Raw genomic sequence first — 57185 nt, 5'->3', positions numbered from 1 at the left:
GACGTAGCCCTCCTCGGTCGTCAGGCCCTCCGGGATGACGACGATCTCGCAGCCCGCCGCGCGCAGCGCCGACGCGGTCGCGCCGTGCACGTCCAGCAGGCCGCCGGGGTGGCCGGTGGCGAACAGCACCCGCTGCTGTCCGTCCGCCGCCTTGCGCAGCCGCCCGGCCATGCGATCCAGCCCGGCGACGGTCAGCTCCGGGTCGATGGTGTCCTGGCCGTACCGGTGCTCGGGATCGTCGTTCACGCCCACCCGTTCCGCCATCACCGCGAGGACGTCCTGCTCGTCGGTCCAGCGGGTGCCGAGTTCCAGGCCGAACCAGTAGTGGCGGTCGTTGTTCGCCAGCTTGCGGTAGTGGGAGAGGTTGTTCTCGCGGGGGGTGGCGACGTCGCCCGCGATGCGCGTCCTGACGAGGTGGTCGACGAGTTCGGCGCGGCTGGGTGTCCCGGGTATCGGCATGACAACCATTGTGGAGCAGCCGCCTGTGGGCGTCCCTGGCGTATCGAACGCTGGGATGTGCGTCACGTACTCAGAGGGGGCACCGCTCCCGTACTCAGATGTGCCGCAGCGCGAACCAGAGTTCCATCCGTACGTCCGGGTCCTCGAGGTCCGTCTCCAGCAGCGTCGCGCACCGTGTGATGCGCTGCCGCACCGTGTTGCGGTGCACGGACAGGGCGACGGCCGTGCGGTCCCAGCTTCCGTGCAGGGACAGCCACGTGCGCAGGGTCTCGGTGAGTGCGGGGTGGGCGGTGACGGGGGCGAGGAGGGTACGGGCGTGGGCCGCCGCCTCGCCGGGCGGGACCAGGTCGGCGAGGGCGGGGCGCGGGGCATGCCGCAACAGCGGGGTCCGGGTGGCGCGGGCCCGGGCCAGGGCGCGGCCCGCCTGGGTGTCGGCGGCGGGCCAGTCGTGCGGGGCGACGGCGGCGCTGACGCCCAGGGTCCAGCCGGGCAGCGGGGCCGGTGCCCGGTCGGCCGGGACCAGGACCCGTACGACGTCGCCCGCCGGGTCGACCAGGGCGGAACCGAGCGCGGCACCCAGCGCGGAGGCCGCGACGGCGTCCACAGCGCCCTCCCCGTCCGGCCGGGCCCGCACGACGACCCACCGCTCACCCCCGAGCAGCGACGCGACCTCCTCGGGCGGCGCGCCCAGCAGCAGCCGCACCAGCGCGGACGATCGAGCGGCACCGGTCCCGCTCTGCTGCTCGCCGGTGAGCAGGGAGAGAAGCACGGCCGCGACGGAGACGACGGTGTGATCCCCCGGCGCCCGCTGCGGCGTCGCGACCCCGAGCACGAACCCGCGCCCGGCGCCGAGCGCGTAGGCGGCGAGGTGCAGGCCGGCGGTGGTGTCGGTGGCGGAGGTGGGGTGGGGAGGCCCACCGGATCCCTCACTCACCGGCCGCACCACCCCCGCCAGCTTCGCCAGCGCCGACGCCGCCCCCTCCCCGGGCCTCCGCCCCGCCCCCGCGATCTCCGCACCCTCCGCTCCGTACAGCACCGCCCACCCGCCCAGTCGCTGGGCGAGCTGGCGGAGGACCGAGGGGACCGGGTCGGGGCGGGAGGCGGCTGAGGCGAGGCTCTGCTGGGCCTCCGTGACGCGGCGGAGTTCGGCCAGGCGGGACTGGGCCATCAGCTGCCAGACCGCGCGGGCCACGCCCGAGAAGGTGGTCTGCGGCGGCACCTCCAGCAGCGGCAGGCCGTGCGTCTCGCAGGCCGCGACCAGCGCCCTCGGCACCGTGTCGTGCACCGGCGCCACGCCGAAGCCGAGGGCCGCGCCGCCCGCAGCCACGATCCGCGAGACGTAGTCGTCGAAGTACGTACCTGGCCCCGCCGCCTCCGGGATGTGCACGCCTGCCGTGAGCAGCAGCTCCCCGCCCAGCAGATACGGATACGGGTCCGCCATCTCCGAGGTGTGCACCCAGTGGACGACGGTGCCGGCGTCCTCGGGACCGGCGATCCGGCGCAGGGAGAGGTCCTCCCTGGCCAGGAGGGACGTGAGGAGGACGGGAGGTGTCGGGGGGACCGCCGGGTCCGGCATGGTGTGCGTTTCCTCCAGCCAAGGCCGCTCGAATAGATGAAACGTACACTTCGCAGTCGCTTTCCGGCCACCTAGTGTCAGTGCTCGTCAACCTCGTCCCCCGCGACCGAGCCCTGCGCCCCGTGCGTGCGCGAAGGAGGCCCCATGGCCGTCGACTACCTCGTGATCGTCGTCTACCTGGCCGGAATGCTGGCCATGGGCTGGTGGGGCATGCGCCGCGCCCGCTCCAAGAGCGAGTTCCTGGTGGCGGGCCGCCGGCTCGGCCCGGCCATGTACTCCGGCACCATGGCGGCCATCGTCCTCGGCGGCGCCTCCACCATCGGTGGTGTGGGGCTCGGCTACCAGTACGGCCTCTCCGGCGCCTGGATGGTCTTCACCATCGGCCTCGGCCTGCTCGCCCTGTCCGTCTTCTTCTCCGCCCGCATCGCCCGGCTGAAGGTCTACACCGTCTCCGAGATGCTCGACCTGCGCTACGGCGGCCGGGCCGGAGTGATCTCCGGTCTTGTCATGTGGGCGTACACCCTCATGCTCGCGGTGACCTCGACCATCGCGTACGCCACGATCTTCGACGTCCTGTTCGACATGAACCGCACGCTCGCGATCGTCCTCGGCGGCTCGGTCGTCGTCGCGTACTCCACCCTCGGCGGGATGTGGTCGATCACCCTGACGGACATGGTGCAGTTCGTCGTGAAGACCATCGGCGTGCTGCTCCTGCTGCTGCCGATCGCCGTGGTGAAGGCCGGCGGGTTCAGCGAGATGAAGGCGCAGCTGCCCACCGAGTACTTCGACCCGCTCGGCATCGGCGGCGAGACGATCTTCACCTATGTGCTGATCTACACCTTCGGCATGCTCATCGGGCAGGACATCTGGCAGCGCGTCTTCACCGCCCGCAGTGACACGACCGCCAAGTGGGGCGGCACCGTCGCCGGTACCTACTGCCTCGCGTACGCCCTCGCCGGCGCCGTCATCGGCACCGCCGCCAAGGTGCTGTACCCGAAGCTCGGCAGCCCGGACGACGCCTTCGCGACCATAGTGAAGGAGGAGCTGCCCGTCGGGGTGCGAGGGCTGGTGCTGGCCGCCGCCCTGGCCGCCGTGATGTCGACGTCCTCCGGTGCGCTGATCGCCTGCGCCACCGTCGCCAACAACGACATCTGGTCCCGGCTGCGGGGCCTCGCCAAGGCACCGGCCGGAAGCGCCGAGAACGCGGAGGACCGCGACGAGGTGAAGGGCAACCGCCTCTTCATCCTGATCATGGGCCTCGCCGTCATCTGCACGGCCATCGCCATCGACAACGTCGTGGAGGCGCTGACCGTCGCGTACAACCTCCTCGTCGGCGGTCTGCTCGTGCCGATCCTCGGCGGGCTGCTGTGGAAGCGGGGCACGGTCCACGGCGCTCTCGCCTCGGTCGTGGTCGGCGGCCTCGCGGTCGTCGCCCTGATGGCGACGTACGGCATCCTCGCCAACGAGCCCGTCTACTACGGGCTGCTCGCCTCCCTCGCCGCCTATCTGGCCGTCTCCTTCGCCACCCCGGCCACCGACGCCGCCGTCCTCGCCGCCTGGCGCGAGCGGCTCGCGGGACGCGCACCCGAACCTGCCTCCGAACTCGCGTCCGAACCGGCCGCGACTCCCCGGTAAGGTCATAAGGCAAGCAGTACATACGCGATGAAGCGTAGGAAAGAAGGCATTTCTTCATGAGCAGCAACGAGACACCCCGCGGGCCCGTCGACTCCTCCCGCGTTCCGCGGTACGCGGGCCCCGCGACCTTCGCCCGGCTGCCCCGGCTGGACGAGGTCGGCGGACGGGCCGATGTCGCCGTGGTGGGCGTGCCGTTCGACTCGGGTGTCTCGTACCGGCCGGGCGCCCGCTTCGGCGGCAACGCGATCCGCGAGGCGTCCCGGCTGCTGCGCCCGTACAACCCGGCGCAGGACGCCTCGCCCTTCGCCCTCGCGCAGGTCGCGGACGGCGGCGACATCGCCGTCAACCCCTTCAACATCAACGAGGCCGTCGAGACCGTCGAGGCGGCCGCCGACGACCTGCTCGGCACCGGCGCCCGGCTGATGACCCTCGGCGGCGACCACACCATCGCGCTGCCCCTGCTGCGCTCGGTGGCGAAGAAGCACGGCCCCGTGGCGCTGCTGCACTTCGACGCCCACCTCGACACCTGGGACACCTACTTCGGCGCCGAGTACACGCACGGAACGCCCTTCCGCCGCGCGGTGGAGGAGGGCATCCTCGACACCTCCGCCCTGTCCCATGTCGGCACCCGAGGCCCGCTCTACGGCAAGCAGGACCTCACCGACGACGAGAAGATGGGCTTCGGCATCGTCACCTCGGCGGACGTCTACCGGCGAGGCGCCGACGAGGTCGCCGACCAGCTGCGCCAGCGCATCGGCGACCGGCCGCTGTACATCTCCATCGACATCGACTGCCTCGACCCGGCCCACGCGCCCGGCACCGGCACGCCCGAGGCAGGCGGCATGACCTCGCGCGAGCTGCTGGAGATCCTGCGCGGGCTCGCGTCCTGCAACCTGGTCTCCGCCGACGTCGTCGAGGTGGCCCCCGCGTACGATCACGCCGAGATCACGTCGGTGGCCGCGTCCCACACGGCGTACGAACTGACCACGATCATGTCCCGCCAGATCGCCGCGGCCCGGAAGGACTCGGAAGCGAAGTGACTCACGACCACGACCTGGTGCTCCGCCCGACGCCCGCTCAGACGGAGGCCGCCCTCAACCCTCCACCCGGCCGCACCGGCGGAGACCTGGTCGTGGAGACGCTGGCCGGTCTCGGCGCGACGACCGTCTTCGGTCTGCCCGGCCAGCACGCGCTCGGCATGTTCGACGCCCTGCGCCGCTCGGACCTCAGGTACATCGGCCTGCGGGTGGAGAACAACGCCGGGTTCGCCGCGGACGCCTACGGCCGGATCACCGGCGAGGCCGCGCCCCTGCTGCTGTCGACGGGCCCGGGCGCCCTGACCTCCCTGGCCGCGCTCCAGGAGGCGGCGGCCGCCTCCGCGCCCGTGCTGGCGATCGGCAGCCAGATCCCCAGGGCGGGCCTGGGCGGCGGGCGGCACGGCTATCTGCACGAACTGCCCGACCAGGCGGCGTCGTTCCGTGGCGTGGTGAAGTCCGTCCACACGGTCCGTACCCAGTCACAGATCCCCTCCGCGATCGAGGCGGCCTGGAAGTCGGCGCTGTCGGCCCCGCACGGCCCGGTGTGGGTGGAGATCCCGCAGGACGTGCTGCTCGCGCGGACGGAGATCCCGGTGGTGACGGGCGGCGACGCCTTCCCCGAGGAGCTGCCGCCGCGCCCCGAACTGACCGCCGTGGCCGCACACTTGCTGTCCCAGGCCGAGCGCCCGGCGATCATCGCGGGCGGGGGAGTCGTACGGGCGGACGCCTCGGGCAAGCTGAAGCAGCTGGCGGAGCTGATCCAGGCCCCGGTCGTGACGACCCCCGGCGGCAAGGGCGCCTTCCCCTGGAAGCACCCGCTGTCGCTCCAGTCCTGGATCGAGGACCGGCACACCACGGACTTCCTGGAGGACGCGGACGTCCTCCTGGTGGTCGGCTCGGGACTCGGGGAACTCTCCTCGAACTACCACACGTTCAAGCCGCGCGGCCGGGTCGTCCAGATCGAGGCCGACCTCGGCAAGCTGGAGTCCAACCATCCGGCCCTGGGCATCCACGCGGACGCCCGCCTCGCGCTGCAGGCGCTGCTGGAGACGGCGTCCGAACGCCGGGACCCGGGGACTCCGGAGCGCGTACGAGAAGTGCTCGGGAAGGTCACTGAGCGCATTGCCGCCCAGGAACTCACCCTGGAACAGGACGTGCTGGCGTCCGTCCGCAGGGCGCTGCCCGCCGACTCCCCGTCCTTCTGGGACATGACGATCCTCGCGTACTGGGCCTGGTCGGCCTTCGACGCCAAGGGCCCCAACCACATGCACTCCGCCCAGGGCGCGGGCGGCCTCGGCTACGGCTTCCCGGCGGCACTCGGCGCCGCGGCGGCCGACCCGACCCGGCCGGTCCTCGCGGTCTCCGGCGACGGCGGCGCCCTGTACTCGATCGCCGAGCTGGCGACGGCCCGCCAGTACGACCTGAACGTCACCTGGCTGATCGTGGACGACGGCGGCTACGGCATCCTGCGCGAGTACATGAACGACGCGTTCGGCGAGGCGACCGCGACGGAACTGACCCGGCCGGACTATGTGGCACTGGCGGAGTCCTTCGGCGTCCCAGGGGTCCGTACGACCCCTCAGGCCCTGGAGCAGGACCTTGCGAAGGCACTCGGGTCGCCCGGTCCCTCGGTGGTCCTGCTCCCGGCCGTGCTGCGGATGTTCGCGCCGACGCATCTGGACTGAGCGGCCGGGCCGGCCGGGTCGTGTTTCCTCGCTCCTCACATGAGCGGGACAGGGCGGGGCACTCGTGTGTCAGTCCACCTGCGAGGGGAGTCGATCATGGTAGTCGCCGTCGTCATCGGCGTGTGTGTGGTCCTGGCCGTCCTGGCCTTCTTGGTGCCCCGTCTCTCCCGCCGTCCCGAACGCGGCACACAGCGGACGCTCGGGGCCGGGGCGCGGGCCGGTGGCAAGGCGCCCGGCGTTCTGGGCCGGCTCTTCAGCAAGCCCTTCCACACCAGCTCGCGCGCGGTGAGCCGCAGCGGTTCCGCGGGTCGCCGCACCCGCCGCCACATGCCCTTCTGACCGACGTTGGGGCCGAGCGGGGAGCGCGGCGATGAACACCGAAGACACCGAAGACACCGAAGACACCGAAGACGCCGAAGGCACCGAGGGCGCGAACAAGCTGCTGGACGGGCTGACCGTGGATGCCAGCCGGCGGGAGCGGCCGATCGTGCTGGACGCCGACGGGCGTCCCATCCAGACGTGGCGGGAGAACCATCCGTACGACCGCAAGGTGGGCCGCAAGGAGTACGAGCGGACCAAGCGCGTCCTGCAGATCGAGCTGCTCAAGCTCCAGCGGTGGGTCAAGGACACCGGCGCACGCCTGGTCGTCGTGTGCGAGGGGCGGGACGCGGCGGGCAAGGGCGGCACGATCCAGCGGCTGACCGAGCGGCTCAACCCGCGCGGCGCACGTGTGGTCGCCCTGGACAAGCCCACCGAGCGCGAGACGGGCCAGTGGTACTTCCAGCGGTACATCGCGCAGCTGCCGACGGCCGGGGAGATCGTCCTCTTCGACCGCTCCTGGTACAACCGGGCCGGCGTGGAGCGCGTGATGGGATTCTGCTCCAAGGACGAGTACGAACTGTTCCTCGACCAGTGCCCGGCCTTCGAGCGGATGCTGGTCGACGACGGCATCGTGCTGGTGAAGTTCTGGTTCTCCGTGTCCCGCTCCGAGCAGCGCACGCGCTTCGCGATCCGGCAGGTCGACCCGGTGCGCCAGTGGAAGCTCTCCTCCACCGACCTGGCCTCGCTGGACCTCTGGGACGACTACACCGAGGCGAAGGTCGACATGTTCCGCGCCACGGACACCGCGCACGCCCCCTGGACCGTCGTCAAGAGCAACGACAAGAGACGCGCCCGGCTGGAGACCATGCGCGGTCTGCTGTCGCGCATCGACTACGCCAGCAAGGACCGCGAGGAGGTCGGCATGCCCGACCCCCTCATCGTCGGTGCCGCCGACACCCTTCTGGAGCCCGGCGAGGAGGACACCACACTGTCACCCACTCCGCTGTCCCCCGGCGCCGACGGGCCCGGCAAGCACCCCGGGACCGACTGACACTCACTCACTCACCGGGGCCGGCGTCGGCCCCGGTTTCGGCGGGGCGGAAGCATGCCGTCACCGTCTTGCCGTGCCGCTGGCACCTCATCCCCCACTCGTCGGCGAGCTTCCGCACGATGGCCACTCCGCGGCCGCCGACATCCCCCGGCTCTGGTTCGCGCGGGCGCGGCAGCGTCGGATCCTCGTCGTGGACGCTCACATGAAGGCAGTCACCGTCCCACGTGAGGACCAGGTGCGCGTCACTGTGCGCGTGGATGTGCGCATTGGTGATCAGCTCGGACACGGCCAGCACGATGGCGTCCACCGTGTCCGGCTCGGCAGCGGCCCAGGGCAGGGACGCGAGACGTCCGCGTGTCCAGTGCCGCCCGGCGCGCACTCCCTCGGACATGGGGAACGAGTGCGCCCACCCCATCGCCTTCACCGCCACTGCCCCGACCTCCCGTCCTTCGACCGCACAGCCGCTCGTGCTGAACCGGGTACCCGGCACCCGCGGCAACAGACCTGCGGACGCCGGGCCTTGAAACACGGCCTAGAGGCCGTCGCGGACCATCGCGGCGACGATGTGGACGTGCCGGTCGGCCGCCGTGCCTGACCACTCGTTGTCGTAGTTCAGCCCGTAGGGCCAGAAGTGCCCGCCGCCGGTGGAGATCTTGGCGCCGGAGCCGTCGTACTGCCTGACGAGGGCGGTGGCCTGCCCGCCGGTCCAGGTGCCGCTGCCGCCGAGGCGGGACCAGCCCGAGCTGGTGCCCACGCCGATGGTGTGGGAGATCTCGTGCAGGGCCGTCCGCTCGTTCATGTAGCTGCGGTTGCTGCCGAAGCGGATCGTCCCGTTGATGTTGCCGTCGGCGGTGGGGACGCCCGGCTCGTAGCGGACGGTGAGGGTCTTGCCCAGGTCGCTGAGGTTGTTGTAGCGGGCCACGGCCGCGTTCATGGCCTTGGTGATCAGGTCGTAGGCCGAGCGCTGGTCCTCGGTGGGGTTGCTCGCGCGGACCAGGGACCAGGTGATGGTGGCCGCCGCGGCGCGGTCGCGGGCCGGGGCGGGGGCGGCGGTGGTCTGCGGCTGCGGGGTGGCGGCCTGGGCGGCGACGCCGGGGCCGGCCAGCAGTGCGGCGGCCAAGGCGGCGACGACTGCCTTGCGTGGGCTCATGGGGGATCCTCCTGTGGGGGTGGCCGTGACGCGTGGGGGCGAAACCTCGTACGGCGTTCGGGATCTCGGACATGCGGGCCCGTCGGTGGTATCAGACCGGAATGGATGAACTTTCCTCGCTGGCGCGGCAGTTGGGCCCGCTGTCGACCGCAAGTATCCCGATGGGAAGGACGGCGTCAAGAGTTCCCGCAGTGGTCAGTGGAACCAGAAGAGGATCGTGTCCCGGTTCGTCCCGAGCTTCCGCGAACTCTCCCACTCCTCCGCCTCGAACCGCATGACCTCGGCGAACCGGCGGGCCGCGTCGCGGTACTCGGGATCGAGACGGTCGAGCACGGACGCGTAGGCGCCGGCGAGGGCCGCGGCCCGCTGGGCCGGCAGGGTCCCGATGGCCGGCACCGCGTCCCCCGGGTGGGGGAGGCGCAGCGGCGGGCCGCCGAACAGGAACGTGCCGGGGAGCAGGCCGGACGGTACGCCGTACCGGGCCAGTTCGTCGTCCATGGCGTGGAACCACGAGGGCCGCCGCCACTGTCCCAGGTCGGTCGGGTCGGAGAAGTGCGCCGCGACGGCCTGGTAGAAGGCGTAGCTGTACGAGGGGCAGAGGTCGGTGCTCGGGGTGCCCTCGATCAGCTCCTCCAGGGCCTGGGCGATGGAGACGTCGAGGTCGATGCCCTGCTCCTGGAACCGGACGTCGGTCCGCTCGCACTCCGTACGCACCCGGGCGAGCGTGCGCTCCTGCCGCTCGGTCCGCTCCACCGCGGTGAGCAGCCGCACCACCGTCCGCATGTCGCCGGTGCTCATCTCCAGGCAGTAGCCCACGCCTGCGTTTCCCTTCACCCGTTCGCCGGAACCCGGTGTCCATGATCGGGGACAGGGGAACGGCCCCTGACCGAGGGTCGGGGGCCGTTCGTCCGGAACCGCGTGGGATTCAGCTGACGTCGGACGGGTCCAGGCGGTAGATCGCCGACCGATTCGCCGACTGGTTCGACGACTGGTTCGACTGCGACGAGGAGCTGGAGCCCGAGTTCGAGCCCGAGCTGGTGCTCTTGCTGTACGCGCTCTCCTTCACCGCCGTGCCGTGCTTCTGCACCCAGGCCGTCACCTCGGAGCTGACACTGCTGCCGCCGCCGGGGCCGCCCATGCCGCCGCCGAGCTGGATGTAGTGCAGCTCGCCGTTCTTCACCAGCTCCTTGAGCCTGGCCAGGGTCATCGCCTTGTCGGAGCCGGACCAGCCCCACATGGAGATGACGGGCTCCCCGCTGCTCACGATCAGCTGGGCGGCGCCCTGCGAACTGGAGACGGCCAGCAGCCACTTGGCGCCGTCCTGGTGCTTCTTCAGGTACGAGATGAGCTCACTGCCGGCGCCACCGCCCATGCCGCCGCCCATGCCGCCACCGGGGCCACCGCTCGTACCGCCGGGCCGGCCGCTCGTGCCGTTCTCGGCCGTGCCGGTGCCGGTGCCGCTGCCGCTGCCGCTGCCGCTGCCGGTGCCGCTGCCGGTGCCGCTGCCGTTCGGGGGCGTGCCGCCGCTGCCGCCGGGGGCCTGCCCGCCGGACGGCATCTCACCACCCGGGAAGCCTCCACCGGCCTGGGCGTTGCCGCCACCCGCCTGGGCGTTCCCTCCCTGCTGGCCACCGCCACCGCCACCCTGCATGCCGTCACCGGAGCCGCCCGGGAACCCCCGGCCGCCACCGCCACCGCCACCGCCACCGCCCCCGGGCCCGCCGAAGCCACTGCCCGTCGACGGGCCCGCAGTCGGGTTCGTACCGCCCATGCCGCCGCTCGAACCGGACGGCACCGACCAGGCGTACGCCGCCGGACCCGCCACGGCGGCGACGACCGCCGTCACCACGGATGCCGCCAGCAGCCGTACCCGTGTCCCGGACGCGGACCGGAAGACGAGCAGTCCCACGATCGCCAGCGCCATGACGACGGCGACCGCCGGCCACAGCCAGGTGTTCCAGCCGGAGGCCCGCCGCAGGAGGACGACAGCCCAGACGGCCGTGATGCCCAGCCCGGCCGGCAGCACCCACGCCCACCGCTTGTCGGCACGGAACGCGCGCAGCAGCATCACGCCGCCGCCTCCGCACAACGCCGCGATGCCGGGGGCGAGCGCGGTCGTGTAGTACGGGTGCATCGTGCCCTCGGCCATGGCGAAGGTCAGGTAGTGCAGGACCGTCCAGCCGCCCCACAGCAGCAGCGCGGCGCGGGTGAGGTCGGTGCGCGGGGCGCGGCCGCGCAGCACCAGTCCGCCGACGCAGGCGAGGGCCGCGAAGGGGATCAGCCAGGAGATCTGGCCGCCGAGGACGTCGTTGAAGAGGCGGCCGAGCCCCGCGGTACCGGAGAAGCCGCCGCCTCCGCCTCCGCCGCCTCCGCCGTTGCCCTCGCCGCCGAGGATCCGGCCCAGGCCGTTGTAGCCCATGATCAGGTCCCAGGCCGTGCCGTCCGTCGAACCACCGATGTAGGGGCGGTCGTCTGCCGGGACGAGCGAGACCGCCGCCGCCCACCAGAAGCTGGAGACGGCCAGCGCGACGCCCGCGACGAGGAGGTTGACGACGCGCTTCACGAGCTTCGGCTTCGCCGCGTACAGGTAGACCGCGAAGACGGCGGGCAGCGCGATGTACCCCTGGAGCATCTTCGTGTTGAAGGCGAGGCCGAAGCAGACCGCGGAGCCGACCAGCGGTGACAGCTTGCCGTTGTGGACGGCCCGCAGTGCGAGCGCCGCGCCGCCGGCCATCAGGAACACCAGCAGCGTGTCGGGGTTGTTGTCACGGTTGATGGCGACCGTGATCGGGGTCAGGGCCAGGACCAGCGCGGCCACCGTCGCCGCGCCGTGGCCCCACACCCTCTTCACCGAGGCGTGCACGATCCAGATCGTCGCCAGCGCGACCAGGACCATCGGCAGCATCATCTGCCAGGTGCCGTAACCGAACACCCGGCACGACAGGCCCATGACCATCAGGGCGAACGGCGGCTTGTCGACGGTGAGGAAGTTGCCCGCGTCCAGCGAGCCGAAGAACCACGCCTTCCAGCTCTCCGTGCCGCTCAGCACGGCCGCGCTGTAGAAGCTGTTGAGGCTGGAGCCGGACAGGTTCCAGGAGTAGAGCACCGCGGCCAGGGCGAGGATCGCGAGCAGCGCGGGCAGCGACCACCGCGGGGCGGCGGTGTCCCCGGGCGGGGGCGCGGCGGGCTCGGCGGTGCGGATCTGGGGTTCGGTGGCAGATGTCACCCCCGCACGATGCACACCGCCGATGGGGGCGCACTGTGTCCTGTCTGGGAGCAGGCTGTGGATGACCTGCCGGCCGGGCGTCACGGGGGTGGTGTCGGCCTCGATCACTCCTCCCGGCTCACCGGATCCGGTGAGCCGGATCAACGCGGCCCAGCCGTCGGCAACGACGATCGTGATGGGGAGATCCCCCGTCGGTATCGAGGGTGATCCAGCACAGACGCGACGCTGAACCCGGACGTTCGCCGTCACCGGCCCTTGCCCTGGAGTGCGGTCCAGCACCTAGCGTCCCCGTCATGACGACACCTCAGCACAAGATCGGATCGGGCTTCGGCGCCCGGAGCACGGCGGACGACGTCCTGAGCGGGATCGACCTGTCCGGCAGCACGGCGATCGTCACCGGTGGCTACTCGGGACTCGGTCTGGAGACGACCCGCGCCCTGGCGGGTGCCGGAGCCCGCGTCGTGGTCCCCGCCCGGCGACGGGCGGCCGCGCAGGAGGCGGTCGAGGGCATCGAAGGCGTCGAGACCGACGACCTCGACCTGTCCGACCTCGAAAGCGTCCGCGGTTTCGCCGAACGGTTCCTGGCCTCGGGTCGCGACGTCGACATCGTGATCAACAACGCCGGGGTCATGGCCTGCCCCGAGACGCGGGTCGGCCCGGGGTGGGAGGCGCAGTTCGCCACCAATCACCTCGGTCACCACGCGCTGATCAACCACCTCTGGCCGGCGATCGCCCGTGGTGGCGCGCGCGTGGTCGCCGTGTCCTCGGGCGCCCACGGCATCACCGGCATGCGCTGGGACGACGTGCAGTTCGAGCGTGGCTACGACAGATGGCAGGCGTACGGGCAGGCGAAGACGGCGAATGTGCTGTTCGCCGTGCAGCTCGACGCGCTCGGCCGCGACGCCGGAGTCAGAGCGTTCGCGCTGCATCCGGGCAGCATCCTCACCCCGCTGCAGCGCCACCTGGCGAAGGGGGAGATGGTCGACGCGGGCTGGATCGACGAGAACGGCAACCCGACCGATCCCACCTTCAAGACGCCCGGGCAGGGCGCGGCGACGCAGGTATGGGCGGCGACCTCCCCCCGGCTGGCGGGCATGGGCGGCGTGTACTGCGAGGACTGCGACATAGCCGAGCCGGCCGGCGAAGGCTCGGAGGGCGGCGTGCACGCACACGCGACCGACCCCGAACAAGCCGCTCGCCTGTGGGCGCTGTCAGCCGACCTCACGGGTATCGACGTTTTCGCGGCGTCAACCTGAGGACCGGCCCGTAAGCGATCTCCAGGCAGGTTCAGACACCCGTCAGCGGGGCGAAGTTCCACGGGCCGACAGCCCACCGGGGGCCTGACCCGCCTCCCTGGTAACGACTCGTACATGCCTTCACCAAGGCCTACAACCTTTGGGCCTGCTCCGCGAGTCAAGGGTGCATGACTTCTGGGATATCCCGCCGAGCGAGAGTGCTGGCGGCGGCCGTGGGTACGGGTGTGCTCGTGCCGCTCGTCGCCGCCGCCACGCCCGCCGCCGCTGCCCCGCCGACCGTGACCTGTACGTCCGCCAAGGCGGGCCTCGCCGCCAAGCTGAAGAAGGACATCACCGCCGCGCTCGCCGGCCGCAAGGGCACGGTCGCCGTCGGCCTCTACGACCGCAGCACCAACACCACCTGCACGCTGCGCGCGAGTTCCGCCTACGACTCGGCCAGCGTCGTCAAGGTGACCGTTCTGGCCACCCTGCTCTGGGACGCGAAGAAGACGAACCGGTATCTCACCGACCGCGAGAACACCCTCGCCAAGGCCATGATCACCAAGTCGGACAACGCGGCGACCTCCACCTTGTGGAAGCAGCTCGGCATGACGAAGATCAAGGGCTTCCTCAGTGCCGCCGGAATGACCCAGACCAAGCCCGGCGCGAACGGCTACTGGGGCCTGACCCAGATCACCGTCACCGACGAGCAGAAGCTGCTGAAGCTCCTCACCGCCAAGAACGCGGTCCTGAGCGACAACTCCCGTTCCTACATCCTGAAGTTGATGGGCCAAGTCGTCTCGTCCCAGCGCTGGGGAACGCCGTACGGGGTGCCCTCGGGCGTCACCGTCGCCGTCAAGAACGGCTGGCTGCAACGCTCCACGAACGGCTGGCGGGTGCACAGCGTCGGCGCGTTCAAGGGCGGCGGCCACGACTACGTGATGACCGTGCTCACCCACGGCAACAGCACGATGAACTACGGCATCACCACCATCCAGGCCGTGGCCAAGGTCATCCACAAGGACCTGGCGGCGAGCTGACCCTGCACCGCACGGCCTGTTCGGCGTCACCGGCCCGCCCTACGGTGACGCCCATGCCCCTGAGAACCCACCTCGCCCTGCGCGCCGCGGCCTGACGGCGGCCACCTGCCTGACCGCCGCCGGCCCCGCCCAGACTGGCCGGCGACGACAACGAAAACCCAGCCCGAACGACCCGTTTCCGCGTACGGGCATCCGCTCAGGGGCGCGGGGAACTGCGCGACCAGCCCCCGCCCACCCGCACTCGAAGTTCAACCGATCCCCCACGGCGGGATGAAATCCGCCCCCAACCGCGTTGGTGTCTTCCGGCAGCTCAGGACGGATGGAAGGCACCGGTGTGACACCGAAACGGGGATGGGCACGACGACTGTGGGCCTACGCATGGCGCCACCCGAAGGACGTCGTACTCGCCCTCGGCTCCTCCCTGGCGGGCATGGCCGTCATGGCCCTCGTCCCCCTGATCACCAAGGTGATCATCGACGACGTCATCAGCGATCACACCAGGGACATGACCACCTGGGCCGGCCTCCTGGTCGCCGCCGCCCTGGTCGTCTACGTCCTCACCTACATCCGCCGCTACTACGGCGGCCGCCTCGCTCTGGACGTCCAGCACGACCTGCGGACGGACATGTACGGCACCATCACCCGTCTCGACGGCCGCCGCCAGGACGAGCTGTCCACCGGACAGGTCGTCGGCCGGGCCACCAGTGACCTCCAGCTGATCCAGGGTCTGCTGTTCATGCTCCCGATGACCATCGGGAACTTCATGCTCTTCCTGATCTCCCTGGTGATCATGGCCTGGCTGTCCTGGCCACTCACCCTGGTCGCCCTGGCCGTCGCCCCCGCCCTCGCGTACATCGCGAAGCGCAGCCGCACCAGGCTCCACCCCTCCACCTGGTACGCCCAGGCCCAGGCCGCCGCCGTCGCGGGCGTGGTCGACGGCGCCGTCAGCGGCGTACGCGTGGTGAAGGGCTTCGGACAGGAGCAGCAGGAGACCGGGAAGCTCCGGGAGGTCGGCCGCAGGCTCTTCGCCGGGCGGCTGCGCACCGTCCGCCTGAACTCGGTCTACACCCCGGCCCTCCAGGCCGTCCCCGCTCTCGGCCAGGTCGCGATGCTGGCGCTCGGCGGCTGGCTGGCGGTACGCGGGCACATCACACTCGGCACGTTCGTCGCCTTCTCGACCTACCTCGCCCAGCTGGTCGGCCCGGTGCGCATGCTCGCCGTGGTCCTCACCGTCGGGCAGCAGGCCCGGGCCGGCACCGAGCGGGTCCTGGAGCTGATCGACACCGAGCCCTCCCTCCAGGACGGCTCCAAGGACCTCCCCGCCGACGCCCCCGCGACGGTCGAGTTCGACGACGTCTCCTTCGGCTATGAAGCCGCCGACGGCAAGACCAGCCCGGTCCTCGACGGGCTGTCCTTCCAGATCCGCCCCGGCGAGACCCTCGCCGTCGTCGGCTCCTCCGGCTCCGGCAAATCCACGGTCTCCCTCCTCCTGCCGCGCTTCTACGACGTCACCCGCGGCGCCGTCCTCGTCGGCGGCCATGACGTGCGCGAGCTGACCCTTCAATCGCTGAGGTCCGCGATCGGGCTGGTCCCGGAGGACTCGTTCCTCTTCTCCGACACCGTCCGCGACAACATCGCCTACGGCCGCCCGGACGCCACCCAGGAGGAGATCGAGAAGGCCGCCCGAGCCGCCCAGGCGGACCGTTTCATCAGTGAACTCCCCGACGGCTACGACACCACCGTCGGCGAGCACGGCCTCACCCTCTCCGGCGGCCAGCGCCAGCGCGTCGCCCTCGCCCGCGCGATCCTCAGCGACCCGCGCCTGCTGGTCCTGGACGACGCGACCTCCGCCGTGGACGCCCGGGTCGAGCACGAGATCCACGAGGCCCTGAAGGGCGTCATGCGGGGCCGTACGACCCTGCTGATCGCGCACCGCCGCTCCACCCTGAACCTCGCCGACCGCATCGCCGTCCTGGACGGCGGCCGCCTCGCCGACATCGGCACCCACGAGGAGCTCCAGCGCCGCTCCGCCCTCTACCGGCGGCTGCTCACCGACCCCGACGAGCTGGGCGGGGTCTCCCCGGGCCACACCCAGCCCGTCTGCCCCGAGGAGGACACCTCCGTCCGGGAGGAGCTGGACGCGGAGTTCGACGCCGAGCGCGGCGTCACCCCCCGGCTGTGGACCGGCGACCGCGAGCGCAAGGACCTGGCCCTCGCGGAGAGCCCCGCCACCCCCGAGCTGCTCGCCCAGGTCGAGGCGCTGCCCCCGGCCACCGACGTCCCCGACATCGACGAGTCGCGTGCCGTCCAGCCGGAGGAGTCCTACGGTCTGCGCCGGCTGCTGCGCGGCTTCGGGCTGCCGCTGCTGGTCAGCCTCGCCCTGGTCGCCACCGACGCGGGCATGGGCCTGCTGCTGCCCGTGCTGATCCGGCACGGCATCGACTCCGGCGTCACGCAGGCCGCGCTCGGCGCCGTCTGGGCGGCCGCCCTGCTGGGGCTGCTCACGGTGGTCGTGCAGTGGGCGGCGCAGATCGGTGAGACCCGGATGACCGGCCGTACCGGCGAGCGGGTCCTGTACTCGCTCCGGCTGAAGATCTTCGCCCAGCTCCAGCGCCTCGGGCTCGACTACTACGAGCGGGAGCTGACCGGCCGGATCATGACCCGGATGACGACCGACGTCGACGCGCTGTCGACGTTCCTCCAGACGGGCCTGGTCACGGCCTTCGTCTCGGTCGTCACCTTCTTCGGCATCATGGTCGCCCTGCTGGTGATCGACGTGGAGCTCGCGCTGGTCGTCTTCGCGACGCTGCCGCCGCTGATCATCGCCACGTTCTTCTTCCGCCGGGCGAGCGTGAAGGCGTACGAGCTGGCTCGTGAGCGGGTGTCGGTGGTCAACGCCGACCTCCAGGAGTCGGTGTCGGGGCTGCGGATCGTGCAGGCGTTCCGGCGCGAGCGGGACGGCGGGCTGCGCTTCGCCGGGCGCAGCGACAGCTACCGTCAGGCCCGTATCCGGGGTCAGTGGCTGATCTCGGTGTATTTCCCCTTCGTGCAGTTCCTGTCGTCGGTGGCGGCGGCGGCCGTGCTGATCGTGGGCGGCGCCCGGGTCGACGACGGCACGCTGGCGATCGGCTCGCTGGTGGCGTACCTGCTCTACATCGACCTGTTCTTCGCGCCCGTGCAGCAGCTGTCCCAGGTCTTCGACGGCTACCAGCAGGCGACCGTCTCGCTGGGCCGCATCCAGGAGCTGCTCCAGGAGCCGACGTCGACGAAGTCCGCCGACGAACCCCTGGAGGTCCTGTCCCTGCGCGGCGAGATCGCGTTCGAGGACGTGCACTTCGAATACGGCGCCGTCGGCGAGGGGGAGGCGGCTCTGGGCGGGGTCGACCTGCGCATTCCGGCCGGGCAGACCGTCGCCTTCGTCGGCGAGACCGGCGCCGGCAAGTCGACCCTCGTCAAACTCGTGGCCCGCTTCTACGACCCGACCGGCGGCCGGGTCACCGTCGACGGCACCGATCTGCGCTCCCTGGACCTCACCTCGTACCGGCACCGTCTGGGGGTCGTCCCGCAGGAGGCGTACCTCTTCCAGGGCACCGTCCGCGATGCCATCGCCTACGGCCGCCCGGACGCCACCGACGCCGAGGTCGAGGCGGCGGCCCGCGCGGTCGGCGCGCACGACATGATCGCCACGCTGGACGGCGGCTACCTCCACGAGGTCGCCGAGCGCGGCCGCAACCTGTCCGCCGGACAGCGCCAGCTGATCGCCCTGGCCCGTGCCGAGCTGGTCGACCCGGACGTCCTGCTCCTCGACGAGGCGACGGCCGCCCTGGACCTGGCCACGGAGGCCCAGGTCAACCAGGCCACCGACCGCCTGGCGGGCCGTCGTACCACCCTCGTCGTGGCCCACCGGCTCACCACCGCCGCCCGCGCCGACCGGGTCGTCGTCATGGACCGCGGCGGGGTCGCCGAGGACGGCACGCACGACGAGCTGCTCGCGCGCGGCGGCCGGTACGCCGACCTGTGGCGGACCTTCATCGGCGCCGCCGAGCCGGAGGAGCCGGTCGGGGCGTCCCGCTGACGGGCACCCGGCGAGGGCGTCTTCATCACGGTCGCGCAACCGTCCGGCATACGTCATGCGTCCGTACAGCCGTACGCCGATGGTCGCGCACGACGCGGTACGGGAGGACAACAGTGGACAGTGGAGCGATACGCCGGCGGCTCGCGCTCGGCCTGGCCGTGCTGACCGCCTCCGGCTTGCTCGCCGTGGTGGCACCGGGCGAGGCGCAGGCCGCCTCCTCCGCGTCCTGCCCCGGCCGCAAGGTCCGCGCCCTGCCGTTCTCCACCGGCACCGTGTACGTCTACAAGCGCGGCGGCTATGTCTGCGCCGTGACCGTGACCAAGAAGCCCGGCGTGAAGAAGAAGATGTCGGTGAGCGTGCAGGCGCGCGGCAACCGCCCGGTCGTCGACGAGGGACGGTACTCCTACCTCGCCGGACCGGTCACCGTGCACGCCGGGCGCCGCTGCGTCTGGCTCAAGGGCAAGGTCGGCCCCAAGTCCGTCAGCACCGGCTGGATTCTGTGCTGAATCCCCGCCCGCGCACAGGGTTTTCCCTATGTCCCCTGGTGCTCCGGTGAGTTGGTCCGCTAGCTTCCGGCGCACATCTGTCTCACAGGGGAGTGCGCATGCGCAAGGCGCTCAGATGGCTGCTGGCGCTCACGGTGCTCATAGGCACACTGGGCACGGCGTCAGCGGCCACCGCCGCCGAGCCGGAGGCCACCGGCACCGGCAGCACCACTGACATCAAGGAGAGGCTGCTCTCCATACCGGGCATGAGCCTGGTCGAGGAGAAGCCGTACACCGGCTACCGCTTCTTCGTCCTGAACTACACCCAGCCGGTCGACCACCGGAAGCCGTCCAAGGGCACGTTCCAGCAGCGCATCACCGTGCTGCACAAGGACGTCGCCCGTCCGACGGTCTTCTTCACCAGCGGCTACAACGTCTCCACGACGCCCCGCCGCAGCGAACCCGCCCAGATCGTGGACGGCAACCAGGTCTCCCTGGAGTACCGCTTCTTCACCCCGTCCCGGCCCCAGCCGGCCGACTGGACCAAGCTGGACATCTGGCAGGCCGCCAGCGACCAGCACCGCGTCTTCAAGGCCCTGAAGAGCGTCTACGACAAGAAGTGGATCTCCACGGGCGGTTCGAAGGGCGGCATGACCGCCACCTACTACGAGCGCTTCTACCCGCGTGACATGGACGGCGTCGTCGCCTACGTGGCCCCCAACGACGTCGTGAACGACCGGGACGCGGCCTACGACCGCTTCTTCGCGCGCGTCGGCACCAAGGAGTGCCGCGACAAGCTGAACGGTGTGCAGCGCGAGGCACTGGTCCGCCGCGAGCCGCTGGAGAAGAAGTACGCGGCCTACGCGAAGGAGAACGGCCTCACCTTCGAGACCATCGGCAGCCTGGACAAGGCCTACGAGGCGACCGTCCTCGACTACGTGTGGGGCTTCTGGCAGTACAGCCTGCTGAAGGACTGCGACCAGATCCCGGCCGACGCCAAGAACGCCACCGACGACGACATCTGGAACTCCGTCGACACCATCTCCGGCTTCTCCGCCTACGCCGACCAGGGCCTGACGACCTACACGCCGTACTACTACCAGGCCGGCACGCAGCTCGGCGCGCCGACCATCCGGTTCCCGCACATCGAGAAGAAGTACATCCGCTACGGCTACCAGCCGCCCCGCAACTTCGTCCCGCGTGACATCCCCATGAAGTTCCAGCGGGGGGCGATGCGGGACGTCGACACCTGGGTCCGGCACAACGCCCGGCAGATGCTCTTCGTCTACGGCCAGAACGACCCGTGGGGCGCCGAGCCGTTCCACGTCGGCAAGGGCGCGAAGGACTCCTACGTCATGACCGCTCCGGGCATGAACCACGGGGCCAACGTCGCGGGTCTCGTGCCCGAACAGAAGGCCCTCGCCACCGCCCGCATCCTCGACTGGGCCGGCGTCGCCTCCGGCGCGGTACAGGCCGATCCGCAGGCGGCCAAGCCGCTGGCGAAGTTCGACGCGAAGCTCGACAAGCGGGACACGCAGCGTGAGATGACGCTGCGTCCGTAACTCGGCAGGAGTGCCCGGCCGCCGCTCACAGCGGCCGGGCGCACCCCACCGGCCGATCGCCGCCGAGCCGGACGTACAGCGCGGTCGAGCCGGGGCAGTCGGCCCGCCCGGTGACCGCGCGGCTCACCCGGTACTCCGGCTTCCGCTCGCCCGTCCCGTCGCACGCGGTCTCGCGGACCTGCCCGTCGCCCGAGTTGTAGACGCAGTCGCCGACGACGGTGCGCGGCCCGCCCCCGCCGCCCGGGTCGCCGGGGTGCGGCGGCTGGAGGTTGCGCATACAGGCGTAGCCGCGCGGCACCGCCCCGTCGCCGTCCTCGTCGGACGCGGGCCGCTGCTCGCTGATGTGCAGGACGAAGTCCGTGGCCGCCGGGCAGCGCGGCCCGTCACGCACCGCGCCGTCGTGCCGGGCCACGACCCGCGCCGCCGCCCGCTCACCGGAGCACGGCACCTCGGTGAAGCTCGTCGCACCGAACGAACTGCACTCGTCGACCGCGAGGAACACCGCCCCGTACCCGGACGGCCGGGTCGGCGACGGTGAGACCGCGCCGCTCGTCCCCGTCGCCGGCTCGCCCAGCCGGCCGTCCTCCGCCACCCCCGCCGACGGACTCTGACACCCGACCAGCAGCGCGACCAGCAGGAACAGCCCGCACATCGCCCCCGCCGCACTTCTGTCGCGCATTGCCGTACCCCCGACTGTCCTCGCCCAGCGTGGCCCGTGATCACGGGCACACGCCAGGCAGATGGGGCGGTTTGCGCATGTTGGGGGTGGTGCGCCCGGTCCGTGGCGTACGTCTAGTACGACATGCCGTGCCCGATCGGGTACAGCACCTGTTCCGGATCATCCGCCCGCTGCACGGCGACCGGCAGTTTCCCGCGTGGCTTCACCCGGCCCGCGATCACCCGTGCGGCGGCCCGCAGTTCGACGTCCGTCCAGGAGTAGGCGGCCAGACAGGCCGGGACGGACGGCAGCTGGGCGATGTCGTACGGGTTGCGGATCGCGACCGCCACGACCGGTGTCCCGGTCGCCACGAGCTGCTCGACCAGCGCCTTCTGACTGCTGCCGGCCGTGACGTTGTACGTGGCTGCCACCACCGCGTCCACGTCCCGCGCGGCAGCGACGGCTCGGGCGATCGTGGCGGCGGAGGGGGCGGTGCCGGTCGAGAGGGCGGTCGCGGTGAAGCCGAGTTCCGACAGCGCGCCCGCGAGCACGCCCGTGGGCGGGCCGGTCGTCCCCGACGGCGAGGCCGGATCGGCGCCGACCACGAGCACCTTGGGGTGGCGGCGCCGGGACAGCGGCAGCAGCCGGTCCTCGTTGACGAGCAGCGTGGTGGTCCGCTCGGCGATCCGGTCGGCCGCCTTCAGGTGCGTGCGGATGCCGACGGTCCGGTCGACGCCGCCCTGACCGACGTACGGAGAACGGAACAGCCCGAGCTTCGCCTTCAGCCGCAGCACCCGCAGGATCGATTCGTCGAGCCGGGCCTCCGTCAGCTCACCTTCCCGCACGGCCGTCAGGACGGCGTTCCAGGCGAGGTCCAGATCCGGCGGGTTGAGCAGCTGGTCCACGCCCGCCTTCAGCGCGAGCACCGGCACCCGGGCGTCTCCGTACTTGGTCCGTACGCCCTCCATGCCGAGGGAGTCGGTGACCACGACCCCGTCGTAGCCGAGCCGCTCGCGCAGGATGCCGGTCAGGATGGGGCGGGAGAGGGTCGCCGGGTCGCCGGAGCCGTCGAGGGCCGGGACCATCAGATGGGCGGTCATGATCGAGTCGATGCCCGCGGCGATCGCCGCCCGGAACGGCGGTGCGTCCAGCTTCTCCCACAGCTCCCGGCTGTGCGTGATGGTGGGGAAGCCGGTGTGGCTGTCGACGTTGGTGTCCCCGTGCCCGGGGAAGTGCTTGGCGGTCGCGGCGACCCCGGAGCCCTGGTACCCGGCGACCTCGGCGGCCACCAGCGCGGCGACGGCCCGCGGGTCGGCACCGAAGGACCGTACGCCGATGACCGGGTTGGCCGGGTTGACGTTCACGTCGGCCACGGGGGAGTAGTCCTGCCGGATGCCCATCGCCCGCAGCTCGGCGCCCGCGATCCGGCCGAGCGCCCGGGCATCGGACCGGGACCGGCCCGCGCCGACGGCCATGGCGCCCGGGAAGAGCGTCGCGGGCTTCCCGACCCGGGCCACGATCCCGTGCTCCTGGTCGGTGGAGATGAGCACGGGCAGCCCGCGGGGCAGTCCCAGGGAGGCCCGCTGGATGCCGTCGGAGAGGCCGGCGATCTGGTGCGGATCACGGGTGTTGTGCGCCCAGGCGAAGTAGATGATGCCGCCGACCCGGTACCTCGCGACCAGCTCGGCGGCCGTACGGACCCCGATCTCCTTGAGGTTGGCGTCGATGTCGGCCTGGTCGGGGGCGGTGGCGGAGTGGCCGTAGACCCGCATCACGAAGAGCTGTCCCACCTTCTCCTCCAGCGTCATCCGCGAGACGAGGGCGCGAAGTCGCCTGTCGTCCGGGGGGCCCAGGGAGCCGGAGGAATCGGCGGCGTACGAGGGCCCGGCGGCCGCGAGGGCGGCGGTGACGCCGGCCGTGGCGGCGAGAACGGTGCGTCTGGAGGGCTGTGCGGTGCTTCCCGTGCTTCCCGTGCCGGTGTCGTGCACGTGCGCTCCTTCCGGAGGTGATCCTCTCGGATCCGCTGAAGGAAACTTCCAAGACGTCAGCAATAACCGGGAAGTTTCTGCCAGTCAAGGGAACGCGCAGGGGCCGCCACCGGCGCGGTCGGAGGGGGACGCACCGGTGGCGGTGGGGCCCGCCGGCCGCGGTGCGGCGGAGAGGGTGGTCAGCGATCGCAGCCAGCAGCGAGGGCCGACACCGCACCGTGGTGACTCTCCGGCGGTTTGTGCGTTGGACGGCCCGGGTCCGGACCAGGTTCCCGGCGCGGGCCGGATTTCCGGAAGTCGGTACTCAGGGTGAACGGGGGGTTCAACGGGGCGTGTGAGCCGACACTTTCGGCCACTGCCCGCCGAGTGCCCGCACGGTTTCCGCGATGGCCGGACGCCGCGCCGCCCCAGTCCGCCACAGCGCGTACAGCCGCCGCACCGGCATGGGGTCGAGCGGCACCTCCACCACTTTGGCGGGCAGCGCCCCGCGCCCCAGCCGCGGGATCAGCGCGACCCCGAGCCCGGCCGCGACGAGGGCGACGAGCGTCGGATTCTCCTCAGCCTGGTGGACGATGTCGGGCTCGTGCCCTGCCGTCCGCAGCGTCCGCAGCAGCCAGTCGTGGCACACCCGCCCCGGCGGCTGGCAGATCCACCGCTCACCGCCCAGTTCCTCCCGCCGTACGGCGCTGCGCCCGGCGAAGGGATGCCCCTCGGGCACGAGCAGATCGCACAGGTCGTCCCCGATGACCGCCTGCTCCAGGCCCGGCGGGGCGGGCAGCGGCGCGATGTCCCAGTCGTGCGCGACGGCGAGGTCGACGGCTCCCTTCGCCACGAGGTCGACCGACAGATGCGGGTCGACCTCGGTGAGCCGGGCGTCCAGGGCCGGGTGTCTGCGGCCCAGCTCGGCGAGCACGCCCGGCAGCAGCCCGCGCGCCGCCGACGAGAACGCGGCGACGGTCAGCCGCCCCGCCGGCAGGCCCCGCCGCTCCTCCAGGTCGGTCTCCGCCCGCTCCACGATGGCCAGCAACTCCTTCGCGGCCGCGGCCAGTTGCCGGGCCTCGTCGGTGAGCCGCACACCCCGCCCCTCCCGCTCCAGCAGCACGGTCCGCGTCTCCCGCTCCAGCTTGGCGATCTGCTGGGACACCGCGGAGGGCGTGTACCCGAGTGCGACGGCGGCGGCCCCGACGGTGCCGTGCACGGACACGGCGTGCAGGGCGCGCAGCCGCTGGAGGTCGAGCATGGGACTCCCCACTTCCATGATTCAGCGATGCTTCATCCAACTCTGCGGCAATCATCGCTGGTGCTTCACGGTCGCCGGACGCGAGGCTCACGGCATGCGCCTCTCACACCTCGCTCTCGCCGCGCTGGTCGCCGCCGTCCGGGGCGTCAGCTTCACGGTCGTCGAGATCGGCCTCGACCACTTCCCGCCCCTGCTCTTCTCGGCCCTGCGCTTCCTCGCGGCGGCGGCCTGCGTGGGGCGCCTCGAACGTCCTCACCCGCAAGGCGGCACCCCCGACTCCCGGGCCTGCTCCTGCGCCACCACCCCGCCTCCACGGTGGCCCCCTTCTCCCTCCTGGTCCCGGTCTCAGGGATGTCGTCGGCGGCGCTGTTCCCGGGCGAGCCGGTGAGCCCGCCGCGGTGGTGCGCGGCGGCGCTGCTGGTGGGCGGGGTGGCGTTGACGTCCGGTCTTCTTCGGCCCCCACACACGGCCGCCGCCCCGCCCGGAACAAACGGGCGGGGCGGCGCGAGCGCGATTCGCAGCTGGGTCACAAGGTGTGCTCGACGAACCTCGCCGCCGTCTCGGCCAGCACCTCGCGGCCGTCGCGTGCCCACAGGCCGTCGTTGAACAGCTCCACTTCGATGGCCCCGGTGTACCCGGCCGCCTCCACGTACCCCTGCCACTCCCGCATGTCGATCGCGCCGTCGCCGACCTGGCCCCGGCCGGTCAGCACGCCCTGAGGGAGGGGAGTCGTCCAGTCGGCGAGCTGGAAGGTGTGGATACGGCCGGACGCGCCCGCCCGGGCGATCTGCGCGGGAGCCGTGTCGTCCCACCAGATGTGGTACGTGTCGACGGTGACCCCGACCTGCTGGGCCGGGAACCGTTCGGCCAGGTCCAGGGCCTGCGCCAGCGTCGACACCACACAGCGGTCGGAGGCGTACATCGGGTGGAGCGGCTCGATGGCCAGACGGACGCCGTGCTCCTCGGCGTACGGCCCCAGTTCCGCCAGCGCGTCCGCGATCCGCTCCCGCGCCCCGTGCAGATCCTTCGAGCCGGCCGGGAGCCCGCCCGAGACCAGGACCAGCGTGTCCGTGCCGAGCGCCGCCGCCTCGTCGATCGCGCGGCGGTTGTCGGCCAGGGCCTCGGCCCGCTCGCGCGGGTCGATCGCCGTGAAGAAGCCGCCCCGGCACAACGTCGTCACCGTCAGGCCCGCGTCCCGGACCAGCTTGGCCGTGGCCTCCAGGCCGTACGACTGGACCGGCTCACGCCACAGGCCGACGTTGACGACGCCCGACTCACGGCAGCTGTCGACCAGTTCCGGCATCGACAGCTGCTTGACCGTCATCTGGTTGATGGAGAAACGCGCGAGCTCCGTCACTGGTTCACCCCGTACAGGGCCAGCAGGTTCTTCATCCGCTCCTGCGCCAGCTTCGGGTCGGGGAACAGGCCGAGGCCGTCGGCGAGTTCGTACGCCTTCGCGAAGTGCGGGAGCGAGCGGGCCGACTGCAGGCCGCCGACCATCGTGAAGTGGGACTGGTGGCCCGCCAGCCAGGCCAGGAACACCACGCCCGTCTTGTAGAAGCGGGTCGGGGTCTGGAAGAGGTGGCGGGAGAGCTCGACCGTGGGGTCGAGGAGCGCGCGGAAGCCCGCGACGTCCCCGGTGTCCAGCACCCGGACCGCCTCCGCCGCCAGCGGGCCCAGCGGGTCGAAGATGCCGAGCAGGGCGTGGCTGAAGCCCCGCTCGTCGCCCGCGATCAGCTCGGGGTAGTTGAAGTCGTCGCCGGTGTAGCAGCGGACCCCGTCGGGGAGCCGGCGGCGCAGGTCGACCTCACGCTGTGCGTCCAGCAGGGAGACCTTGATGCCGTCGACCTTGTCGGGGTGGGCGGCGATGACCTCCAGGAAGGTGTCCGTCGCCGCGTCCAGGTCGGACGACCCCCAGTAGCCCTCCAGCGCCGGGTCGAACATCGGGCCGAGCCAGTGCAGGACGACCGGCTCGGCTGCCTGCCGGAGCAGCTGGCCGTAGACCTCCAGATAGTCCTCGGGGCCGGAGGCGGCCGCCGCGAGCGCCCTGGACGCCATCAGGATGGCCTGGGCGCCGGACCGTTCCACGACGGCGAGCTGCTCCTCGTAGGCCGCGCGGACCTCGCCGAGGGACGCCGGGCCGGTGAGCTGGTCGGTGCCCACGCCGCAGGCGATACGACCGCCCACCGACTTGGCCTCGGCCGCCGACCGGCGGATCAGTTCCGCCGCGCCCGCCCAGTCCAGGCCCATGCCGCGCTGCGCGGTGTCCATGGCCTCGGCGACACCCAGCCCGTGCGACCACAGATGGCGGCGGAAGGCGAGGGTGGCGTCCCAGTCCACGGCGGCGGGCGAGTCGGGGGACACGTCCGCGAACGGGTCGGCGACGACGTGAGCCGCCGAGAAGACCGTGCGGGAGGTGAGCGGGGAACCGGTGGTGAGGGCGAGCGGCTCCTGGCGGGGCTCGTACGCCCTCAGCGACCCGCTCGCGTCCGGGAGCTGGATCGTCACAGCGAGATCTCCGGTACGTCGATACGACGGCCCTCGGCCGAGGACGCGAGACCCAGCTCGGCGAGCTGGACACCGCGGGCACCGGCCAGCAGGTCCCAGTGGTAGGGCGCGTCGGCGTAGACGTGCCGCAGGAACAGCTCCCACTGGGCCTTGAAGCCGTTGTCGAACTCGGCGTTGTCCGGGATCTCCTGCCACTGGTCGCGGAAGACCTCCGTGGCGGGGATGTCCGGGTTCCAGACCGGCTTGGGGGTGGCGCTGCGGTGCTGGGCGCGGCAGTTCCTGAGTCCGGCCACCGCCGAGCCCTCCGTGCCGTCCACCTGGAACTCCACCAGCTCGTCGCGGTTGACGCGCACGGCCCAGGAGGAGTTGATCTGGGCGATGGCGCCGCCCTCCAGCTCGAAGACGCCGTACGCGGCGTCGTCGGCGGTGGCGTCGTACGGCTTGCCGTTCTCGTCCCAGCGCTGCGGGATGTGGGTGGCGGTCAGGGCCTGGACGGACTTCACGCGGCCGAACAGCTCGTGGAGCACGTACTCCCAGTGCGGGAACATGTCGACGACGATGCCGCCGCCGTCCTCGGCACGGTAGTTCCAGGACGGGCGCTGGGCGTCCTGCCAGTCGCCCTCGAAGACCCAGTAGCCGAACTCGCCGCGCACGGACAGGATCCGGCCGAAGAAGCCGCCGTCGATGAGGCGCTTCAGCTTCAGCAGGCCGGGGAGGAAGAGCTTGTCCTGGACGACGCCGTGCTTGATGCCGGCCTCGTCCGCCAGCCGGGCCAGGTCCAGGGCGCCGGCGAGGCCGGTGGCGGTCGGCTTCTCGGTGTAGATGTGCTTGCCGGCCGCGATCGCCTTCTTCAGGGACTCCTCGCGGGCGGAGGTGACCTGGGAGTCGAAGTAGATGTCCACCGTCTCGTCGGCGAGGACCGCGTCCAGGTCGGTCGAGACGTGCTCCAGCCCGTGCCGCTCGGCCAGCGCCCGCAGCGCGTGCTCGCGGCGGCCTACCAGGATCGGCTCGGGCCACAGCACGGTGCCGTCGCCGAGATCGAGGCCGCCCTGCTCGCGCAGGGCGAGGATGGAGCGGACCAGGTGCTGGCGGTAGCCCATGCGCCCGGTCACGCCGTTCATGGCGATACGCACCGTCTTGCGTGTCACGTCGTTCCCTTCGTACGCGGTCGTCGCGCCGCGTACGCCCACTGGTGAGCGTTGCAGCAAGCGCTTTCTACATACGGAGAAGCTAGCCTCTGAACCGTGGTCTGGACAAGACCGTGACCAGGACGAGTTGTTCGAGGGGGCGAACAACCGGGGGTCGGGGGCTTAAAGTCTGCTCGGAAACCTTGGCCATGGATTAGCTGAGCCAGGGCGGCCGACCTGCCCGGAACCGTTCCCATGGGTCCGGGTGTGTACGAGGGCGACGACGAGATGCGTGACCGGAGGACGACGAGATGACGGTGACCCTGGCGGACGTGGCGGCCCGCGCGCAGGTCTCGCCCGCGACGGTGTCGCGCGTGCTGAACGGGAACTATCCCGTTGCCGCCTCCACCCGCGAGCGGGTGCTGAAGGCCGTGGACGAGCTGGACTATGTACTCAACGGGCCCGCGAGTGCCCTGGCCGCCGCCACCTCCGACCTGGTCGGGATCCTGGTGAACGACATCGCCGACCCGTTCTTCGGGATCATGGCGAGCGCGATCCAGGCCGAGATCGGCGGGCCTGGCGGCCGTGCGGGCGGGGAGAGACTCGCGGTGGTCTGCAACACGGGAGGCTCCCCGGAGCGGGAGCTGACGTATCTCACGCTGCTGCAGCGGCAGCGTGCGGCGGCCGTGGTGCTGACCGGCGGGGCGATCGAGGACGCGGCGCACAAGGCGGCGATGGACGCGAAGGTGCGCAAGCTCACGGACGCCGGGACGCGGGTGGTGCTGTGCGGACGGCCGCCGGCGCCGGAGACCGGGGCGATCGCGCTGACCTTCGACAACCGCGGGGCGGGCAGGAACTGGCCGAACACCTGATCGGCCTCGGGCACCGGCGGCTCGGCTACATCGCGGGCCCCGAGGAGCGGACCACGACCCGGCACCGCCTGGAGGGCCACCGGGCCGCGCTCGCCGCGCACGGCATCGAGGAGGACCCCCGGTGGACGGTGCACGGCCGCTACGACCGCAGGTCCGGCTACGAGGCGACGCTGGAGCTGCTCCGGCGGGACCCGTCCCTGACTGCGGTCGTCGCCGCGAACGACTCCGTCGCGCTCGGGGCGTGCGCGGCGCTGCGCGACTCCGGGCTGCGGATCCCGGAGGACGTGTCGGTGGCCGGGTTCGACGATCTCCCCTTCAGCATCGACGTGGTGCCTTCGCTCACGACGGTGCGGCTGCCGCTGGCGGAGGCCGGGGCGCGGGCCGGGCGGATCGCGATGGGGCGGGAGGAGGCGCCGCCCGGGGGATCGCCTCGGTGCGGGGGGAGTTGATGGTGCGGGGGTCCTCCGGGGCGCCGAGGGTCTCCTAGTCCTGGGCGCTGCTGCCCGGCCCGTGCTGGGGCTGCCGCCCCCGGGCACCCGCTTCGGCCTGAACGGCCTCGTCCTCAAACGCCGGACGGGCTGGGGTGTGACGGGTCGGCGATGTCGGGTGTGCGTCGGTCCGGCTGAGGTGTGGCGGGTCGGCGTTGTCGGGTGTACGCCGGTCGGGCTGGGGTGTGGCGGGTCGGCGTTGTCGGGTGTACGCCGGTTGGGCTGGGGTGTGGCGGGTCGGCGATGTGGGGTGTACGCCGGTTGGGCTGGGGTGTGGCGGGTCGGCGTTGTCGGGTGTACGCCGGTTGGGCTGGGGTGTGACGGGTCGGCGATGTCGGGTGTGCGTCGGTCGGGCTGAGGTGTGGCTGATCGGCGTTGTTCGCGCCGCCGACCGGGCAGGCGGACCTACGCCCTGACCCCGATGAATCCGAACAGATCCGGCACCCCGTCCGGCCCCGCCTCCACCGTCCGCTCGATGCGCAGGCCCGCTGAGACCGCCCCGTTGAGCAGGTCGGCCAGCGGGACGTGCCAGGCGCCGAGGCGGGCGCGGACACCGGTGGTGTTCCAGGAGGCGAAGGTGCGGGACCGGTCGGCATAGCCGGCGTCGATCACCGTCCTGGACATGTCCCTGCGGTCGGCGAAGGCGCCGACGAAGCAAGGGTGCACTCCCAGATGGACGAAACGGCCGCCGGGAGCCAGGACACGGCCGATCTCGCGGAGCACAGCGGCGTAGTCGGGCACGTCCGTGCTGGCCAGGACGCACACCGCGGCGGGCGCCGAGCTGTCGGCCAGGGGGAGCGCGGTCGCGTCGGCGACGGCGACGGGCAGGCGCTGGGCGGCGTGGCGCAGCTGGTTGCGGGAGAGGTCGACGCCGACGGGACTCCAGCCCAGGGCGGCCACGGTCGGCGCGTGGGCGCCCGTGCCGCAGCACACGTCGAGGCAGGTGGCTCCGTCGCCGCTGCCCAGCAGGTCACCGAGGGTGGCATGGACCCGGCGGATGTAGTCGCCGCCGCCCGCCGGGGACATGAACTCGTTGTACCAATCGGCGTGTTCGTCGTACACGGCCGTCGTCCTCGAGGTCACCATGACTCGGACGTTACTGCCCGCGCGCGAGTCGCGCGGAGGCGTTCGCCGCGAGCGTGACGGATACGGATGCCCGGCGGCGATGACTTTCGCGTCGTACGCCGGTCTGCAGTGCCGTCATCGAAGCCCTCCTCTCCCGAGCGGGCCCTGCGAGAAAGCGGAGTGAGTCCCATGCGCATCGTGATCACCGAGTTCATCAGCCTGGACGGCGTCGTACAGGCGCCCGGTGGGCCGCAGGAGGACACCGACGGGGGCTTCGCGCACGGCGGCTGGTCGCACCCGTACTTCGACGAAGAGGTGCTGGGCGGCGCCTTCGACGCCGGTCTCGGCAGAGCCGAGGCACTGCTGTTCGGGCGGCGTACGTGGCAGACGATGGCGGCGGCCTGGCCCGAGCGCGCCGGGGACCCCTTCGCCGACCGGATGAACTCCCTGAAGAAGTACGTCGTCTCCAGCACGCTCGGCGAGGCCGACCTCACCTGGAACAACACCGCGCTCATCCCCGGCGACCAGGCCGTGGCCCGGATCCGGGAGCTGCGCGAGACCGAGGGCGGCGACCTCGCGATGATGGGCAGCCCGACGCTCGTGCGGACGCTGCTGTCCGAGGGCCTGGTCGACGAACTCCAGCTCGTCGTCATGCCGGTGATCCTCGGCGGCGGAAAGACGATCTTCCCCGGCGACGGGGCGAAGCGCCCGATGGAGCTGGTCTCCACGACCACCGCCAAGACCGGCGCCCAGGTGTGCGTGTACCGGCCGGCGGCAACGACGAAGGCCTAGCCCCGGAAGTCCTGGACGTCTAGGCTCAGCCCCATAGGATCTCTGACTGAGTCAACTATCGACGATCGACACCGGGGGTCGTGGCCCATGACCGTCCAGGACATCCGCTCCTTCAACCGCTTCTACACGAACGTCATCGGCGCGCTCGACTACGGCCGCCACATGTACGCCCCCTACACCCTCACCGAGTCCCGTGTGCTCTACGAGCTCGCCCACGCGCCGCGCACGGACGCCGCCGACCTGCGGGCGCAGCTGCACCTGGACGCCGGATACCTGAGCCGCATCCTGAACAAGTTCGAGGAGGACGGGCTGATCGAGCGCGGCCCGTCCGAGACGGATCCGCGCCGCCGCCGTATCACCCTCACCCCGCCCGGCCGCGAGGCCGCCGCGCTGCTCGACGAGCGGGCGCGGGAGACGGTCGGGTCGCTGCTGGACACCGTGCGGGCCGAGGACCGGCCCCGGCTGACGGAGGCCCTGCGGACCGTTCGGACCCTCCTCGGCGACGGCCGTGCCCCGCGTCCAGAGGACGTAGTCCTGCGGGAGCCCACCCCCGGCGACCTCGGCTGGATCGTGGAGCGCAACGCCGCGCTCTACGCCGCCGAGTACGGCTTCGACCTCGGGTACGAGGGCCTCGTCGCCCGTATCGTCGCCGATTACAGCGAGGACCACGACCCGCGTCAGGACCGCACCTGGATCGCCGAGCTGGACGGCCGGCGGGTGGGGTGCGTCATGTGCGTACGTGACGACGCGCCCGGGGCCGCCCGGCTCCGGCTGCTGCTCGTCGAGCCCGACGCGCGTGGCCTCGGCATCGGCGACCGGCTGGTGGGAGCCCTCGTCGACTTCGCCCGCGAGGCCGGCTATCGCGAGGTCGTCCTGTGGACCAACGACATCCTCGGAGCGGCCCGCCGTATCTACCAGCGCCACGGCTTCGAGCTGGTCGCGGAGAAGCCGCACCGCTCCTTCGGGCAGGACCTGACCGGCCAGGACTGGCGACTGGATCTTCACGCAACACCGGAGCGACGAAGGGGAGTCGCGGGCGGGGGTGCCGGGTAGGGTCCGTCCACATGAAGCTGGCGTTCTCCACCCTCGGTGTCCCCGGCATGCCCCTGCCCGACGTCCTGCGGCTCGCGACCGCGCACGGCTACCACGGCGTGGAGCTGCGCACCCACCCCGAGGAACCGGTCCACACCGACCTCGACCCGTCTCAGCGGGCCGAGGTGGCGGCCGAGTTCAAGGGGTCGGGCGTAGAGATCCTGGGCCTGGCGGGATACGCGCGCGTCGCCGCGCCGGGCGACGACGAACCCGTCCTGGCCGAGATCCGTGCCCTCCTCGACCTGGCCCGTGACCTCGGTGCCCCGTACATCCGCGTCTTCCCCGGCGGCGACCTGGACGTCCAGACCCCCGAGGAGGCCGACGCGACGGCCGCCCGGCGCCTGGGCACGGCCGCCGAGTACGCGAACGACCTGGGCGTACGCATCCTCCTGGAAACCCACGACTCGCACCGCACCGCCGCCGACGCCATGCGTGTCCTCGGCCTCGTCGGCCACCGCCAGGTCGGCGCGCTCTGGGACGTCATGCACACCTGGCTGGGCGGCGAACAGCCCTCGGAGACCTACGCGGCGCTCTCCCCCCACCTCGGCTACGTCCAGGTCAAGGACATCGCCTCCGCCGAGGACACCACCCCCCTGCCTCTCGGCGCGGGCGTCCTGCCCCTGGCCGAGTGCGTGGAGGTCCTCTCCCGCCACAACTGGGACGGCTGGCTGTGCTGGGAGTACGAGAAGCGCTGGTACGAGACGGCCCAGCCGCTGCCGGACCTGCTGGAGGCCGGGCGCGAGCATCTGGGCAGGCTGCTGAACGACTCGGCGTGACGGGGCGCTTCCGCGCAAAACCCGATTGCCGCCCGGCCCGCGCGTCGCTAGCGTCCCCGCTCATGTCGCCGACCCTGCACACCCCCCGCCTCCTCCTGGACCCCTACACCCCCAGCGACGAAGAGAGCTTCGTCGCGCTGTTCCAGGACACCAGGGTGTCCCGGTGGATGGGGGACGGTCCCTCGGCCGAGGCGGACGACCGGGCCCTGTTCGGGCGGATCTTCACCAAGGTCTACGCCCAGGACCTGTTCGACGTGTGGGCGGTCCGGCGCGACGGGCTTCTGGTCGGGCACGCGGAGATCAAGCGGACCGACGCGGTGGACGGCCACGAGATCGTCTACGCGCTGGCTCCCGAGGCCTGGGGCGGCGGGCTCGGGACGGAACTGGCGGAGGCGCTCGTGGGGTACGGGTTCCGGACGCTCGGGCTCAGCGAGGTGCACGCCACCGTGCACGCGCGGAACGCGGCCTCGCTGCGCCTGCTCGGCAGGATCGGATTCGCGCACGTCAGGGACATCGAAGAGGACGACGGGAGTCTCACCCGGGTGCTGACCCGAACGGTGCGGTGATCTTCTCGAGAATCCGGCAAGAAATTCTTACCCGACCGTGCAACCCTTTGCCCCCCACGGCGGTCGTACATGGTGTCAGGACTTCTGGGGGAGATCTGGGGGGATCGCGGGGTTCCTGACTGGAGGGGAAAGCCGAGGGGGCCCGGTCGACGGACCGGGCCCCCTCGAAACATCTCCACGGGCGGCGCTCAGAAGAAGACGCCGCACCTCAGCAGCACATTCGCGTACGGCCGCGCCTCGCCCGTGCGGACGATCAGCCGCGCACCCGCCGACAGCTCCTTGAGCCGCTCGTGCGATACGAGGTCCAGCCCAGGGAAGTGGCCCGCCAGCAGCTCCGAGGCCTCCGGGTTCGCTTCCCTCACCTCCGTCGCCGCCGTCGCCCCGTCGACCACCAGCTCGGCCAGCAGCCCTTCCAGCACCTCCGCGAACGCCGGTACCCCGGCCCGGAAGGCCAGGTCCACCACCCGGGGCCCGTCGGGGATGGGCATGCCCGCGTCGCACACCAGCACGCCGTCCCGTGGCCCAGTTCGGCCAGCGAGCCGGCGAGGTGACGGTTCAGTATTCCGGCCTTCTTCACAGTGCAGCGACCTCCGCCGCCGTAGGGAAGGACGCCTGCGCGCCCTCCTTCGTCACGGTCGCCGCCCCGACCCGGGCCGCGTACGCCGCCGCCTCCGCGAGGGACTCGCCCGCCCCCAGCCGGAAGGCCAGCGCGGCGGTGAACGCGTCTCCCGCGCCGGTCGTGTCCACGGCACTCACCTTCACGGACGGAACCCGGGAGACACCGTCCGACGACGCCACCAGCGCACCCTCCCCGCCCAGCGTCACCACCACCGACCGAGGCCCCTTCGCGAGCAGTATCCGGGCCCAGTCCTCCGGGCGGTCCCCACAGCGGACGAACCCAGGATCACCTTCGCCTCGTGCTCGTTGACGATCAGCGGGTCGCAGGCCGCCAGCACCTCCGACGGGAGGGGGCGCGGCGGCGACGGGTTCAGTACGAAACGGCTGTCCGGAGCCAGGTTCCGTACGACCGCCACCACCGTCTCCAGCGGGATCTCCAGCTGCGCCGACACCACCCGGGAGCTCTGGAAGAGGCACGCGGCGGCGCTCACGTCCTCCGGGGCCAGCCGGCCGTTCGCGCCGGGCGAGACGACGATGCTGTTGTCCCCGGACGGGTCGACCGTGATCAGGGCGACCCCCGTCGGCGCTCCGCCCACCAGGACACCCACCGTGTCGACACCGGCGTCCCGCTGCGACTCCAGCAGCAGGCGGCCGTGCGCGTCGCCGCCGACCCGGGCCAGCAGCGCCGTACGGGCCCCGAGCCGGGCGGCGGCGACCGCCTGGTTCGCGCCCTTGCCGCCCGGGTGGACGGCCAGATCGGAGCCGAGCACGGTCTCGCCGGCACCGGGCCGGCGCTCGACACCGATCACCAGGTCGGCGTTGGCCGAGCCCACGACCAGGAGGTCGTAGTCGTACATGAGTTGTCTCCCCACGTGAGTGACATGGCCGGGCGGGCCCATGCGCTGGGTACCGCCCGGCCGTTCCCCGATGTCAGCGAATGCCGGCGAGTGCCGGCGATGTCAGCCGCTGAAGCCGGCCACGTTCTCCTTCGTGACCACCTTCACCGGCACCTTCACCGTCTCTTCGACCTTCTTGCCCTGGAGGGCCTTCAGGGCGTTGTCCACGGCGATCTTGCCGAGCTGGGAGGGCTGCTGCGCCACCGACGCGTACAGGCTGCCGCCCTCGACCGCCTTCAGTCCGTCAGGCGTGCCGTCGAAGCCGACCACCGAGACCGACTTGCCGGCCTTGGAACCCAGCGCCTTGATCGCGCCGAGGGCCATCTCGTCGTTCGCGGCGATGACGCCCTGGACGTCCGGGTGGGCCTGGAGCAGGTTCGACATCACGTCGAGGCCCTTGGTGCGGTCGAAGTCCGCGGGCTGCTGGGCGACGACCTGGATGCCCGGGTAGGCCTTGAGGCCGTTCGCGAAGCCCTGCGCGCGCTCACGGGCGGCGGAGGTGCCCGCCTGGCCCTGGAGGATCACGATCTTGCCCTTGCCGCCGAGCTTCTCGCCGATCGACTTGGCGGCGAGCTCACCGCCGGCCACGTTGTCGGAGGCGACCAGCGTGTCCAGCTCGGCGTTGTTGACGACGCGGTCCACGGCGATGACCGGGATGTCCGCCTTGTCGGCGGCCTTCACCGAGTTGCTCGCCGCGTCCGAGTCCACCGGGTTGACGATGATCGCGCCGAGCCCGGAGCTGGTGAAGTTCTGCAGCTGGTTGGCCTGCTGTGAGGCGTCGTTCTGCGCGTCCGTGACGGTCAGGTCCACACCCAGCTTCTTCGCCTCGGCCTGGGCGCCCGCCCGGATCTGCACGAAGAAGGGGTTGTTGAGGGTGGACAGCGACAGGCCCATCTTGGGGGCGCTCGTGGCGGAGGAGCCGTTGTGCAGGAAGGACGTGGCACCGACGATCGCGACGGTGACGACGGCCGCGAGCCCGTACGTAGCGGCCTGCTTGCCCTTGCCTCCCTGTGAGGTACCGGCGGCCCCCGGAGTGGCCCCCGCCTTGCGCCGCAGCGTGTCGAACAGCACCGCCAGCGCGATGACGACGCCGATGACGACCTGCTGCCAGAAAGCCGACACGTTCAGCAGGTTCAGCCCGTTGCGCAGCACGGCCAGGATCAGCGCGCCGATCAGCGTCCCGGACGCCTTGCCCGTACCGCCGGCCAGGGACGCACCGCCGATGACGACCGCCGCGATGGCGTCCAGCTCGTAGCCGTCGGCGGCCTGCGGCTGCGCGGAGGACAGCCGGGCGGCGAGCACGACACCCGCGACGGCGGCGAAGACGCCGGAGAAGGCGTAGATGGCGAGCTTCTGCTTCTTCACGCGCAGGCCGGACAGCCGCGCGGCCTCCTCGTTGCCGCCGATCGCGTACATCGAGCGGCCGATGTAGGTACGGCCGAGCACGAACGCCGCGATCAGCCCCATCACGATCATGACCAGGACCGGCACGGGCAGCCAGCCGCCGAGCGTGTCCCCGAGGTGGGAGACCGAGTCGGGCAGGGCGATCGGGGAGCCCTCGGAGATGACGAGGGACAGACCACGGGCCACGGACAGCATGGCCAGCGTCGCGATGAACGGCGGCAGCTTGCCGTAGGAGATCAGGATGCCGTTGACCAGGCCGCACGCGATACCGGTGGCTATGGCCAGCAGGACGGCGACGAAGACGGGGACGCCCGCCGAGGTCGCGGTCCACGCGAGCACCGTGGCCGACAGCGCGGCGACCGAGCCGACCGACAGGTCGATGCCGGCCGAGACGATCACGAAGGTCACACCGAAGGCGAGGATGGCGGTCACGGCCGCCTGGACGCCCACGTTCAGCAGGTTGTCCGTCGTCAGGAAGTCGCCGGACAGCGCCGACATCGCGATGACGAGGACGATGAGCGCGGTGAGCGCGCCGTTGTCGAGCAGGAGGCGGCGCAGGCCCCCCGAGGCGGCTCCCGCGCCCGTCGTGCTCTTGAGCGTGTCAGTGGCCACGGGAGGCCTCCTTGTCAGTGCTGGGGTTGCTTACGGCGAGCGCCATCACGGCGTCCTGGGTGGCCTCGTCGGCGGAGAGTTCGCCCGCGATCCGGCCCTGGGCCATCACCAGCACCCGGTCGCTCATGCCGAGTACCTCGGGCAGATCGCTGGAGATCATGAGGACGGCGGCACCGGCCGCCGTCAGTTCGTTGATGAGCTGGTAGATCTCGACCTTGGCGCCCACGTCGATACCGCGCGTCGGCTCGTCGAGGATCAGCACCTTGGTGTCGGCGAGGAGCCACTTGCCGATGACGACCTTCTGCTGGTTGCCGCCGGACAGCGTGCGCACGTGCTGGCCGAGGCCCGCCATCCGCACACCGAGCTGCTCGGCGATCCGCGCGGCGGCCTCGCGCTGGCCCTTCAGGTCGACGAGCCCCGCGCGCGTGGCCGACCGCAGCGTCACCAGGCCGAGGTTCTCCTCGACCGAGGCGTCCAGCACCAGGCCCTGGCCCTTGCGGTCCTCGGGGATGAGGCCGATGCCGGCGGTCATCGCGGCATTGACGTCGTGACCCTTCAGGGCTGCCCCGGAGACCTTCACGGCTCCCCTGTCGTACGGATCGGCCCCGAAGACCGCCCGCACGACCTCGGTACGACCGGCGCCCACGAGCCCGGCGATGCCGACGACCTCACCGGCGCGCACCTCGAAGCCGACGTCGTGGAAGACCCCGTCCCGGGTCAGTCCCTCGACGGTGAGCAGCGCGTCGCCCTTCTCGGGCCGCTCGCGCGGATACTGCTGCTCGATCGACCGCCCCACCATGAGCCGCACCAGCTCGTCCTCGGGCGTGGCGGCGGGCACCTGCCCGACGCTCTTGCCGTCCCGGATGACCGTGACCCGGTCGCCCAGGGCGGCGATCTCCTCCAGGTGGTGCGTGATGAACACGATCCCGACGCCGTCCTCACGCAGCTTGCGCACGATCGCGAAGAGCTTCTCGACCTCCTCGGAGGTGAGCACGGCGGTCGGCTCGTCCATGATCAGCACGCGCGCGTCCAGGCTCAGCGCCTTGGCGATCTCCACCATCTGCAGGCGCGCGATACCGAGTTCGCGGACACGCGCGCGTGGAGAGACGCTGACCCCGACGCGCTTCAGCAGCACCTCGGCGTCGGCCTCCATCCGCTTCCGGTCGATCATGCCGAACCGGCGCGGCTGCCGCCCCAGGAAGATGTTCTCGGCGACGGTGAGGTCCGGTACGAGATTGAACTCCTGGTAGATGGTGGCGATCCCGAGCCGCTCGGAGTCCTGCGCACCCTGGATGCGCGTCTCCTCGCCGCCGACCAGGATCCGTCCGGCGTCGGGCGTGTAGGCGCCGGAGAGCATCTTGATGAGGGTGCTCTTGCCCGCGCCGTTCTCACCGAGCAGCACATGCACCTCGCCCCGGCGCAGGTCGAAGTCCACGCTGTCCAGCGCGACCACGCCCGGGAAGGTCTTCCGTATGCCCTCGATGCGCAGCAACTCGTCCGCGTTGCTCACGTGTGGCTCCTGTTCTTGGCGGGGTGCTGCACAGCGGGGGCCTGTGCAGGGTCCGGCTCCGGGGAGGCCGGGTGGGGGTCGGGGGTTGCCGGGATGGGCTCGCCGCACGAGCGGCGTACGACGAGCCGGGCGGGGAGGGTGACGGACTCCCCGGGCCGGCCCTCGATCCGGGCCACCAGCGCGCGCACGGCGGCACGCCCCAGCTCACCGGTCGGCTGGGCGATCGCCGTGACCGGCGGATCGGTGTGCACGAACCACGGGATGTCGTCGAACGCGGCCAGCGCGATGTCGTCCGGTACGCGCACGCCACGCGCGCGTACGGCGCCCAGGGCGCCGAGCGCCATCAGGTTGTCGGCCGCGAACACGACCTCGGGCGGCTCGGCCAGGTCGAGGAACCCCTCGGTGACCCGGCGCCCGCTCTCGGCCTGGAAGTCGCCCTGCCCTATGTAGGCGTCGGGCAGTTCGAGGCCGTACGCGCCGAGCGCCTCCCGGAAGGCATCCACGCGCTCCCGGCCGGTCGTGGTCGCCGCCGGTCCCGCGATGATCGCGAGGCGCCGGTGCCCGAGCCGGTGCAGATGCGCCACGAGGTCCCGTACGGCGGTCCGGCCGTCCGCCCGCACCACCGGCACGTCCACGCCCGGGATCCACCGGTCCACGAACACCATGGGCGTCCCGGCCCGCGCGGCGTCCAGCATCAGCGGCGAGCCGCCGTCCGTCGGGGAGACGAGCAGCCCGTCGATCCGGCGGTCCAGCAGGTTGCGTACGTGGTGGTCCTGGAGGTCGGGCCGCTCGTCGGCGTTGCCGATGATGACGCTGTAGCCGAGCGCGCGGGCCTCCTCCTCGACGGAGCGGGCCAGTTCGGTGAAGTAGGGGTTCATCACGTCGCTGATGACCAGGCCGAGGGTGTGTGTCTGGTCGGTGCGCAGGGAGCGGGCGACGGCGTTCGGGCGGTAGCCAAGGGCACCGACGGCGGCCAGCACGCGTGCGCGTGCGTCGGCGCTGACCGACGGGTGGTCGTTCAGGACGCGCGAGACCGTGGCGACGGAGACGCCTGCCTCGGCAGCGACGTCCTTGATGCTGGCCACCGCCGCTCCACCTCCTTGTGGATCAGTCGTGGGAGCCCAGCTGGAAGGGCTCGTGGAATCGATTACACCGACGGGTGGATGGAATCGATTACACGCCGGTAAATCAAGACCCTGGCGGCACCTCGCAACCGGATCGTGATGTCGCGGGAGGCTCTCCGGCGGTTCAGGGTGGAAGGAGGAGATCCGTTTCCAGTGAGAGCGGAGGAGCCATGACGGCGGCGACCCGGAACGAGGTACCCGTAACCCTCGGCGGCGACGGTGTAGAGGTGCGCAACATGCCGATCGGGGGCGATATGTCGGTCGGCTACATCAGCCTGCCCCGGGGTACGGACATGGGCCCGGCCCTCAAGGGCCTGCCCGACGACGCGTGCCAGTGCCCCCACTGGGGCTATCTGCTGAAGGGCCGGATCAGGATGCGCACGGCGTCCGGCGAGGAGGAGTACGAGGCGGGGCAGGCGTACTACTGGCCGCCAGGGCATGTCCCGTTGGCCCTGGAGGACAGCGAGCTGGTGGAGTTCTCCCCGACCGACGACTTCAAGCAGGTCATCGAGCACGTGGTGGCACAGTCCGGGTGAGACGGGCAGGGGGTTGTCCGGGGGCCGGTTTCCCGAGGACCGGTCCCCCGAGGACCGATGAGTTTCGCCGGCCGGAGTGGTCCACCCCGCATCGACCACAGGAGGAGCCCCGTGCCTCAGCTACTGCGCGTGCAGAACTTCAACGTCTCGAGCGACGGCTTCGGTGCCGGTGAGAACCAGAGCCTGGAGCGGCCGTTCGGTCACGCCGACCCCGGCACGATGTTCGCGTGGGCCGGAGCCACGGCGAGCTGGCCGAACCGCACCGACCCCGGCGGCAGCCGCGGCCTCGACGACTACTTGACGCGCGACTTCGCCCACAACATCGGCGCCGAGATCATGGGCCGCAACAAGTTCGGCCCCCAGCGCGGCCCCTGGCAGGACCACGACTGGAAGGGCTGGTGGGGTGAGGAACCCCCCTTCCACACGCCGGTGTTCGTCATGACCCACCACGAGCGCCCGTCGTTCACGCTCTCCGACACCACGTTCCACTTCGTCGCCGGCGACCCGGCCGAGGTCCTCGCGCAGGCCCGGGAGGCCGCGCAGGGCAAGGACGTCCGCCTCGGCGGCGGCGCCACGGTCATCCGGGAGTTCCTCGACGCGGACCTGGTCGACACGCTGCACGTGGCGGTCTCGCCGGGGGTGAAGCTCGGGTCGGGTTCACGGCTCTGGGAGTCGCCCGACGAGCTGCTGGACCGCTTCCACCGCGATGTGGTGCCGAGTCCGAGCGGGGTGACGCACCACTTGTTCTGGAGGCGGTGAGAACAACTGGAGACGGTGAGGCAAGTGGAGCGCTCGGGACACCAGGGCCCCTGCCTGCCTGGGTTTTCGCGGCCGGGAAGCGCCCGATCGCTCCACTTACCCGGCCTTCCAACCCTCGAGTGCGTGACGCAGTTCGGCGACGTGCGGGGTGTTCATGGGGAGATCCAGCTCGTCGAGGAGGGCCACTGCGGCAGGCGGTTCCAGGTCGCCGTAGAAGTCATGGAAGCTCGCCCGAAGACCGCGGAAGAGGGCTGAGTGCAGGGCGGGAAGCCGCACGGCGGTACGGTACGTCGATTCCTTCACCGTCCAGCGCACCGGGCCCGAACATCCCAGAACCCGACGAGCTCGGCGGAGCAGAGCATGGACGGCTTCCTCGCCGCCTACGACAAGGTCATGGCCAAGTGGCCGACCTCGCGTGAGGCCGCGACCGTGCCCACGCCCTTCGGCGAGACACACGTGAACATCTGCGGCCCGGCCGACGGCCCTCCACTCCTCCTGCTGCCGGGAGGCGGAAGCCCGACCTCCGCCTCCTGGTACCGCCAGGCCGCCGAACTCTCCCGCGTCCACCGGCTTTACGCCGCCGACCTGATCGGCGCCCCGGGCCGCAGCACACCGGCCCCGGCCGCCACCCCCGTACGACCGCCGACCTGGTGTCCTGGCTGGACGCGCTCCTCCAGGGCCTCTGCCTCGCGGAGACCGACCTGGGCGGGCACTCGTACGGCGCCTGGATCGCGCTGCAGTACGCCCTGCGGGCGCCCCACCGGGTACGCCGTCTGGTCCTCCTGGACCCGACCCAGTGCTTCGCCAAGCTGAAGTTGGCCTACGGGCGGCATGCGGTGCCGACGATGCTGCGGCCCACGCCCCGCCGGGTCCGGGCCTTCCTGGAATGGGAGACCGGAGGCGTCCCCCTCGACCCCGACTGGCTCGCCCTCCAGGAGGCCGCCGTCGGCTTCCCCACCGTGCGGCCGGTGGTGGGACCACTCCCGAGGCAGGGCGCACTGCGCACCCTGGATGTGCCGGTCCTCGTGCTCCTCGCCGAGAACACCCGGACCCACAACCCGTTTAAAGTGGCCGCCCGCGCCGAGAAACTGCTGCCCCACGTCACGACGGCCACCCTGCCGAACGTCTCCCACCACGCCCTGCCGCACGCCGCCCCGGCCGAAGCGAGTCGCCGCATCAGCGACTTTCTGGTCCGGCCCGGCGGCTGAGCGGCGTTTCGCGTGGAGCGAGCCGTGCCCCTCTGCTCTCCGCGACCCGCGTGACGTCCCGCAACGACTCGGTGAGCCGCAGCGCCAGGTAACGCAGCTCCGCGCTCGTCACGCGGCGTTCCGCGAGGATTTCGGCGGCGTGCCCGAGGAGGCCGTCCACCATGGTGAGCTGCACGTCCTCGATGTCGTCGGCGAGCCGCGAGACGTAGCCCGTCCCGTCGCCCACGAGATAGCACGGCCTGCCGTCCGTACTCGTCCACGGCAGCAGCCGCCCAGGTGCTCCGATGGTCATACGCCCGCCTCCGTCATCAAGTAGGGGCGGACCAGTTGGTTGTCCTCGCCGCGCAGCGGAGGCTCCTCGGGGCGGCGGACCGTCGCGCCCCTGGCGCCGTCGTGGCAGTACGGGCACGCGTACGGGCACGGGACCGGTGCCGACGATCGCCGCCGCCGCCCGCGCGGCGGGAACAGGATGCGGAGGATCGGCTCAACGAGCCGGGCGATTCGGTCTGTCATTCCTGTCGGCCTGCCTTCTCAACCTGCGGTGACTGCGTTCTGTGCTGAATCACTCACAGAGTGGGGTCGGCCGTCGCTACGCTGCCAGAGTTCGGAGCTTGACATCGCGCTTGTCAAGAAGAGGAGTTGGCCGCATGGACGAAGGCCGGGCGCTTCGAACGCCACGTCAGAAGTACGGGGAGGAACTGCGGCTGCGGCGGACAGCCGCCCGCCTTACGCAGGATGAGCTGGGCGAACAGGTCGTGTGCTCGCCCACGCTGATCAGTCATTTCGAGGCAGGCAGGCGCCTTCCGAAGCCGGATGACGCGTTGCGGATCGACCGGGCGCTGGGGACGGACGGGTTCTTCGCGCGGTGGCTGGAGGACCTGGAGTCGAAGTACACCGATCACTTCGCAACCGTGGCCGAGCTTGAACAACTGGCCCTGCTGATACAGCAGTTCGCGCTCTCACTGGTCCCTGGAGTGCTGCAGACCGACGACTATGCGCGCGCCCTCTTCCGTGCGTACCGGCCTAATCACACGCCCGAGGAACTTGACGAGCTCGTTGTCATCCGAACAAGGCGTCGCCGCGTCCTTGACGGACCAGCCCAGCCCGTAGTCTGGACACTCCTTGACGAGGCGGTTATTCGGCGTTGTGTGGGTGGGCCGCAGGTCATGGCCGAGCAGTTGCACAAGGTCGCGGACCTCGCCGAGTCGGGACGCCGGCGCTTGCACGTCCTTCCGCACGGCGTGGGAGCGCACGCGCTCATGCAGAGTCTGCTCACCCTCATGACTTTCAAGGACTCGGCCCCGGTGGCCTACGTCGAGGGCTTCCAGACCGGCAACTTGATGGATGACCCTGCCCTGGTGAGCGCCTGTCAGACCGCCTACGCTCTGGCTCTGAGCGACGCGTTGTCGCAGCAGGAGTCACTGGCCCTAGTCAGGGCGGCAGCGGAGGAACACGCGAATGGTCACCAGTGAGCGCGCCATAACCGGGTGGTACAAGTCCAGCTACAGCGGCGGCGACCAAGGTGAATGCCTGGAAGTAGCCCGTTGCCACACCCGCATCCCCGTCCGGGACAGCAAATCCACCCCCGGCCCCACCCTGACCTTCTCCCCAGCCGGCTGGACCACCTTCGTCGCCGCCGTCAAGGACGGCCACCTCACCGCCGCAAGCTGTAGCTGACCATCGAGGCCCCCACCACCGACCCGAACGCCGGCAGCAGAAACTGTGCGAAGGCCTCCCAGCCCCACACGATCCCCGCGCACGCCGCTGTGATGTTGATGGCCAGGGACATGATCCACAGGGCGACACTCTGGGCCTGGGGTGACATCGTTCCTCGTCGTCATTCGGAGCCGGGGGAATCCACTGGGCAAGTCGGAATCAACCGGGCCCCGGACTCGGATGGGGGCGCAATTCCGGCTGGGGTGTCCGGTCCGCGGGGGAGGGTCGGGGGCCACGATCGCGTGGTCCCCGGAAATAGCCGGAGCCGTCACCAGCAGCGTCAACGTACTGACGGCGCACAGGCCTACGAGAAGGGCTCCTGCGGGACGCATCGGCATCACGGTCGCTCCGGAATCGAATCCGCCCCCCTTTGATGAACTCCTGGATCCTCCCACGGGTAAGGAGACCAAAAGGGGCGACATCGATGCTTGAACTGTAAAGCTTCGGGCTTTCATGTGAATCCAGCGTGAAAGGTGAGAGCCCGGCCGCATACTGATCGGTCGCTTTATCCGAGGGCGTTGTCCTACCCAGGCGGTACGGTCCCACCATGACCGATCAGGGGGAGCGCCGACTGGCCACGCTGGAAGGCGTACTCGAGCGCATCACGTACGCCAACGAGGAGAACGGCTACACGGTCGCCCGGGTCGACACCGGCAGAGGCGGCGGCGACCTGCTCACTGTGGTCGGTGCGCTGCTCGGCGCCCAGGTCGGCGAGTCCCTGCGGATGGAAGGGCGTTGGGGCTCGCATCAGCAGTACGGCAAGCAGTTCCACGTCGAGAACTACACGACCGTCCTGCCGGCCACCGTCCAGGGCATTCGCCGCTACCTCGGCTCGGGCCTGGTCAAGGGAATCGGCCCGGTCTTCGCCGACCGGATCACCCAGCACTTCGGGCTGGACACCCTCCAGATCATCGAGGAGGAGCCGAAGCGGCTGATCGAGGTCCCGGGCCTCGGTCCCAAGCGGACGAAGAAGATCGCCGACGCCTGGGAGGAACAGAAGGCCATCAAGGAGGTCATGCTCTTCCTCCAGACCGTCGAGGTGTCCACGTCCATCGCCGTGCGCATCTACAAGAAGTACGGTGACGCCTCCATCTCCGTCGTGAAGAACCAGCCCTACCGGCTCGCGTCCGACGTCTGGGGCATCGGCTTCCTCACCGCCGACAAGATCGCCCAGTCCGTCGGCATCCCGCACGACAGCCCGGAGCGCGTCAAGGCGGGCCTGCAGTACGCGCTGTCGCAGTCCACCGACCAGGGCCACTGCTTCCTTCCGGAGGAGCAGCTGATCAAGGACGCGGTCAAGCTCCTCCAGGTCGACACGGGCCTGGTCATCGAGTGCCTGGCAGAGCTGGCCGAGCCGGGGGAGGACGGCGAGGAGCCCGGCGTCGTACGGGAGAAGGTCCCGGGGCCGGACGGCGGGGAGCCGGTCACGGCCATCTACCTCGTGCCCTTCCACCGTGCCGAACTCTCCCTCTCCGCCCAGCTGCTGCGCCTCCTGCGCACGGACGAGGACCGGATGCCGGGCTTCCGGGCCGTCGCCTGGGACAAGGCCCTCGCCTGGCTCAAGGGCCGAACCGGCACCGAGCTCGCGCCCGAGCAGGAGGCCGCCGTCAAGCTGGCGCTGACCGAGAAGGTCGCCGTCCTCACCGGCGGCCCCGGCTGCGGCAAGTCCTTCACGGTCCGCTCGATCGTGGAGCTGGCTCGTGCCAGGAAGGCGAAGGTCGTGCTCGCCGCCCCGACCGGCAGGGCCGCCAAGCGCCTGTCCGAGCTCACCGGCGCCGAGGCGTCCACGGTCCACCGCCTGCTGGAGCTGAAGCCGGGGGGTGACGCGGCCTACGACCGGGACCGTCCGCTCGACGCCGACCTGGTGGTGGTCGACGAGGCGTCCATGCTTGACCTGCTGCTGGCCAACAAGCTGGTGAAGGCCGTGCCGCCGGGGGCGCATCTGCTGTTCGTCGGGGACGTGGACCAGTTGCCGAGCGTGGGCGCGGGGGAGGTGCTGCGGGATCTGCTCGCCGACGGGGGACCGATCCCCGCCGTCCGCCTGACCCGCGTCTTCCGGCAGGCGCAGCAGTCGGGCGTGGTGACGAACGCCCACCGGATCAACGCCGGCCAACACCCGGTCATCGACGGCATGCAGGACTTCTTCCTCTTCGTCGAGGACGAGACGGAGGACGCCGGGCGGCTCACCGTGGATGTGGCGGCGCGGCGTATCCCGGCCAAGTTCGGGCTGGACCCGCGCCGCGATGTGCAGGTCCTCGCTCCCATGCACCGTGGCCCGGCGGGCGCGGGCACCCTGAACGGCCTGCTCCAGCAGGCCATCACCCCAGGCCGCCCCGACACGCCCGAGAAGCGGTTCGGCGGCCGGGTCTTCCGCGTAGGGGACAAGGTCACGCAGATTCGCAACAATTACGAGAAGGGTGAGAACGGCGTCTTCAACGGCACCGTGGGCGTGGTGACCTCGCTCGACCCGGTCGAGCAGCGGCTGACCGTGCTGACGGACGAGGACGAGGAGGTTCCGTACGACTTCGACGAGCTGGACGAGCTGGCGCACGCGTACGCCGTCACGATCCATCGTTCCCAGGGCAGTGAGTACCCGGCGGTCGTCATCCCGGTCACCACGGGCGCCTGGATGATGCTCCAGCGCAACCTGCTCTACACGGCGGTCACCCGGGCCAAACAGCTGGTCGTCCTCGTCGGTTCGCGCAAGGCGATCGGCCAGGCGGTGCGCACGGTCTCGGCGGGCCGGCGGTGCACGGCACTCGATTTCAGGCTCGGAACGCACGGATCGCGAAAAAATGATCGATCAAATGAGTCGTGAAGGTCACAGAGGCTTCCAGATGGGGAAGACAGGGGGCAGGATGAGCTAGTTGGCGGCACTCAGTGCCGTCGATAGGCCCGATGGTCGACCCCGAGTGCACTCTCCTGAGCCAAGTGGGGGATGGTAGAAGCAGTCAGGGCAACCTCGAAGATGAGGCACAACGTCGGTGAGGGAAGACGTGAGCGACAACTCTGTAGTACTGCGGTACGGCGACGGCGAGTACACCTACCCGGTGATCGGCAGCACCGTAGGGGACAAGGGCTTCGACATCGGGAAGCTCCGTGCCCAGACCGGTCTGGTGACACTCGACAGCGGTTACGGCAATACCGCCGCGTACAAATCCGCCATCACCTACCTGGACGGCGAAGCGGGCATCCTGCGGTACCGCGGGTACCCGATCGAGCAGCTGGCCGAGCGCTCCACCTTCCTGGAGGTCGCCTACCTGCTGATCAACGGCGAGCTGCCGACCGTCGACGAGCTCTCGACGTTCCAGAACGACATCACGCAGCACACCCTGCTGCACGAGGACGTCAAGAACTTCTACAAGGGCTTCCCGCGTGACGCCCACCCGATGGCCATGCTGTCCTCGGTCGTCTCGGCGCTGTCCACGTTCTACCAGGACAGCCACAACCCGTTCGACGAGCGCCAGCGCAACCTCTCCACGACCCGTCTGCTCGCCAAGCTCCCGACGATCGCGGCGTACGCGTACAAGAAGTCGATCGGTCACCCGTTCGTCTACCCGCGCAACGACCTCGGTTACGTGGAGAACTTCCTCCGCATGACTTTCTCGGTCCCGGCGCAGGAGTACGACCTGGACCCGACCGTGGTCTCCGCGCTCGACAAGCTGCTGATCCTGCACGCTGACCACGAGCAGAACTGTTCGACCTCCACGGTCCGCCTGGTCGGCTCCTCGCAGGCGAACATGTTCGCCTCGATCTCCGCCGGCATCAACGCCCTGTGGGGCCCGCTGCACGGCGGCGCCAACCAGTCGGTGCTGGAGATGCTGGAGGGCATCCGCGACTCCGGCGGCGACGTCGACACCTTCATCCGCAAGGTGAAGAACAAGGAGGACGGCGTCCGTCTGATGGGCTTCGGCCACCGGGTCTACAAGAACTTCGACCCGCGCGCCAAGATCATCAAGGCCGCCGCGCACGACGTGCTGTCCGCGCTCGGCAAGTCCGACGAGCTGCTGGACATCGCGCTGAAGCTGGAGGAGCACGCGCTCTCCGACGACTACTTCGTCTCGCGCAGCCTCTACCCGAACGTCGACTTCTACACCGGTCTGATCTACCGGGCCATGGGCTTCCCGACCGAGATGTTCACGGTCCTGTTCGCCCTCGGCCGGCTGCCGGGCTGGATCGCCCAGTGGCACGAGATGATCAAGGAGCCGGGCTCCCGCATCGGCCGCCCGCGCCAGATCTACACGGGCGTGGTCGAGCGCGACTTCGTTCCCGTCGAGGCCCGCTGAGGCGCAGTACGTACCGCAGAGCCCCCGCATCCGAGTGCCGGATGCGGGGGCTCGTCGCGTGATCCCCGCGAGGAAGGACCGGGGATCACTCACGTGATTTCTTACGCAATGAAGAAGGCGCCCCGGAACGCCGGTCCCCCCACGGGCCGACGGCCAGGGCGCCTTCCCAGTCCCGGTGCGGATTCCCCCCACGGGATCCGGCCGGGCGTCTGTGAGGACAGCGCCTGAATCGCTGTGAGCACAACGAGCAAAACTCGTCGTACCTCTGTTGTGTGCGATCTGCCGGGACAGCGCACGTCCGGGAGGGCCGCTCAAAGCTTCCCGGTGTGCGTGCCCCGGCAACGCATCTCTGGAGAAGTCCCCCAAGACATCTCCAGATGTCAGGTCACGCCCCCCAAGACGCTCCCTGACATCGTCAACTTAGACCTTCGAACCCCTTCGATGGTTACGTTCACATCACTGTGATCTGCGTCTCTTGCATATGTCCGTTAGCTGCGCAAGAGCCCGGAAATGCCGTCCGGGACTCAAGCGTAAGGATGATGCGCGAGCCTTGTGAAGAGCTTATGTGAGCCGGGCCCGGGACTCCAGAGGGGCTCATATCAGGTTCGCCGCGAACTTAGGGCGAATTCAGGGGACTTCACCGGAATGTCCGGAGACGGAGACTGTTCGTGACGACGAAGACCGACGAGAAGGCCATCGCGGCCCCCGCGATCATCGGGTTCAGCAGCCCCGCGGCGGCCAGCGGCAGTGCGGCCACGTTGTAGCCGAAGGCCCACACGAGATTGCCCTTGATCGTGGCCAGCGTCCGGCGCGACAGCCGGATCGCGTCCGCGGCCACCCGCAGGTCGCCGCGGACCAGCGTCAGATCGCCCGCCTCGATCGCCGCGTCCGTGCCGGTGCCCAGGGACAGGCCCAGATCGGCCGTGGCGAGCGCGGCCGCGTCGTTGACGCCGTCGCCCACCATGGCGACGACCCGCCCCTCGGCCCGCAGCCGCCGTACGGCGTCGACCTTGTCCTCGGGCAGGACCTCCGCGACCACCTGGTCGATCCCCACGGCCTTCGCCACCGTCTCGGCCACGGCCCGGTTGTCCCCGGTCAGCAGCACCGGCGTGAGCCCCAGCGCGCGCAGCTCCCGCACGGCCTCGGCGCTGGTCTCCTTGACCGCGTCCGCCACGGCCAGCACGGCCCGCGCCGTCCCGTCCCAGCCGGCCAGGACGGCCGTACGCCCGGCTCGCTCGGCCTCGCCCCGCGCGCGGGCCAGCTCCGGCGGTACGTCGTCGAAGAGCCGCCCCACGGCGACCTCACGGCCCTCCACCCGCCCGCTTGCGCCACGCCCGGGGACGCTCCGGAATGCCTCGACCTCCGGGAGGCGTCCGGCCCTCTCCTCGGCGCCCAGCGCGATCGCCCGCGCGACGGGGTGCTCGGAGGCGTGCTCGACGGCGCCCGCGAGCCGCAGCACCTCCTTCTCGTCGGCGCCCTCGGCGACGTGCACCTCCTGGAGGGTCATCCGGCCGGTGGTGACCGTGCCGGTCTTGTCCAGGACGACCGTGTCGATCCGGCGCGTGGACTCCAGGACCTCCGGGCCCTTGATGAGGATGCCGAGCTGGGCGCCGCGGCCCGTGCCGACCATCAGCGCGGTCGGGGTGGCGAGGCCCAGCGCGCACGGGCAGGCGATGATCAGCACCGCGACGGCCGCCGTGAAGGCGGCGACGCCGTCGCCGGTCAGCCCGAGCCAGGCCCCGGCTGTGGCGACGGCGATCAGCAGGACCATCGGCACGAAGATCCCGGAGATCCGGTCGGCGAGCCGCTGCACCTCGGCCTTGCCGTTCTGCGCGTCCTCCACCAGCTTCGCCATCCGCGCGAGCTGGGTGTCGGCGCCGACCCGGGTGGCCTCGACGACCAGCCGGCCACCGGCGTTGACCGTCGCGCCGGTGACCGTGTCCCCGGCCGTCACGTCCACCGGCACCGACTCGCCGGTCAGCATCGAGGCGTCCACCGCGGAGGCTCCCTCGACCACGGTGCCGTCGGTGGCGATCTTCTCCCCGGGCCGTACGACGAACCGGTCGCCGACCGCCAGCCGCCGCGCCGGGATCCGTACCTCGCGCCCGTCCCGCAGGACCGTCACGTCCTTGGCGCCCAGCTCCAGCAGCGCCCTCAGCGCGGCCCCCGCGCGGCGCTTGGATCGGGCCTCCAGGTAGCGGCCCAGCAGGATGAAGGCGGTGACGCCGGAGGCGACCTCCAGGTAGATCTGCGAGGCGCTGTCGCCGCGCGAGACCGTGAGCTCGAAGGGGTGCCGCATGCCCGGCATGCCCGCGTCGCCGAGGAACAGTGCCCACAGGGACCAGCCGAACGCGGCCAGCGTGCCCAGGGAGACCAGCGTGTCCATGGTGGCGGCGCCGTGCCGGGCGTTCGTCCAGGCGGCCCGGTGGAAGGGCAGCCCGCCCCAGATGACGACCGGCGCGGCGAGGGTCAGCGAGAGCCACTGCCAGTTGTCGAACTGGAGGGCCGGGACCATCGCGAGCAGGACCACGGGCACGGCGAGCACGGCCGAGACGGTGAGGCGGCGGCGCAGGGCCGACAGCTCCGGGTCCTCGTCGGCGGCGGGTTCCTCCCCACGCGGGGGCGCGGGCTCCTCGGCGGTGTACCCGGTCTTCACCACGGTGGCGATCAGATCGGCGACCTCGGTGCCCGCGGGGTAGCTGACCCTGGCCTTCTCCGTCGCGTAGTTCACCGTGGCCGTGACGCCGTCCATCCGGTTGAGCTTCTTCTCGACGCGGGCCGCGCAGGAGGCGCAGGTCATCCCGCCGATGAGCAGCTCGACCTCGGCGGCCGCCGGCTCGCGGTCCGGCGGCGCCTGGGCGGTGGTGCTGGTCATGTCCTTCACTCCAGGAGGTGGCGGGGCGCCCGGGAAGCGGAACGGGCCGTACGGGCCGGGGCGGCGGCCGTACGGCCCGTACATCGGTACGAGTGCCAGGCCTGGAGCGTCTCAGGCCTGGCTTCCGGGCCCTGGGCCCGGCCCTCGGTGGGCGCGGGGATCAGTCCCTGCCGGCCAGCTCGAAGCCGGCCTCGTCGACGGCGGCGCGTACGGCCTCCTCCTCGAGCGGGGTCGCGGAGACGACGGTGACCTCGCCGGTCTTGGCGACGGCCGTCACCGAACTGACGCCGGAGATCTCGGAGATCTCGCCGGATACGGCGCCCTCGCAGTGTCCGCAGCTCATGCCGCTCACCTTGTAGACGGTGGTGACGGGGCCCGTGGTGTCGGTCTGGGCGGTCATGTCGTTACTCCTCGTCGAGGCATGTGGGGCGGTGGGGACCCACGAGGGGCCCGCACACTTCCCCACTGTACCCCTAGGGGGTATCAGTGCACGACGTCCTCGACCAGGGGTCGCAGGTAGCGCAGGAGGACGTCCTTCAGCTCCTGGATGTAGGCCTCACGCTCGGCGCCCTCGTGGGCCAGGATCAGCTCCAGGCCGGCCTTGTAGATGCCGACGCACATCTGGGCGGTTCGGGTGACGGCCGGGGTGGGCGCGTCGGGCACGAACGGGGCGAGGAGCGTCTCGACCCGGGTGACCAGCGTGGTGTGCAGCGCGTCGTGCTCCTCGGTGATGTGCCCCGGGATGTCGGGGCCGTGCATCAGCACGAAGAAGGCCGGGTGCAGGCAGTTGAACTCGATGAAGCGGTCGACGGCCCCGGTGATCGCCTCCTCGATCGGGGTCACCGCGGGGTCGATCGGGCTGAGGACCGCGTCGTACGACTGCCGCATCTCGTGCATGAGCCGCCCGCCCAGCTCGATCGCGATCGCTTCCTTGTTCGGGAAGAACTGGTACAGCGTGCCCGGCGAGACGCCCGCCTCGCGGGCGATTGCGTTGGTGCTGGCGGCCGTGTAGCCGGTCGTGGCGAAGACCGTGGCGGCGGCGTCGAGCAACTGGGCGATCCGGCGCTCGCCGCGGGCCTGGCGCCGGCGCGGCCGGTCCTCGGCCGCCGCCGTCGTCTCCGTCGAGGGTTTCTCGGTCTTCTCGGGCACGCGTTATCCCCAGGTCTCATCACGCGATTGACAAACGCGAGTGGTCGCTCGCATTCTGGAGTCGGCAGAAATGCGAGCGAACTCTCGTGTTTGCCAGTCTATGGCAGCCCCGCGCTGTCAGGCTGCGCCTGGACACGGGTCACGGTGAAGGGGACACCGCACGATGACCGAAGTCAACACACCACCACGCACCGGCGGCTGGACCCGCTTCGTGACCGCAAGGCCCAGACTGTCGCTGCTGGTGGCACTGGTGATCACCGCGCTCGCGGTGCTGGCCGGCAGCGGCGTCGCCGACCGGCTCGGCGCCGGCGGCTGGGAGGATCCGACCGCCGAGTCCACCCGTGCGACCAAGGCCCTGGAGCGCGAGTTCCCCGGCTCCCAGCCCAACCTGCTGCTCCTGGTCGACGCGGGCGACGCCTCGGTCGACGACCAGGCCGTGGCCGCCCGGGCCGAGCGTCTCGCCGAGCGGCTGGCGAGCGAGCGGGGCGTCACCGGCATCGGCTCCTACTGGCAGTCCGGCACCCCGGCCCTGCGCGCCGAGGACGGCCACGAGGCGCTGATAGCCGCCCGTATCACCGGCGACGAGAAGACCGCCGCCCAGACCCTGGAGCGCATCGCGCCCCACTACCGCGGCGCGCACGGCCCGGTGGATGTCACCGTCGGCGGCCCGGTCGCCGTACGGCACGAGATGCAGACGATCATCCAGGAGGACCTGACCAGGGCCGAGCTCATCGCCCTGCCGGTGACGCTCGTGCTCCTGGTGATGGTCTTCGGCAGCGCGGTCGCGGCCCTGCTGCCGCTCGGCATCGGCATCGTCGCCATCCTCGGGACCAACGCCATCCTGCGCGGCCTCACCGAGCTCACCGACGTGTCCGTGTTCGCGATCAACCTCACCACGGCCCTCGGTCTCGGCCTCGCCGTCGACTACGCGCTGTTCATCGTCCGCCGCTTCCGCGAGGAACTGTCCACGGGCGCCGAGCCCTTGACGGCGATCGGCACGACCCTGCGCACCGCCGGCCGCACGGTGCTGTTCTCCGCCCTCACGGTCGCGGTGTCCCTGGCCGCGATGCTGGTCTTCCCGCAGTACTTCCTGCGGTCCTTCGCCTACGCCGGGATCGCCGTGGTGCTGCTGGCCGCGGCGGCCGCGCTGATCCTGCTCCCGGCGGCGCTGATGCTGCTCGGGCACCGGGTCAACGCCCTGGACCTGCGCCGCGTGTTCCGGCGCGGACACCGGCCGAAGCCCGCCGGGGAAGAGGGCAGAGCGTGGGCGCGTACGGCGACGCTCGTCATGCGCCGCGCCCCGTTCTTCGCCCTGGGCACCACAGCCGTCCTCGTCCTGCTCGGACTGCCCTTCCTGGGCGTGAGGTTCGGCACCGCCGACGACCGCCAACTGCCCTCGACCTCCGAGTCCCATGTCGTGCAGCAGCACATCCGGGACGGCTTCCCCGGCAGCCCCGACGGCGGTCTCGAAGTGCTCGCCCAGGGCCGCGCGACCGAGGCGCAGTACGGCGCCTACAAGGAGCGGATCGCCGAACTGCCCGATGTGCAGCGCGTCGACGGGCCGCTGGTGAAGGGCGACTCGGCGTACTTCACGGTGCTGCCGAAGGGCGAGGCCGTCGACGATCCGGCCCAGCGTCTGGTCGGTGAACTGCGCGAGCTCCGGGCCCCCTTCGACACCGAGGTGACCGGCATGGCGGCCGTCCTGGTCGACTCCAAGGACGCCATAGGGGAGCGCCTGCCGCTCGCGGCCGTCTTCATCACGATCGTCACCCTGCTCCTGGTCTTCCTCCTCACGGGCAGCGTGCTGATACCCATCCAGGCGGTCGTGCTCAACGCGCTCAGTCTGACGGCCATGTTCGGCGCGGTCGTCTGGGTCTTCCAGGACGGCCACCTGTCCGGCCTGCTCGGCTTCACCAGTCCCGGCTCCATAGAGACGACCCTGCCGGTCCTGATGTTCTGCGTGGCCTTCGGCCTGTCCATGGACTACGGGGTGTTCCTGCTCTCCCGCATCAAGGAGGAGTACGACCACACCGGCGACCACGACCAGGCCGTCCGGCACGGCCTGGCGCGCACGGGCGGGCTGATCACCGCGGCGGCGGTCATCCTCGCCGTGGTCATGGTCGCCATCGGCACCTCCCGGGTGACCAACACCAAGATGCTCGGCCTGGGCATCGCGCTGGCGGTCCTGATGGACGCGATGATCATCCGCAGCCTCCTGGTCCCCGCGGTCATGCGACTCACGGGCCGCGCCACCTGGTGGGCCCCGCGCCCGCTGCGCCGCTTCCACGAGCGCTTCGGCCTGAGCGAGGGTGAACCGGGGCCGGCGAAGGAGAAGGAAGCGGAAGAGGCCAGGGACAGGGTGGGAGCGTCGCATGCTTGATCGCCGGGGGCGGTAGGAGGACCTCGGGTTCCCGGACAGGCGCGAACCAGACGTGAACGAGAAGGCGGGTGGATCATGCGGGCCGTGGTGTTCGAGCGGTACGGGGAGACGGCCGAGGTGCGGGAGGTCGCCGCTCCGGAGCCCGCGGAGCACGGGGTCGTCGTGCGGGTCGAGGCCACCGGCCTGTGCCGCAGCGACTGGCACGGCTGGCAGGGCCACGACCCGGACATCGCCCTGCCGCATGTGCCCGGGCATGAACTCGCCGGTGTCGTCGAGGTGGTGGGTGCCCGGGTGGCCGGCTGGCGGCCCGGCGACCGGGTCACCGTGCCGTTCATCTGTGCCTGCGGCACCTGTCCGTCCTGCGCGGCGGGCGACCATCAGGTGTGCGAGCGCCAGACCCAGCCCGGCTTCACCCACTGGGGCTCCTTCGCCGAGTACGTGGCGCTGGACCACGCCGACGTGAACCTCGTGGCGCTCCCCGCGGAGATGTCCTTCGTGACGGCGGCCTCCCTCGGCTGCCGGTTCGCCACGGCGTACCGGGCGGTGGTGCGGCAGGGGCGTCTCGCGGCGGGGGAGTGGGTCGCGGTGCACGGTTGCGGCGGGGTCGGGCTCTCGGCGGTGATGATCGCGGCGGCGTCGGGAGCGCGGGTCGTGGCCGTGGACGTATCGGCCCAGGCGCTGGACCTGGCAAGGAAGTTCGGAGCCGCGCGGTGCCTGGACGCGACGGCGGTGCCGGACACCGCGGCGGCGGTCCGCGACCTGACCGGCGGCGGCGCCCACCTCTCGCTCGACGCCCTCGGCTCACCGGCCACCTGCGCCGCATCCGTGAACGGCCTGCGTCACCGTGGCCGGCACGTCCAGGTCGGTCTGCTGCCCTCACCGACCGGCACGACGCCCGTCCCGATGGCCCGCGTGATCGCCCTGGAGCTCGAACTCCTCGGCAGCCACGGCATGGCGGCGCACAGCTACCCGCCGATGCTGGAGCTGGTCCGCGGCGGTGTACTGCGGCCCGATCTGCTGGTGACGTCCACGATCACGCTGGACGAGGTCCCGTCCGCGCTGGCGGCGATGGGGACGGCGCCGGGAGCGGGGGCCACGGTCATCGAGCCGTGGAGCTGACGCCTATTTCGTGTGTGGGGGGGAGGGGGAAGGAGAGGGGCGGACGACCGTGCCCCACGCGAGGGTGGGGCCACGGGACCACGCGAGGGATCAGTCGTCTCTTCGCCCGCGGTTGCCGGGCCTGGAGGCGACCCAGGCCCGGACCGTGTCGGCGTACCAGTAGGGCTTGCCGCTCTCGACATGGTCGGGCGGCGGAAGCAGGCCGTGCTTGCGGTAGGACCGCACGGTGTCCGGCTGCACCTTGATGTGTGCCGCGATCTCCTTGTAGGACCAGAGCTTTCGGTCGGTCATGACGTGCACCTCCCCGCGCGCACCGCGGCGGGGGCCGGGGACGGCCGTCCGGGGGAGCCGGGCGCTGCGCTGGCGATCAACAAGCCTGTGGTCGGTCAACGACGCTCGGTGACAAGGGGCAGGGTCTGTGGGCCGGGTGTGACGGAAGACCTGTGGTCGCGCGACATGTGTGACACGAAGGGGGCGTTTGTGACACAGCCGGGGCAAAGGCGCGCGCCGGATCGTCGGCGGGGCGCCTTGACGCGGCCCCTGGGCGTCGGCTTGTCCACGGCGCCTCAGCCGTCGAGCAGGCGCCAGGTCGTGAGGGCCAGGCCGGCGCGCAACAGGCCGGCCGGCTCGGTGAGTTCGATGCCCAGGGTCTTACCGATCTGGTCGAGGCGACGGGCGACGCTGCTGTGGTGCAGATGGAGCAGTTCGGCGGCCCGGCGCAGGGAGCCGGTGGCGCAGTAGGCGTCCAGGGTCTCCAGATCGCCCGGGGCCGCGGCGACGCGGGCGATCGCGGTCACGTCGGCGTTGTCCCGCGCGGCGTCCGAGGGCACTTGGGCGAGCAGGGCGAGCGCCCCCAGGCTGTCGTGGTCGACGACAGGCCGGTGTGGAGTGGTGAAGCGGAGGGCGGTGCGGGCCTGTTGCCAGGACCGGTCGGGGCTCTCGGCGGTGCCGATGCCCGCGCGGACGCCGGCCGGGAACCGGGACCGGTCCACGGTGGTGGCCAGGATGACGCCCACGTCGGCGAGGGGCGCCGCCTTCACCGGGCGGGACGGGCAGAGCAGAGCGCCGACGCGGTCGAGTGGAAGCGGCGACCGTACGGCGACGACGCGGACCGGCAGGCCGGCGGCGAAACCCAGGAGCCGTAACGCCCGGGCTCTGCCCGCCTCGTCGCAGTCGGAGCTGACGGCCAGCTCGACGAGGGCGGGGTCGGCCATGGTGGTGCGGGCGGGCCCGTAGCGCTCGACGACCGCGGCGGCGGCGAGGGCGAGGCGTTCCAGCAGCACG

At 71.3% G+C, this 57185-nt stretch carries 47 protein-coding genes and 5 pseudogenes (2 of these 52 only partly in view); 25 read left to right on the top strand and 27 right to left on the bottom strand.

Translation table 11 applies throughout. The features are described from left to right. On the bottom strand, positions 1-459 hold the 5' portion of the coding sequence (locus ACQEV8_RS15770) for a phosphatase (protein ID WP_432960618.1). The gene continues 330 nt to the left of window position 1, outside the view; only the first 459 of its 789 coding nucleotides appear in the window; the start codon lies at positions 457-459; the stop codon falls past the left edge of the window. A gap of 94 nt (positions 460-553) precedes the next feature. Then, positions 554-2035, bottom strand: coding sequence for a PucR family transcriptional regulator ligand-binding domain-containing protein (locus ACQEV8_RS15765; RefSeq protein ID WP_432960616.1), 1482 nt, complete (start codon positions 2033-2035; stop codon positions 554-556). A 144-nt stretch (positions 2036-2179) separates the two neighbouring features. Between ACQEV8_RS15765 and ACQEV8_RS15760 the strand changes: the two genes are divergently transcribed. The 5 genes from ACQEV8_RS15760 to ppk2 all read left to right on the top strand — a co-directional run bounded on the left by ACQEV8_RS15760 (position 2180) and on the right by ppk2 (position 7764). After that, positions 2180-3670, top strand: coding sequence for a sodium:solute symporter (locus tag ACQEV8_RS15760; protein ID WP_432960614.1), 1491 nt, complete (start codon positions 2180-2182; stop codon positions 3668-3670). A 56-nt stretch (positions 3671-3726) separates the two neighbouring features. Then, positions 3727-4710, top strand: coding sequence for an agmatinase (speB, locus tag ACQEV8_RS15755; protein ID WP_003990417.1), 984 nt, complete (start codon positions 3727-3729; stop codon positions 4708-4710). Next, a complete protein-coding gene (locus ACQEV8_RS15750; protein ID WP_432960611.1) occupies positions 4707-6392 on the top strand; it encodes a thiamine pyrophosphate-binding protein in 1686 nt (561 codons plus the stop codon). The genes speB and ACQEV8_RS15750 overlap by 4 nt, the downstream gene beginning before the upstream one ends. Positions 6393-6488: 96 nt before the next feature. Then, complete coding sequence (locus ACQEV8_RS15745) at positions 6489-6731, top strand: DUF6411 family protein (RefSeq protein ID WP_432960609.1); 243 nt, start codon at positions 6489-6491, stop codon at positions 6729-6731. Positions 6732-6762: 31 nt separating this feature from the next. Then, a complete protein-coding gene (ppk2, locus tag ACQEV8_RS15740; protein ID WP_432960607.1) occupies positions 6763-7764 on the top strand; it encodes a polyphosphate kinase 2 in 1002 nt (333 codons plus the stop codon). Positions 7765-7771: 7 nt separating this feature from the next. Here ppk2 and ACQEV8_RS15735 read toward each other — a convergent pair whose 3' ends face one another. From ACQEV8_RS15735 to ACQEV8_RS15720, 4 genes are all read right to left on the bottom strand, one after another. Further along, positions 7772-8194, bottom strand: coding sequence for an ATP-binding protein (locus ACQEV8_RS15735; RefSeq protein WP_432960605.1), 423 nt, complete (start codon positions 8192-8194; stop codon positions 7772-7774). 102 nt (positions 8195-8296) lie between these two features. After that, on the bottom strand, positions 8297-8914 hold the full coding sequence (locus ACQEV8_RS15730; protein WP_432960603.1) for a hypothetical protein: 618 nt from the start codon (positions 8912-8914) through the stop codon (positions 8297-8299). A gap of 195 nt (positions 8915-9109) precedes the next feature. Further along, positions 9110-9730 (bottom strand): DUF7691 family protein, encoded by a 621-nt coding sequence (locus ACQEV8_RS15725; protein ID WP_432972718.1) that lies wholly within the window; start codon positions 9728-9730, stop codon positions 9110-9112. 109 nt (positions 9731-9839) lie between these two features. Beyond that, the gene (locus ACQEV8_RS15720) at positions 9840-12140 is read right to left on the bottom strand and encodes an ArnT family glycosyltransferase (RefSeq protein WP_432960601.1); all 2301 of its coding nucleotides are present in this window, start codon (positions 12138-12140) and stop codon (positions 9840-9842) included. A 293-nt stretch (positions 12141-12433) separates the two neighbouring features. On the opposite strand from ACQEV8_RS15720, the gene ACQEV8_RS15715 reads away from it, so the two are divergent. The 5 genes from ACQEV8_RS15715 to ACQEV8_RS15695 all read left to right on the top strand — a co-directional run bounded on the left by ACQEV8_RS15715 (position 12434) and on the right by ACQEV8_RS15695 (position 20537). Further along, a complete protein-coding gene (locus ACQEV8_RS15715; protein WP_432960599.1) occupies positions 12434-13396 on the top strand; it encodes an SDR family NAD(P)-dependent oxidoreductase in 963 nt (320 codons plus the stop codon). Between the two features lie 167 nt (positions 13397-13563). Further along, positions 13564-14415 (top strand): serine hydrolase, encoded by an 852-nt coding sequence (locus tag ACQEV8_RS15710; RefSeq protein ID WP_432960597.1) that lies wholly within the window; start codon positions 13564-13566, stop codon positions 14413-14415. Positions 14416-14749: 334 nt separating this feature from the next. Continuing rightward, the gene (locus ACQEV8_RS15705) at positions 14750-18490 is read left to right on the top strand and encodes an ABC transporter ATP-binding protein (RefSeq protein WP_432960595.1); all 3741 of its coding nucleotides are present in this window, start codon (positions 14750-14752) and stop codon (positions 18488-18490) included. A 113-nt stretch (positions 18491-18603) separates the two neighbouring features. After that, positions 18604-18996 (top strand): hypothetical protein, encoded by a 393-nt coding sequence (locus ACQEV8_RS15700; RefSeq protein ID WP_432960593.1) that lies wholly within the window; start codon positions 18604-18606, stop codon positions 18994-18996. 98 nt (positions 18997-19094) lie between these two features. Further along, positions 19095-20537, top strand: a complete 1443-nt coding sequence (locus tag ACQEV8_RS15695; RefSeq protein ID WP_432960591.1) for a S28 family serine protease — start codon at positions 19095-19097, stop codon at positions 20535-20537. A gap of 25 nt (positions 20538-20562) precedes the next feature. On the opposite strand, the gene ACQEV8_RS15690 is transcribed toward ACQEV8_RS15695, so the two are convergent. The 3 genes from ACQEV8_RS15690 to ACQEV8_RS15680 form a co-directional block, all read right to left on the bottom strand. After that, entirely contained in the window at positions 20563-21216 is a 654-nt protein-coding gene (locus tag ACQEV8_RS15690; RefSeq protein ID WP_432960589.1) for a hypothetical protein, read from the bottom strand. Between the two features lie 113 nt (positions 21217-21329). Continuing rightward, positions 21330-23183, bottom strand: a complete 1854-nt coding sequence (locus ACQEV8_RS15685) for a glycoside hydrolase family 3 protein (RefSeq protein WP_432960587.1) — start codon at positions 23181-23183, stop codon at positions 21330-21332. Between the two features lie 322 nt (positions 23184-23505). Beyond that, positions 23506-24423 carry a LysR family transcriptional regulator gene (locus ACQEV8_RS15680; protein ID WP_432960585.1) on the bottom strand — a complete coding sequence of 306 codons (918 nt, stop codon included), beginning with the start codon at positions 24421-24423 and terminating at the stop codon, positions 23506-23508. A 94-nt stretch (positions 24424-24517) separates the two neighbouring features. Here ACQEV8_RS15680 and ACQEV8_RS15675 point away from each other — a divergent pair. Beyond that, positions 24518-25029 (top strand): annotated as a pseudogene (locus ACQEV8_RS15675) (DMT family transporter). Here ACQEV8_RS15675 and ACQEV8_RS15670 read toward each other — a convergent pair. The 3 genes from ACQEV8_RS15670 to ACQEV8_RS15660 are packed head-to-tail and all read right to left on the bottom strand — an operon-like array spanning position 24950 to position 28079. Then, the gene (locus ACQEV8_RS15670) at positions 24950-25780 is read right to left on the bottom strand and encodes a sugar phosphate isomerase/epimerase family protein (protein WP_432960583.1); all 831 of its coding nucleotides are present in this window, start codon (positions 25778-25780) and stop codon (positions 24950-24952) included. The pseudogene ACQEV8_RS15675 and the gene ACQEV8_RS15670 overlap by 80 nt on opposite strands. Further along, on the bottom strand, positions 25777-26931 hold the full coding sequence (locus tag ACQEV8_RS15665; RefSeq protein WP_432960581.1) for a dihydrodipicolinate synthase family protein: 1155 nt from the start codon (positions 26929-26931) through the stop codon (positions 25777-25779). Before ACQEV8_RS15665 ends, ACQEV8_RS15670 begins: the two co-directional genes overlap by 4 nt. Next, positions 26928-28079 carry a Gfo/Idh/MocA family protein gene (locus tag ACQEV8_RS15660; RefSeq protein WP_432960579.1) on the bottom strand — a complete coding sequence of 384 codons (1152 nt, stop codon included), beginning with the start codon at positions 28077-28079 and terminating at the stop codon, positions 26928-26930. Before ACQEV8_RS15660 ends, ACQEV8_RS15665 begins: the two co-directional genes overlap by 4 nt. 290 nt (positions 28080-28369) lie before the next feature. On the opposite strand from ACQEV8_RS15660, the pseudogene ACQEV8_RS15655 reads away from it, so the two are divergent. Next, positions 28370-29417, top strand: a pseudogene (locus tag ACQEV8_RS15655) (LacI family DNA-binding transcriptional regulator). A gap of 406 nt (positions 29418-29823) precedes the next feature. Here ACQEV8_RS15655 and ACQEV8_RS15650 read toward each other — a convergent pair. Then, positions 29824-30504 carry a class I SAM-dependent methyltransferase gene (locus ACQEV8_RS15650; RefSeq protein WP_432960577.1) on the bottom strand — a complete coding sequence of 227 codons (681 nt, stop codon included), beginning with the start codon at positions 30502-30504 and terminating at the stop codon, positions 29824-29826. A 168-nt stretch (positions 30505-30672) separates the two neighbouring features. Here ACQEV8_RS15650 and ACQEV8_RS15645 point away from each other — a divergent pair, with 168 nt between their 5' ends. From ACQEV8_RS15645 to ACQEV8_RS15630, 4 genes are all read left to right on the top strand, one after another. After that, positions 30673-31275 carry a dihydrofolate reductase family protein gene (locus ACQEV8_RS15645; RefSeq protein ID WP_432960575.1) on the top strand — a complete coding sequence of 201 codons (603 nt, stop codon included), beginning with the start codon at positions 30673-30675 and terminating at the stop codon, positions 31273-31275. 87 nt (positions 31276-31362) lie between these two features. Next, positions 31363-32328, top strand: a complete 966-nt coding sequence (locus ACQEV8_RS15640) for a bifunctional helix-turn-helix transcriptional regulator/GNAT family N-acetyltransferase (protein ID WP_432960573.1) — start codon at positions 31363-31365, stop codon at positions 32326-32328. A gap of 11 nt (positions 32329-32339) precedes the next feature. Beyond that, the gene (locus ACQEV8_RS15635) at positions 32340-33143 is read left to right on the top strand and encodes a sugar phosphate isomerase/epimerase family protein (RefSeq protein WP_432960571.1); all 804 of its coding nucleotides are present in this window, start codon (positions 32340-32342) and stop codon (positions 33141-33143) included. 62 nt (positions 33144-33205) lie between these two features. Next, on the top strand, positions 33206-33709 hold the full coding sequence (locus ACQEV8_RS15630) for a GNAT family N-acetyltransferase (protein ID WP_432960569.1): 504 nt from the start codon (positions 33206-33208) through the stop codon (positions 33707-33709). A 188-nt stretch (positions 33710-33897) separates the two neighbouring features. Here the strand turns inward: ACQEV8_RS15630 and rbsD are convergent. From rbsD to ACQEV8_RS15605, 5 genes and pseudogenes are all read right to left on the bottom strand, one after another. Beyond that, positions 33898-34286 (bottom strand): annotated as a pseudogene (rbsD, locus tag ACQEV8_RS15625) (D-ribose pyranase). Beyond that, positions 34283-35184 (bottom strand): annotated as a pseudogene (locus ACQEV8_RS15620) (ribokinase). Before ACQEV8_RS15620 ends, rbsD begins: the two co-directional pseudogenes overlap by 4 nt. A 102-nt stretch (positions 35185-35286) precedes the next feature. After that, positions 35287-37239: an ABC transporter permease/substrate-binding protein gene (locus ACQEV8_RS15615; RefSeq protein ID WP_432960567.1), complete on the bottom strand. Its 1953-nt coding sequence runs from the start codon at positions 37237-37239 to the stop codon at positions 35287-35289. Next, positions 37229-38749 (bottom strand): sugar ABC transporter ATP-binding protein, encoded by a 1521-nt coding sequence (locus ACQEV8_RS15610; protein WP_432960565.1) that lies wholly within the window; start codon positions 38747-38749, stop codon positions 37229-37231. Before ACQEV8_RS15610 ends, ACQEV8_RS15615 begins: the two co-directional genes overlap by 11 nt. Then, positions 38746-39834, bottom strand: a complete 1089-nt coding sequence (locus ACQEV8_RS15605; RefSeq protein ID WP_432960563.1) for a LacI family DNA-binding transcriptional regulator — start codon at positions 39832-39834, stop codon at positions 38746-38748. Before ACQEV8_RS15605 ends, ACQEV8_RS15610 begins: the two co-directional genes overlap by 4 nt. A 209-nt stretch (positions 39835-40043) precedes the next feature. On the opposite strand from ACQEV8_RS15605, the gene ACQEV8_RS15600 reads away from it, so the two are divergent. Further along, on the top strand, positions 40044-40409 hold the full coding sequence (locus ACQEV8_RS15600) for a hypothetical protein (RefSeq protein WP_432960561.1): 366 nt from the start codon (positions 40044-40046) through the stop codon (positions 40407-40409). 111 nt (positions 40410-40520) lie between these two features. Further along, entirely contained in the window at positions 40521-41168 is a 648-nt protein-coding gene (locus tag ACQEV8_RS15595; RefSeq protein WP_432960559.1) for a dihydrofolate reductase family protein, read from the top strand. Between the two features lie 96 nt (positions 41169-41264). Here ACQEV8_RS15595 and ACQEV8_RS15590 read toward each other — a convergent pair whose 3' ends face one another. Next, positions 41265-41444: a hypothetical protein gene (locus tag ACQEV8_RS15590; protein WP_432960557.1), complete on the bottom strand. Its 180-nt coding sequence runs from the start codon at positions 41442-41444 to the stop codon at positions 41265-41267. A gap of 84 nt (positions 41445-41528) precedes the next feature. Here ACQEV8_RS15590 and ACQEV8_RS15585 point away from each other — a divergent pair. Beyond that, a pseudogene (locus ACQEV8_RS15585) lies at positions 41529-42376 on the top strand (alpha/beta fold hydrolase). Here the strand turns inward: ACQEV8_RS15585 and ACQEV8_RS15580 are convergent. Beyond that, the gene (locus ACQEV8_RS15580) at positions 42345-42668 is read right to left on the bottom strand and encodes a hypothetical protein (protein WP_432960555.1); all 324 of its coding nucleotides are present in this window, start codon (positions 42666-42668) and stop codon (positions 42345-42347) included. The pseudogene ACQEV8_RS15585 and the gene ACQEV8_RS15580 sit on opposite strands and share 32 nt — an antisense overlap. After that, entirely contained in the window at positions 42665-42889 is a 225-nt protein-coding gene (locus ACQEV8_RS15575; RefSeq protein WP_432960553.1) for a hypothetical protein, read from the bottom strand. Before ACQEV8_RS15575 ends, ACQEV8_RS15580 begins: the two co-directional genes overlap by 4 nt. A gap of 134 nt (positions 42890-43023) precedes the next feature. On the opposite strand from ACQEV8_RS15575, the gene ACQEV8_RS15570 reads away from it, so the two are divergent. Both ACQEV8_RS15570 and ACQEV8_RS15565 read left to right on the top strand, forming a co-directional pair. After that, entirely contained in the window at positions 43024-43848 is an 825-nt protein-coding gene (locus tag ACQEV8_RS15570; RefSeq protein ID WP_432960551.1) for a helix-turn-helix domain-containing protein, read from the top strand. Next, entirely contained in the window at positions 43835-44053 is a 219-nt protein-coding gene (locus tag ACQEV8_RS15565; RefSeq protein ID WP_432960549.1) for a DUF397 domain-containing protein, read from the top strand. Before ACQEV8_RS15570 ends, ACQEV8_RS15565 begins: the two co-directional genes overlap by 14 nt. Here the strand turns inward: ACQEV8_RS15565 and ACQEV8_RS15560 are convergent. Continuing rightward, on the bottom strand, positions 44031-44201 hold the full coding sequence (locus tag ACQEV8_RS15560) for a hypothetical protein (RefSeq protein WP_157851227.1): 171 nt from the start codon (positions 44199-44201) through the stop codon (positions 44031-44033). The two genes, ACQEV8_RS15565 and ACQEV8_RS15560, sit on opposite strands and share 23 nt — an antisense overlap. Before the next feature lie 438 nt (positions 44202-44639). Between ACQEV8_RS15560 and recD2 the strand changes: the two genes are divergently transcribed. Then, entirely contained in the window at positions 44640-46910 is a 2271-nt protein-coding gene (gene recD2 / locus ACQEV8_RS15555; RefSeq protein ID WP_432960547.1) for an SF1B family DNA helicase RecD2, read from the top strand. A gap of 178 nt (positions 46911-47088) precedes the next feature. Then, the gene (locus ACQEV8_RS15550) at positions 47089-48378 is read left to right on the top strand and encodes a citrate synthase (RefSeq protein WP_391097661.1); all 1290 of its coding nucleotides are present in this window, start codon (positions 47089-47091) and stop codon (positions 48376-48378) included. A 637-nt stretch (positions 48379-49015) separates the two neighbouring features. On the opposite strand, the gene ACQEV8_RS15545 is transcribed toward ACQEV8_RS15550, so the two are convergent. From ACQEV8_RS15545 to ACQEV8_RS15535, 3 genes are all read right to left on the bottom strand, one after another. Beyond that, positions 49016-51253 carry a heavy metal translocating P-type ATPase gene (locus ACQEV8_RS15545; RefSeq protein ID WP_432960544.1) on the bottom strand — a complete coding sequence of 746 codons (2238 nt, stop codon included), beginning with the start codon at positions 51251-51253 and terminating at the stop codon, positions 49016-49018. A 160-nt stretch (positions 51254-51413) separates the two neighbouring features. Next, entirely contained in the window at positions 51414-51653 is a 240-nt protein-coding gene (locus ACQEV8_RS15540; RefSeq protein ID WP_432960542.1) for a heavy-metal-associated domain-containing protein, read from the bottom strand. An 83-nt stretch (positions 51654-51736) separates the two neighbouring features. Beyond that, entirely contained in the window at positions 51737-52402 is a 666-nt protein-coding gene (locus tag ACQEV8_RS15535) for a TetR family transcriptional regulator (protein WP_432960540.1), read from the bottom strand. A gap of 163 nt (positions 52403-52565) precedes the next feature. On the opposite strand from ACQEV8_RS15535, the gene ACQEV8_RS15530 reads away from it, so the two are divergent. Continuing rightward, complete coding sequence (locus tag ACQEV8_RS15530) at positions 52566-54782, top strand: MMPL family transporter (protein WP_432960538.1); 2217 nt, start codon at positions 52566-52568, stop codon at positions 54780-54782. A gap of 75 nt (positions 54783-54857) precedes the next feature. After that, complete coding sequence (locus ACQEV8_RS15525) at positions 54858-55901, top strand: zinc-dependent alcohol dehydrogenase family protein (RefSeq protein ID WP_432960536.1); 1044 nt, start codon at positions 54858-54860, stop codon at positions 55899-55901. 90 nt (positions 55902-55991) lie between these two features. Here ACQEV8_RS15525 and ACQEV8_RS15520 read toward each other — a convergent pair whose 3' ends face one another. Both ACQEV8_RS15520 and ACQEV8_RS15515 read right to left on the bottom strand, forming a co-directional pair. Continuing rightward, positions 55992-56192 carry a helix-turn-helix transcriptional regulator gene (locus tag ACQEV8_RS15520; RefSeq protein ID WP_215121270.1) on the bottom strand — a complete coding sequence of 67 codons (201 nt, stop codon included), beginning with the start codon at positions 56190-56192 and terminating at the stop codon, positions 55992-55994. Between the two features lie 275 nt (positions 56193-56467). After that, positions 56468-57185, bottom strand: the 3' portion of a protein-coding gene (locus tag ACQEV8_RS15515; protein WP_432960534.1) for a PucR family transcriptional regulator. It continues 317 nt past the right edge of the window; the window shows 718 of its 1035 coding nt (coding positions 318-1035); its start codon lies beyond the right edge, outside the window — the gene reads right to left on this strand; its stop codon occupies positions 56468-56470.

The organism is Streptomyces sp. CA-179760, from assembly GCF_050937045.1.
Taxonomy (GTDB): domain Bacteria; phylum Actinomycetota; class Actinomycetes; order Streptomycetales; family Streptomycetaceae; genus Streptomyces.
The sequence above is the reverse complement of the archived record's forward strand: the minus strand, read 5'-3'. Positions and strand labels throughout refer to the sequence as shown.

Excerpts from the sequence above, each read along its gene's own strand:
- ACQEV8_RS15525 (WP_432960536.1), top strand. The coding sequence starts at position 54,858 with ATGCGGGCCGTGGTGTTCGAGCGGTACGGGGAGACGGCCGAGGTGCGG.
- recD2 (WP_432960547.1), top strand. The coding sequence starts at position 44,640 with ATGACCGATCAGGGGGAGCGCCGACTGGCCACGCTGGAAGGCGTACTC.
- ACQEV8_RS15520 (WP_215121270.1), bottom strand. The coding sequence starts at position 56,192 with ATGACCGACCGAAAGCTCTGGTCCTACAAGGAGATCGCGGCACACATC.
- ACQEV8_RS15680 (WP_432960585.1), bottom strand. The coding sequence starts at position 24,423 with ATGCTCGACCTCCAGCGGCTGCGCGCCCTGCACGCCGTGTCCGTGCAC.
- ACQEV8_RS15760 (WP_432960614.1), top strand. The coding sequence starts at position 2,180 with ATGGCCGTCGACTACCTCGTGATCGTCGTCTACCTGGCCGGAATGCTG.
- ACQEV8_RS15560 (WP_157851227.1), bottom strand. The coding sequence starts at position 44,201 with ATGTCACCCCAGGCCCAGAGTGTCGCCCTGTGGATCATGTCCCTGGCC.
- ACQEV8_RS15715 (WP_432960599.1), top strand. The coding sequence starts at position 12,434 with ATGACGACACCTCAGCACAAGATCGGATCGGGCTTCGGCGCCCGGAGC.
- ACQEV8_RS15600 (WP_432960561.1), top strand. The coding sequence starts at position 40,044 with ATGACGGCGGCGACCCGGAACGAGGTACCCGTAACCCTCGGCGGCGAC.
- ACQEV8_RS15630 (WP_432960569.1), top strand. The coding sequence starts at position 33,206 with ATGTCGCCGACCCTGCACACCCCCCGCCTCCTCCTGGACCCCTACACC.
- ACQEV8_RS15695 (WP_432960591.1), top strand. The coding sequence starts at position 19,095 with ATGCGCAAGGCGCTCAGATGGCTGCTGGCGCTCACGGTGCTCATAGGC.
- ACQEV8_RS15730 (WP_432960603.1), bottom strand. The coding sequence starts at position 8,914 with ATGAGCCCACGCAAGGCAGTCGTCGCCGCCTTGGCCGCCGCACTGCTG.
- ACQEV8_RS15575 (WP_432960553.1), bottom strand. The coding sequence starts at position 42,889 with ATGACAGACCGAATCGCCCGGCTCGTTGAGCCGATCCTCCGCATCCTG.
- ACQEV8_RS15635 (WP_432960571.1), top strand. The coding sequence starts at position 32,340 with ATGAAGCTGGCGTTCTCCACCCTCGGTGTCCCCGGCATGCCCCTGCCC.
- ACQEV8_RS15690 (WP_432960589.1), bottom strand. The coding sequence starts at position 21,216 with ATGCGCGACAGAAGTGCGGCGGGGGCGATGTGCGGGCTGTTCCTGCTG.
- ACQEV8_RS15745 (WP_432960609.1), top strand. The coding sequence starts at position 6,489 with ATGGTAGTCGCCGTCGTCATCGGCGTGTGTGTGGTCCTGGCCGTCCTG.
- speB (WP_003990417.1), top strand. The coding sequence starts at position 3,727 with ATGAGCAGCAACGAGACACCCCGCGGGCCCGTCGACTCCTCCCGCGTT.
- ACQEV8_RS15565 (WP_432960549.1), top strand. The coding sequence starts at position 43,835 with ATGGTCACCAGTGAGCGCGCCATAACCGGGTGGTACAAGTCCAGCTAC.
- ACQEV8_RS15540 (WP_432960542.1), bottom strand. The coding sequence starts at position 51,653 with ATGACCGCCCAGACCGACACCACGGGCCCCGTCACCACCGTCTACAAG.
- ACQEV8_RS15645 (WP_432960575.1), top strand. The coding sequence starts at position 30,673 with ATGCGCATCGTGATCACCGAGTTCATCAGCCTGGACGGCGTCGTACAG.
- ACQEV8_RS15650 (WP_432960577.1), bottom strand. The coding sequence starts at position 30,504 with ATGGTGACCTCGAGGACGACGGCCGTGTACGACGAACACGCCGATTGG.
- ACQEV8_RS15710 (WP_432960597.1), top strand. The coding sequence starts at position 13,564 with ATGACTTCTGGGATATCCCGCCGAGCGAGAGTGCTGGCGGCGGCCGTG.
- ACQEV8_RS15640 (WP_432960573.1), top strand. The coding sequence starts at position 31,363 with ATGACCGTCCAGGACATCCGCTCCTTCAACCGCTTCTACACGAACGTC.
- ACQEV8_RS15765 (WP_432960616.1), bottom strand. The coding sequence starts at position 2,035 with ATGCCGGACCCGGCGGTCCCCCCGACACCTCCCGTCCTCCTCACGTCC.
- ACQEV8_RS15545 (WP_432960544.1), bottom strand. The coding sequence starts at position 51,253 with ATGACCAGCACCACCGCCCAGGCGCCGCCGGACCGCGAGCCGGCGGCC.
- ACQEV8_RS15530 (WP_432960538.1), top strand. The coding sequence starts at position 52,566 with ATGACCGAAGTCAACACACCACCACGCACCGGCGGCTGGACCCGCTTC.
- ppk2 (WP_432960607.1), top strand. The coding sequence starts at position 6,763 with ATGAACACCGAAGACACCGAAGACACCGAAGACACCGAAGACGCCGAA.
- ACQEV8_RS15580 (WP_432960555.1), bottom strand. The coding sequence starts at position 42,668 with ATGACCATCGGAGCACCTGGGCGGCTGCTGCCGTGGACGAGTACGGAC.
- ACQEV8_RS15570 (WP_432960551.1), top strand. The coding sequence starts at position 43,024 with ATGGACGAAGGCCGGGCGCTTCGAACGCCACGTCAGAAGTACGGGGAG.